The sequence below is a fragment of the Streptomyces sp. ISL-100 genome (assembly GCF_018614615.1).
In the GTDB taxonomy this organism is placed as follows: Bacteria; Actinomycetota; Actinomycetes; order Streptomycetales; family Streptomycetaceae; genus Streptomyces.
In genome coordinates this window covers 1-57,671 of the sequence record NZ_JAGGOK010000018.1, presented here as the reverse complement: position 1 = coordinate 57,671, position 57,671 = coordinate 1, and the positions used below count along the sequence as shown (strand labels likewise).

Sequence of the window (57,671 nt, the reverse complement as noted above, 5' to 3'; positions counted from 1 at the left end):
GCATGCTTTGGCGGCTTCGAGTGGGGCTCTTCGAGCAAGCGAGAAGGGTCTGCTCCCGCCTCCCGTACACATGGGAATGATCGCGAGCAGGCCCTTCCGACGCCCCCTCTGTCGCCTACTTCTTGAAGGCGTAATCCATCATCTTCTTCGCGTCCGCCGTACGATTGGCCACCGAAGACGAGGTCAGCGCCGTACCGATGACCGTCTTGCCGTTACGGGTGGCCGCGAATACCAGGCAGTACTTGGCCTCCGGGCCCGAACCGGTCTTGACGCCGATGGCACCCGGGTAGCTGCCGAGCAAGGTATTGGTGTTCGTCCACGGCATATAGCGGTAACCGCCGGTCTTCGTGGTGACTTTCTGCTTGGTCGCCTTGGTCTTGACGACCGTGCGGAACGTCGAGTACTTCATCGCGCTGCTCGCAAGCTTCGTCAGGTCGCGCGGTGTCGAGTAGTTCGCGCCTCTGCCGATGCCGTCGAACGAATCGAAGTGCGTGTTGGTGAGGCCGAGGTTCTTGGCGGTAGTGATGACAATCGCGGACGCTCGACGAGTACGCTGTATGCGGCTTATCAAGATGAGTGCTCCAAATGCCCTGGATGCGGCCGCTGAGAAGGCCGCTGACTGTGAGACGAATGAGCCAACCGGACGGGTGTGCGCTGATGGCAATTTTTCTGCCGCGTTTCCCGTTCTCACCAGAAAGCCCCACGTCGACCCAACGAGTGACTTTATCGATCAGTACTTGGGGTTCTGGATCAACTACTGTGATGGCCTCCACCTTGTTGCCCGCACAACCCGTCGGCTCAATGCTGGCCAGCCGCACCAGCTGCCAGGACTTGCGGATGCCGACGACCGCCCCCGCAAGGGCAGCTACCGTGAAGAAGAAGCAAAACGAACTCGCGCACCTGGCCGCAGTCACAACCTTGTAGACGAAGAGGGCCAGTCCACCCAAGCTTCAGGGGCCGACCGGGGATCTGCAGCGCCCCCGCCCTTCCTTTTGGTCCACGGCAGGCAGACTCGGCCGTGCCCTATAGCCAGAGCGAAACACTCACCCGGGCATTACGCATCGCCGGCGGACTGGCCACCCTGGGGCCTGTCGAAGACGCCGGCCACATGCTCGCTCGGGGCGGACATAGCCCCGAGCGTGACCGAGAGCGTCGCCTTCCTCGCTCGGCAGATGCGCGGCCGAACCCGACGGACGGGTACGCCCTCTCATGACTGCGCCCTGTCCTTCGACAACGTCGCCCATCTCCGCTCCCACCGGCGCTACAGCACCCGCAGGCCCTGGGTGCATGGATCAGAAGCCGTCACGGGCTGCTCACACCCGGTGATAAGCTCCCTAATGCGCTTGGAGGTTGAGAGCTTCAGCGCCAGAGCCCTGGTCAGTCGTGCCGACATGCGACCTCGCAGGGCCTGAAAGGTAAGCCGATCTACCTCAGCAACCGACCCTGCAGGCCGCTGACGACAGCGCGCTCCTGAGGCAAGGGAACCCGACGGAGATCGCCGAGTTTTGCTGAGTCGGCCAGCAGCGCTCAACCCATCGCCCGCACTTGTGAACAAGGGCGATGCGCAGCCATCCCCAAAAAGGGCGGCTCGGTTGAGCCTGCCCTCCCGCTCTCCTGGCCGCCCTTCCTGAATCGGAAGGAAATCCCGTTGAGCGGCTCGCATGACATGGCCATTTGGGTAGTTTTGGCCACTCTGTTCTCCGCGCTCGTCGGCATCATCGCAGGACTATTTGCTGCGCAACTCGGGGCAAGCCCCCTCGCCTGCTGGGGTGGAGGAGGCGCTGCCTTCCTCTCGGTTGCGACGATCGCCGTGACGGTCATCGGACTGTTTGCCGCGTAGCTCCGGCCCTGTGACGAACGACAGCGCCCAGCCGGGCGGCTGGGCGCTGTCTACCGAGTGGCCCGTGCCCCTTCGGGAGCCGCTGGCTAACGGGGATTGGCCCATCGTGCCCAAAGGACGGCCGCTCCCCGGCGCAGCTGGCTGCTCTTCACCGATGCCAGGCCGCCATCAAGCAACTCAGGCGCATCGATAGATGCCGTACTCACCGCACTCGATCCGGCAGTCCCAGGTCACCGACGTGGTGGAATTCATACACCGAAGCGGAACTCCACCACGTCGCCGTCCTGCATCACGCAGTCCTTGCCCTCCTTACGGACCTTGTCCGCCGCGCGGGCCTCGGCGACCGAGCCGGTTTCGACGAGGTCGGCGAAGGGGGTGCCCTCATGGGGGCTGGTGGCGCTTCCTGGGGTACTGCGGCGCGGGCGACGGCTCACTGCCTGACGGGGTGTGCGATCGGCGAGATCCCGGGCATGGCCATCGGCACCGCCCTGCTCTGGGGCAACGTCCCCACCATGGTGCTGGCGATCGCCCTGGCTTTCCTGTTCGCCTACTCCTTCACCATGTACGCCGTGCACAAGGCGGGCCTCGGACTCGAGGCAGCCATCCGCGTCGACCTGGCTGCCGACGCACTTCCGCGTCGCGACATCACCAACCCGTGCGGCCGTTGTCATGTCACGGTTCGTCAGTGGTACCGAGCGGCGTGGGACTTGACCACCAGTTCCTCCACCAGAGCGTTCTTCGCCGTCGAGTAGTTCTGCCTGCCCTCGCTGTTGGCAGCGAATCGCTGTGCCAAGGCCCTCTTCAACGCGCTGTAGCGCCGGACTTCATCGGGCCGCTGACGCAGGTAGTCACGGAGCAAGATGTGATCAAGATGGGGCTTAGAGCCTGCGACCACGCCATACAGGTGATGTTCGGGAGCCGCAGGAGGGGCTTGGAAAGCCTCCCGGCCAGGAATCCCCAGATCGCCTTCGTGCCGGTAGCCCTGCCCGGCCAGCCGGGAGATCAGCTCGGGCACGGAAGCCTCCTCGGCCACCACAATGTCGACGTCTATGATCGGCTTCGCGGCACATCCGGCCACGGCTGTACTTCCGACATGCTCGATGGATACAGCCAGATCCGCGACGCAAAGTGCAAGTCGCCACCGAAGATCCTGGAATTGCTTATCCCAACGGGGGTCGTAGTCGCAGACCACGATCATGCCAGTCATACAGGCAGTCTCGCAGGATCGTGCTGGCCCATCGAATCGATCCGAGGGCCCGACCTCAATCGTGTATCGAATCGCTATTGGTCCGGCCCGTCTGCGACGGGGTACGGCACGAAGGTACTGCTGTTCTCGTCGATGGTGAGCGTCCGGCCGAGAGGTGGCACTGCGCGTTGTGGGCAGTCGAGGCGTTCGCAGATCCGGCAGCCCATGCCGATCGGGGTGGCTGCGGAGGTGTTGTCGAGGTTGAGTCCGTCGGAGTAGACGAGCCGGGAGGCGTGGCGGACCTCGCAGCCGAGGCCGATGGCGAACGTCTTGCCGGGCTCGCCCCAGCCGCCGCGGTGGCGGGTGACGGCGCGGGCGGTCCAGAGGTAGCGCTGTCCGTCCGGCATGGCGGCGATCTGGACGTGGATCCGGCCGGGCGCGGCGAACGACTCGTACACGTTCCACAGTGGACACGTGCCGCCGGCTCGGGAGAAGTGGAAGCCAGTGGCGGACTGGCGCTTGGACATGTTGCCGGCGCGGTCTACCCGGACGAAGGAGAACGGCACACCGCGCAGGCGTGGCCGCTGGAGGGTACTGAGGCGATGGCAGACGGTCTCGTAGCCGAGGCCGAAGATGTCTGTGAGCCGTTCGATGTCGTAGCGGACCTCCTCCGCGGCGGTGTGGAAGGCGCTGTACGGCAGGACGAGCGCGGCGGCGAAGTAGTTCGCCACACCGATCCTGGCAAGCGACCAGGTGGTGGAGCCCTCGGCGTAGTCCTCCGACGCGAGTGCGGACAGTTGGTCGCCGTACTCGAGCAGGGCGAGCTGGGTAGCCATGCGGAACGCTTGCTGGCCGGGGCGCAGCCGGTTGGACAGATGCAGGACTCGGGCGGCGGGGTCGAAGTGATGCAGCTGGTCGGAGTCCGTGGCCAAGCGCACTCCGTGTCGTTCGATGAGACGGGCGGAGAGCGCCCGCACCACCTCACCGGGCCGGACGCCGACGTGACGGGCCAGTTCTTCCGCAGCTAGGTCGGTGTCATGGAGGTAGTTCTGCCGCCGGTAGAAGAACTCGCGAATCTCCTCGTGTGGGGAGCGCGGCAGGGTGGGGTCATCGTTGTCGCGGCCTTCCGCCGCTTCGGCCAGCCGCTCCGCCAGGGCGTAGTTGCGCCGGCCGAGGTCGAGCAGGACTGAGGCAACGGCCGGCATACGGGATGCCAGTTCCGCGAGGTCGGACGCTGACACCCGGGCGGCGGTGACCTCGTTCGCGAGCACTTCGCGCAGGTCGGCCACGAGTCGGCTGGTGTCACGCTCCGAGAAGAACCCAGGGTCGACGCCGAACGCCTCGGTCAGCCTCAGCAGCACCGGCACGGTGAGGGGCCGGGAGTCGTGCTCCATCTGGTTGAGGTAGCTGGGCGAGATCGCCAGCATGCGCGCCAGCTCTGCCTGGCTGAGCCGCCGCTCCTCGCGCAACCGCCGCAGCCGCGCTCCCGCGTATGTCTTGCTCACCGCTTCCCCTTTGGTCTGCGTGCCCACACGCCGGCTGTCACTGGACGTGCCTGGTACGGGCGACGCGCTCCAGCTTATGCACGGGGATGGAGTGGCCGGTCTTGGCAAGGTTGGCAAACAGGGTTCGGAAGATTCGCAGAAGTTGGCAATGATCCACGGTTGATGGCACTGAGTGCCGCTGTCAGAGTCGTGGTGCGGCCCGCCGAGCCCGGCAGCCGAGCCGGAAAGTCCGAGCACGATTTTCAAGCCCTGACGTCGTGCATATCGGCTTCTGTCCCGGCGCCCCAGGCGCATTGCTTACCGCTTCACACGCTGGGAGGGGGCGGCGGGCCGTACCAATGGCATGTCACCCAGTGACATGCCTTACGCACACTTCACAAGAACCGTGTGATTTCACGCGACCCCAGGAGACGGTCATGGCGCAGGCAGGGACAACGACGGCGACGGCCGAAGAGCTGGCACAGCGGTGGGCGACGGATCCGCGGTGGAAGGGCGTCGAGCGCACCTACACCGCGGAGGAGGTTGTGCGGCTGTCGGGCAGCGTCCGTGAGGAGCACACCCTCGCCCGGCGCGGTGCCGAGCGGCTGTGGCGGCAGCTGCACGAGCAGGACTACATCCACGCGCTGGGCGCGCTGACCGGCGGCCAGGCCGTGCAGCAGGTGAAGGCCGGGCTCCAGGCCATCTACCTCTCCGGCTGGCAGGTCGCCGCTGACGCCAACCAGGCCGGGCACACCTACCCCGACCAGAGCCTGTACCCCGTGAACTCCGTTCCGCAGGTGGTGCGCAGGATCAATAACGCGCTGCTGCGCGCAGACCAGATCGCCACCGCCGAGGGCGGCACGGCTGGTTCGACAGAGGAGGGCACCGACTGGCTCGCACCGATCGTCGCCGACGCCGAGGCAGGCTTCGGCGGCCCGCTCAACGCCTTCGAGCTCACCAAGGCGATGATTGCCGCAGGCGCGGCCGGCATCCACTACGAGGACCAGCTCGCCTCAGAGAAGAAGTGCGGCCACCTGGGCGGCAAGGTCCTCGTCCCCACCGCCCAGCACATCCGCACTCTCAACGCCGCCCGCCTCGCCGCCGACATCGCCGATGTGCCGACCCTGATCGTCGCCCGCACGGACGCGCTGGCCGCGAACCTGCTGACCAGCGACGTCGATGAGCGCGACGCCCGGTTCGTGACGGGAGAGCGCACCCCGGAGGGCTTCTACCGGGTGCAGAACGGCATGGATCCGGTGATCGCGCGTGGTCTCGCCTACGCTCCGTACGCCGATCTGATCTGGGTCGAGACGGGCACCCCCGACCTGGCACAGGCCCGCGAGTTCGCCGAGGCCATCCACACCCAGTACCCGGACCAGATGCTGGCGTACAACTGCTCGCCGTCCTTCAACTGGAAGGCCGCACTGGACGACGACCAGATCGCCAAGTTCCAGCGCGAGCTGGGCGCGATGGGCTACCGCTTCCACTCCCTCAACCACGGCATGTTCGACCTGGCCAAGGGCTACGCCGAGCACGGCATGACGGCGTACGTCGACCTGCAGGAGCGCGAGTTCGCCGCCCAGGCCGACGGCTTCACCGCCGTCAAGCACCAGCGAGAGGTCGGCACCGGCTACTTCGACCTGGTCTCCACCGCCGTCAACCCCGCCTCCTCGACCACCGCGCTGAGCGGCTCCACCGAGGAAGAGCAGTTCCACTAAGCAGCACCGGGAGGGCCGAGCCGGACCTTCGGCCCCGGCTCGCCCCTCCCCGTCCAGTCAGCCCGTGCCCGGGTGAGAGCAACCGTCTCCGTCGGTCCTCACCCCTCCGCTGAGGAGACCTGCATGTCAACCACTGCTCTGACCAGCACAGTCCAGGTCCTCGGCGCACCGGGTGACCGCCACGACGAGATCCTCACCCCTGCGGCCCTGGAGTTCATCGGCCGCCTCGACGCTGCCTTCGCCGGCCGTCGCTTCGACCTCCTCGCCGAGCGCCGCCGCCGCGCCGAGCGGCTCGCCTCCGGCGTCCCGCTCGACTTCTCGCGCGCCACCCCGGCCGTCCGCACCAACCCCGACTGGCGGGTCGCCCAGCCGGCGCCGGGCCTGACCGATCGCCGGGTAGAGATCACCGGCCCGCCCGAGCGGCGCATGACCGTCAACGCCCTCAACTCCGGCGCGAACGTGTGGATGGCGGACTTCGAGGACGCCACCTCGCCCACCTGGGACAACATCGTCGGCGGCCAGCTCAGCCTGCTCGACGCCATCGAACGCCGCATCGACTTCACGACGCCTGACGGCAAGCAGTACCGGCTCGGCGATGATCCGGCGACCATCATGGTCCGTCCACGGGGCTGGCACCTCACCGAGAAACACCTCGTCGTCGACGGCCGCCCCGTTTCCGCCTCGCTCGTCGACTTCGGCCTGTACTTCTTCCACTGCGCCCAGCGGCAGATCGACGCCGGCCACGGCCCGTACTTCTACCTGCCCAAGCTGGAGAACCACTACGAAGCCCGCCTGTGGAACGACGTCTTCGTCCTCGCGCAGGAGCTGCTCGGCATCCCCCGCGGCACCGTCCGCGCGACCGTCCTCATCGAGACGATCAGCGCCGCGTACGAGATGGAGGAGATCCTCCATGAGCTCCGCGAACACAGCGCCGGGCTCAACGCGGGCCGTTGGGACTATCTCTTCAGCCTGATCAAGAACTTCGCGCACCGTCCCGACTTCGTCCTCCCGGACCGGGCGAAGGTCACCATGACCGCGCCGTTCATGCGGGCCTACACCGAGTTGCTGGTACGCACCTGCCACAAGCGCGGCGCGCACGCCATCGGCGGCATGGCCGCCCAGGTCCCCAGCCGCGATGCGCAGGCCAACGAAACTGTGCTGGCCGCGGTCCGGCTCGACAAGGAACGCGAGGCCGAGGACGGCTTCGACGGTTCGTGGGTCGCCCACCCCGGTCTCGTGCCCGTCTGCCGGGGCGTCTTCGACGGCGTACTGGGGGAGCGGCCCCACCAGATCGAGCGCACCCGCGACGACGTCCACGTCACCGCCGAGGACCTCGTCGCCGTACGCCGCACCGCAGGTCCGCCCACCATCGAGGGCATTCGCGCCAACATCGCTGTCGCCGTCCGCTACTTCGCGGCCTGGCTGCGCGGCAGTGGCGCCGTCGCCCTGGACGGGCTGATGGAGGACGCGGCCACCGCCGAGATCGCCCGCTGCCAGATCTGGCAGTGGATACGCCACCGCGCCGTCGAGCGCGACGCGGTGGTCGAATTGCTGGACGACGAGATCGCCGCCCTGGGAGCGGAGTACCCATGGGCACGATTGGACGAAGTCCGAGCCCTGTTCGAACGCACGGCGATGGCACGCGACTTGCCTGCGTTCTTCACCCCCGACGCCTACGCCCGCTACCTCGTCCACCGTCCGGCGGTGCAGTCATGAGCGCGTTGCGTATCCAGCGGGTCGGTGTGGTCGGCGGCGGCCAGATGGGGGCCGGCATCGCAGAGGTGTGCGCCAGAGCCGGGATTGACACTGTGGTCTGCGAGGCAGATGCCACGGCGGCCCGCGGAGCCCGGGAACGTGTGGCGACCTCCCTCGAACGAGCTGTCCAGCGCGGCAAGCTGGACCGTGTCTCCGCCGAGGACGCCTTGGCCCGCCTCGTTTTCACTGGCAGTCTCGACGACCTGGCCGACCGGCAGCTCGTCGTCGAGGCCGTCGTCGAGAACGCCGCCGCCAAGGCCGAGATATTCGCCGTCCTGGACAAGATCGTGGAGGACCCGGACGCGATTCTGGCCACCAACACCTCGTCCATCCCGATCATGCGCCTGGGCATGGCCACGCACCGCGCGGACCGCGTCGTCGGACTTCACTTCTTCAACCCGGTGCCCGTCCTGCCGCTCGTCGAAGTCGTTGCCTCCCTCCACACCGCGCCGGAGACCGTCGCGGCCGTCGAGGAGTTCGCGAGCACCGCGCTGGGCAAGACCGCGATCCGCTCCCAGGACCGGGCCGGCTTCGTCGTCAACGCCCTGCTCATTCCGTACCTTCTCTCCGCGATCCGCATGGCCGAATCCGGCTTCGCCACCGCAGCCGACGTGGACGCGGGCATGGAGCTCGGCTGCGCCCACCCCATGGGACCGCTCAAACTCGCAGACCTGATTGGCCTCGACACCGTCGCGGCCATCGCGAAGTCGCTGTACGAGGAGTTCAAGGAACCCCTCTACGCCCCGCCCCCGCTGCTCCAGCGGATGGTGGAAGCGGGCCTGCTCGGCCGCAAGACCGGCAGAGGCTTCCACACCTACTACCAGGGCTGAGGGGCCCGGGTTCGGCGCCGGGGGCTGAGGGGCCCGCGGCTGCTGTGGAGCGGGGCGTGGAGCAGTTGACTGAGCTGCTCCACGCCCCCGTTGCGTGGGCCTGGCCGTCTCTCTGTGTCTCGCATCACGGTCCGGAATGTGAACAGCGACGTCCGCGAGACGGGGCACCGCCTACGCTGGCTGCTGCAGCTGGTTCGCCCTGTCCTCCAGGCAGGCGCGTCGTAAGAGGGAACCCGGTGAGAATCCGGGACTGCCCCGCAGCGGTGAGCGGGAACGACCGCCGTCATACGCACTGGGCCCGGCCGGGTCTGGGAAGCGACGGCCAGTAGGTGTCCGCCGGGAAACCGGCAGACGTGCCCGCGAGTCCGAAGACCTGCCCGTTGCCCGCGCGCGATCAATCGTGTGCGGAGATCCCGGTGACCCCGAGGGCGGGTCGGCGTACATATCAGGCGAATGCACACGCTCCGCGTCGGTGCTGTTCGCCTGGTTGCCAATCCCTTCGCGCTCTCGACCCGTCCCGGGGTCAGTCAGAGACAAGCTCGCGAAGGAGAGTTCCGTGACAAGCAAGTCCGCAGCCGCGGCAGCACAGGCAACCGTGTACGGCTACCCCCGCCAGGGCCAGAACCGGGAACTGAAGAAGGCCATCGAGGGATACTGGAAGGGCCGCGTCACTGCTGACGCCCTCCGGGAGACCGCCACCAACCTGCGCCGGGCCAGCTGGCGGCAGTTGGCCGACGCCGGCATCCACGAGGTGCCCACCGGCGACTTCTCGTATTACGACCATGTCCTGGACACCAGTGTGATGGTCGGGGCGATTCCTGCCCGCTATCGTGCCGCCGTCGAGGCGGATGCGCTCGGCGGCTACTTCGCGATGGCCCGCGGCACCCAGGACGTGGCGCCGCTGGAGATGACCAAGTGGTTCGACACCAACTACCACTACCTGGTGCCGGAGCTCGGCCCGGACAGCGTCTTCACCGCGGATTCGACCAAGCAGGTCGCCGAGCTGAAGGAAGCTCTCGAGCTCGGCCACACCGCTCGCCCTGTGCTGGTCGGCCCGGTCACCTACCTCCTGCTGGCCAAGCCCGCCCCCGGCGTCACCACCGACTTCGATCCCCTGACCCTGCTGGACCGGCTGCTGCCGGTATACGCCGAGGTGCTCGCCGACCTGCGCGCCGCCGGTGCTGAGTGGGTGCAGCTGGACGAGCCCGCGCTCGTCCAGGACCGCACCCCGGCCGAACTGAACGCCGCCGCCCGCGTCTACCGGGATCTCGGCGCTCTCACCGACCGGCCCAAGCTGCTCGTCGCGTCGTACTTCGACCGCCTCGGCGAAGCCCTGCCCGTCCTGGCCAAGGCCCCGGTGGACGGTCTCGTGCTCGACTTCACGGGGCCCGCCGCCGGGAACCTCGACGACCTCGCCGCCGTCGGCGGCCTGCCGGGCAAGCGACTCGTCGCGGGGGTCGTCAACGGCCGTAACGTCTGGATCAATGACTTCGAGAAGTCCCTGTCCACCCTCGGCACCCTGCTCGGCCTCGCCGGCCGGGTCGACGTCTCCGCCTCCTGCTCTCTGCTGCACGCCCCGCTCGACGCCACCGCCGAGCGAGACATCGATCCGCAGATCGCCCGCTGGCTGGCCTTCGCCCGTCAGAAGGCCACCGAAGTCGTCACCCTTGCGCGCGGTCTGGCCCAGGGCACGGAGACCATCGCTGCCGAACTCGCCGCGAACCGTGCCGACCTCGCCTCGCGCGCGGGCTCGGCGATCACCCAAGCCCCTGCCGTACGCACCCGGGCAGCCGCGGTCACCGACGCGGACAACCGCCGCTCCCAGCCCTACCCGGAACGTGCCGCCGCCCAGCGGACGCATCTCCGCCTGCCACTGCTGCCCACGACGACCATCGGTTCGTTCCCGCAGACCACCGAACTGCGCGCCGCCCGCGCCGACCTGCGCGCGGGCCGGATGGACGCCACGGGCTACGAGGCACGCATCGAGGCTGAGATCCGTGAGGTCATCTCCTTCCAGGAGAAGGCCGGCATCGACGTTCTGGTGCACGGTGAACCCGAACGCAACGACATGGTGCAGTACTTCGCCGAACAACTCACCGGCTACCTCGCCACCCAGCACGGCTGGGTCCAGTCCTACGGCACCCGTTACGTCCGCCCGCCGATCCTTGCCGGTGACATCTCCCGCCCCGAGCCGATGACCGTCCGGTGGACCCGCTACGCCCAGTCGCTCACCGACCGCCCGGTCAAGGGCATGCTCACCGGCCCGGTCACCATGCTCGCCTGGTCGTTCGTACGCGACGACCAGCCGCTCGCCGAGACCGCACGCCAGGTCGCCCTCGCCCTGCGGGACGAGGTGACCGACCTCGAGGCCGCAGGCACCTCTGTCATCCAGGTGGACGAGCCGGCGCTGCGCGAGACCCTCCCGCTTCGTGCCGCAGACCGCGCGGACTATCTGACCTGGGCGACCGAGGCATTCCGCCTGGCCACCAGCGGGGTGCGGCCGGACACGCAGATCCACACCCACATGTGCTACGCCGAGTTCGGCGACATCCTCCAGGCCATCGACGACCTCGACGCCGACGTCATCAGTCTGGAAGCCGCCCGCTCCCACATGCAGGTCGCGCGCGAACTCGCCACCGTCGGCTATCCCCGCGAAGTCGGCCCCGGCGTCTACGACATCCACTCTCCGCGTGTCCCGAGCGCCGACGAAGCAGCCGCGCTGCTCCGCAAGGGACTTGAGGCCATCCCCGCAGAACGGCTCTGGGTCAATCCCGACTGCGGCTTGAAGACCCGCGGCTGGCCCGAGACCGCGGCCTCGCTGGAGAACCTCGTCGCCGCCGCCCGCGCGATCCGGGGAGAGCTCCCCAGTCACGCCTCCTGATCACACGCGGGGCCGGACGGGCACGGGTGTGCCAGTCCGGCCCCGCGTACAACGGCCTCCACCTCATCAGCTCCGGCACGTGTCACGTCGTCGTAGGCATCGATGCCGGCAACCCGGCCCACCTGACGCCGGCGTCGGTGAGAGCCGTGCGCACGGGGCTCCGTGTGCTTGGATCGGTTCCCAACTTGCCGAAGGGAGACAACAGGTGACGAAGGCAGACCCACGGCACGTACTGATTGACGGCCAGCCCATGGTCGTGCTGACCGCACATGACTTTGAACGCCTGTCAGCCAGTCGGCGACAGCTGGGTGGACAAAGTGCTCGCTTACGGGCCTTACGCGCAGCACTCATCGACTTGGCGGATTCCGTCGAAGAGCTCGGCTTCGCGTGGCAGGCTGAGCAGTGTGTCGTGACCGAGGGCTCATCAGAAGCAAGCCGAGACGTCGGACTCCTTGAGCCCCTGCTTGCCACCTTGCAACTCAAGGCGCGTCATGCCCGCTCCGTAGCCGGCCTGCGGACCGGGACTCCCTCCGACGAGAGGTCCTCTTGCCTTCCGAACCGCCGGGAGCCCGAGGTCGACCAGTGAGAAGCGATGCATGCGGGACGCTGGGGCCTCCAACGAACTGACCGCCATCTGGCCGCATTTCCTGCCAGCAAGCCGCGCTTTTGGATCACACGTCACAGTGCATCGTCGCGGTCGGAAAAGAGCGCTGGCCGGTCCCGCTGCCCGCGCCTTCGACCGCTTGACGCCGCGATGTCCGGTGGGAGAGTCTCGCGCACGGGCCGGGGGACAGCGAGAGGCCGGAGAGGTGCGTGGGGTTTGTGGAGTCGGGGACGACGGTCTATCCGGGAGAGTCGGCGCTGACGGTCGTCGATGACCTGGTTCATCTTCATCTGCAGGACTTCCGGGAGCGTTCGTCAATGGTGGACGAAGAGCGGGAGCTGTTGTTCCGGGAGCGGCTTGCCCGAGACGCCCTGATGCCGGGGTTTCTGGCCGTTACCGCACGAGTAGGAAGCCTGCTCTGCGGCTTCGGGACGACCGTGCGAACGCCCGACCTGTATCCCCCGAGTCCGTGGGCGGTCACATTCCCCGAAGCGCTGGACGAGGAGCGATTCCAGGAGTGGTTCGCGGGAGCCTTGCGGATAACTGATCTGGTCGTTGCCCCGGTTGCCCGGGGGCGAGGTATCGGCACCCGGTTGCTCGACGTGCTTACGCTGCCCGCACTCGACGACCGGGCCTGGGTGGTGGCGGCCGCGGCGGATGCTCCGACGCTGAACTTCTTCCGGTGCCGTGGCTGGATACAGACGGAGTATGCGCCGCCGAGGCACAAGGCTCGGCCTGTCGTCCTGCTGGCGCCTGAGCATCCTGCCTTTGTGAGGGGGTGAAGGCGGACTGAAGCAGCGGCCGGGGGAGGGCAAGGTCACAGCCGTAGCCTCTGCTGCTCATCCGTATGCCTGTCCTAGCATCCGAGCATGACGGTTCTCCCTGATGACGGGCTTTCGCTCGCTGCCGAGTTCCCGGACGCCACCCACGAGCAGTGGCAGCGCCTCGTCGAGGGCGTGCTGCGCAAGTCGGGCAAGGACGTGTCCGGCGCGGCTGCTGAGGAGTCGCTGGCTACGGCGCTGGACGACGGGCTCGTCGCCCGCCCCCTGTACGACGCGCGCGACGCCGTGCCCGAGACCGGGTACCCGGGCTTCGCGCCGTATGTGCGCGGTGGCCGGCCGGTGGGAGGCTGGGACGTACGTCAGCGGCATGAGATCGCGGAACCCGGGCCGGCCAACGAGGCGGTGCTCGCAGACCTCGAGAACGGAGTCACGTCGCTGTGGCTCTCCGTGGGCGGCAGCGGAGTGCCCGTGACCGGTCTGGCCCAAGCCCTGGAGGGCGTCTACCTGGATCTGGCCCCGGTGGTGCTCGACGCAGGCAACGAATCCGGCTCGGCAGCAACGGAGTTGCTGCGGCTGTACGAGGAGCGAGGCGTCGCCCCCGACGTGGCACGGGGCAACCTCGGTGCGGACCCGATCGGGCACTCGGCCCGCACGGGGGAGCCGACGAACCCGGACGACGCCGTGGAGCTGGCGCGGCGGTGTCATGAGGAGTACCCGGGGCTGCGGGCGCTCACCGTGGACGCCCTGCCCTACCACGAGGCCGGAGCCTCGGCCGCGCAGGAGCTGGGCTGCTCGCTGGCCACCGCAGTGGCGTACCTGCGGCACCTCACCGCAGCTCGGCTCCCGGTCGAGGCTGCTTGCCGGCAGCTGGAGTTCCGGTACGCGGCGACCGCCGACCAGTTCCTGACCATCGCCAAGCTGCGGGCGGCCCGCCGCCTGTGGGCCAGGGTCGCGGATGTGTGCGGGGCAGGCTCCGGGGACGCGGGGGCGCAGAGGCAGCACGCGGTGACCTCGCCGGTGATGATGACCCGCCGGGACCCGTACGTGAACATGCTGCGGACGACGATCGCCACGATGGGTGCGGGTGTCGGCGGGGCCGACGCCGTGACGGTGCTGCCCTTCGACCACGAGCTGGGCCTGCCGGACGCCTTCGCCCGCCGGATCGCGCGGAACACCTCCTCGATCCTGTTGGAGGAGTCGCATTTGGGCAGGGTCGCCGATCCTGCGGGCGGCTCCTGGTACGTGGAGCGGCTGACGGGCGAACTCGCCGCGTCCGCCTGGGCGTTCTTCCAGGAACTGGAGCAGGCGGGTGGCCAGGCAGCCGCCCTGGACTCCGGCCTCGTCGGTGACCGGATCGCCGCCACCTGGGAGGCGCGCAAGCGCGCACTCGCCAAGCGCCGTGAACCCATTACCGGAGTCAGTGAGTTCCCGAACCTGGGCGAGAAACCAGTCGAGCGCGTGCCGAAACCGGCGCCCCTGCGGAGCGCCGGTGGTCTGCCGCGCGTCCGCCGCGACGAGGCATATGAGGTGCTGCGCGCCCGCTCGGACGCCCATCGGGCCGCCACCGGCTCCCGGCCGCGCGTCTTCCTCGCCGCCCTCGGCCCCGCCTCGGCGCACACTGCTCGAGTCGCCTTCGCCTCGAACCTCTTCCAGGCCGGTGGGGTTGAACCGGTGCACGACCCCGTTTCGGTGGACGCCGCCACGGCCGCTGCCGCGTTCGCGCGCAGCGGGGCGACCGCCGCCTGCCTGTGCTCCAGCGACGCGCTCTACGCGGAGCAGGCCGGGGCGGTCGCCGAGGCACTGAAGACGGCCGGCGCCCAGCAGGTGTTCCTCGCGGGCCGTCCCGCCGAACACCCCGGAATCGACGAGTACATCTTCGCGGGATGCGACGCAGTGGCCGTCCTGTCCTCCGTCCTGGACCGCATGGGAGTGGCGGCGTAATGCAGATTCCTGACTTCTCACAGGTGTCCCTGGGCACCGGCCCGCTCCCCGAGGCGACGGAGGAGCAGTGGCGCGCGGCGGTGAAGGAGACGACGGGCAGCAGCGTCGACGACTTGCTCTGGGAGACCCCGGAGGGCATCGCCGTCAAGCCGCTCTACACCGGCCGTGACGTGGAGGGCCTGGACTTCCTGGAGACGTACCCCGGCGTGGCGCCGTACCTTCGCGGGCCCTACCCGACGATGTACGTCAACCAGCCGTGGACCATCCGGCAGTACGCGGGCTTCTCCACCGCCGAGGAGTCCAACGCCTTCTACCGGCGCAACCTCGCCGCCGGCCAGAAGGGCCTGTCGGTCGCCTTCGACCTGCCCACCCACCGCGGTTACGACAGCGACCACCCGCGCGTCACCGGCGACGTCGGCATGGCGGGCGTCGCCATCGACTCCATCTACGACATGCGCCAGCTCTTCGACGGCATCCCGCTGGACCGGATGACCGTGTCGATGACGATGAACGGTGCCGTGCTGCCGGTGCTGGCGCTGTACATCGTGGCGGCCGAGGAGCAGGGCGTACCGCCCGAGAAACTGGCCGGGACCATCCAGAACGACATCCTCAAGGAGTTCATGGTCCGCAACACCTACATCTATCCGCCCAAGCCCTCGATGCGGATCATCTCCGACATCTTCGCATACACCTCGCAGAAGATGCCGCGCTACAACTCCATCTCCATCTCCGGTTACCACATCCAGGAAGCGGGAGCCACGGCCGACCTGGAGCTGGCCTACACCCTCGCCGACGGAGTGGAGTACCTCCGCGCCGGGCGGGACGCCGGACTGGACGTCGACGCCTTCGCGCCGCGGCTGTCCTTCTTCTGGGCGATCGGCATGAACTTCTTCATGGAGATCGCCAAGATGCGCGCGGCCCGGCTGCTGTGGGCCAAGCTGGTCAAGCAGTTCGACCCGCAGAACGCCAAGTCGCTTTCATTGCGCACGCATTCGCAGACCTCCGGCTGGTCCCTGACCGCGCAGGACGTCTTCAACAACGTGACTAGGACCTGCGTCGAGGCCATGGCCGCGACCCAGGGCCACACCCAGTCGCTGCACACCAACGCCCTCGACGAGGCTCTGGCGCTGCCGACCGACTTCTCCGCCCGGATCGCCCGCAACACCCAGCTGTTGCTCCAGCAGGAGTCGGGCACCTGCCGCGTCATCGACCCCTGGGGCGGCAGCGCGTACGTCGAGCGCCTCACCTACGACCTGGCCCGCCGCGCCTGGCAGCACATCCAGGAGGTCGAGGCGGCCGGCGGGATGGCGCAGGCCATCGACGCCGGTATCCCGAAGCTGCGCGTGGAGGAGGCCGCGGCCCGTACCCAGGCCCGGATCGACTCCGGCCGTCAGCCGGTCATCGGCGTCAACAAGTACCGCGTCGAGACCGACGAACAGATCGATGTCCTCAAGGTCGACAACTCCTCCGTACGCGCCCAGCAGATCGCCAAGCTGCGACGCCTGCGCGAGGAACGGGACGAGACGGCCTGCCAGGACTCGCTGCGCGCACTCACCGAGGCCGCCGGACGGGACTCCGGGCCCGGCCTGGAGAGCAACCTGCTGGCGCTCGCGGTGAACGCCGCCCGCGCGAAGGCCACCGTCGGCGAGATCTCCGACGCCCTGGAGAAGGTGTACGGGCGGCACGCGGGCCAGATCCGTACCATCGCCGGTGTCTACCGCAACGAGGCAGGAGAGTCCCCTTCCGTGGAACGCACCCGCACCCTGGTCGACCGCTTCGAGGAGGCGGAGGGCCGGCGCCCGCGCATCCTCGTCGCCAAGATGGGCCAAGACGGGCACGACCGCGGCCAGAAGGTCATCGCCACCGCCTTCGCCGACCTTGGCTTCGACGTCGACGTCGGCCCGCTGTTCCAGACCCCGGCGGAGGTGGCCCGCCAAGCCGTCGAGGCGGACGTCCACATCGTCGGAGTGTCGTCGCTCGCCGCCGGACACCTCACCCTCGTACCAGCGCTCCGCGAGGAACTGGCCGCCGAAGGCCGGGAGGACATCATGATCGTCGTCGGCGGTGTGATCCCGCCACAGGACGTGCCCACCCTCCTGGAGATGGGCGCGTCGGCGGTCTTCCCGCCCGGCACAGTGATCCCTGACGCGGCGTACGACCTGGTGACGCGGCTCGGCGCGGCACTCGGCCACGACGAGCTGTAGCCGCGGATGCCCATCGATCTCGACAGCTACGTCAAGGGCGTACTCGACGGGAAACGGGCCTTCATCGCCCGCGCGATCACGCTCGTCGAGTCCACCCGTCCCGACCACCGGGCGCTGGCGCAACGCCTGCTGACGGAGCTTCTGCCACACACCGGCAACGCCCGGCGAATCGGCATCAGCGGTGTGCCCGGCGTGGGCAAGTCGACGTTCATCGACGCCTTCGGCACCCTGCTCACCGGAGTCGGCCACCAGGTGGCGGTGCTCGCCGTCGACCCGTCCTCCACCCGCACCGGCGGCTCCATCCTCGGCGACAAGACCAGGATGGAGCGCCTTGCTGTCGACCCCGCCGCCTTCGTGCGGCCGTCACCGAGCGCGGGCACCCTGGGCGGAGTCGCCAAGGCCACCCGCGAGTCGATGGTGGTGATGGAGGCGGCGGGCTACGACGTGGTGCTGGTGGAGACCGTCGGCGTCGGCCAGTCCGAGACCACGGTCGCGAACATGGTCGACTCCTTCCTGCTGCTCACTCTGGCCCGGACCGGTGACCAGCTCCAGGGCATCAAGAAGGGCGTCCTGGAACTGGCCGACGTCATCGCCGTCAACAAGGCCGACGGCCCGCACGAGCGTGACGCCCTGGCTGCCGCCCGTGAACTCGCCGGCGCTCTGCGCCTCATGCACCCGGCGGACGCGGCGTGGACCCCGCCGGTGCTCAGCTGCAGCGCCCGTGAGTCCTCGGGGCTCGACACGGTCTGGGACCGCCTGGAGCAGCACCGGGCACTCCTGGACGCGGGCGGCCGACTCGCCGCCAAGCGCCGCGGCCAGCAGGTCGACTGGGCCTGGGCCATGGTCCACGACGAGCTTCTCGGCCGCCTGCGCGCCCACCCCTCGGTACGAGCCCTCGCCCCCGACCTCGAGCAGCAGGTCCGTGACGGTGAGCTGACCGCCACGCTCGCGGCAGAACGGATCCTGGAGGCTTTCGGCAGCGACGGGCGGTGAAGCCTGGCACATCGGCCCCGGAAAGGAGAGCCTCACGCATGTACGGGTGCGCGACCGTGACGTCAGCGGTGGGAGGAGACCTCGCCGTTCCGTGGCCGCAGAGCATAGCCATTGAGGAGATTCCACCGCTGGGCGCGGCCGCTGAGTTCCGTGGCCGTGAGCGGGCGGACGTCCAAGCGCCAAACTGCCTGGTCGGGAGCGGAAAGGGCGTGGAGCACGGCGGCGCGGACGACGTCCGGTTCGGCGACGGCCACAATGCGTCCCGTCAGGCTGTGTTGCACGGTGTCGAGCCATGCGCCGACCCGGATGCGTACGTCCCGCAATGCCTCGCCGCCATGGGGCGCGGCGGTCGGGTCGTCGAGCCAGAGGGCGACGGCTTCTGCCTCGGCGGCCGCGACGGCGTCCAAGGTCTGTCCCCGCCAACGGCCCATGTCGCAGGCGGCGAGGCCGGCCAGCGGTTCGGCGTTCAGCCCGAGGGCCTGGGCGGTTTGGCGGCAGCGCTGAGACGGCGACGTATAGACGTGAAGGGCCGGGGGGAGTGCGCCGGCGGCGGCCTCGGCGCGTGCGAGCCCGGCCGGGGCCAGAGAGCTGTCGTCATCGAACCGGACGTCGCTCAGCGCTTTGCTCATCGCGGGTGAGACCAGCGTCACCCGTACTGTCATCGGCCCCTCCGGTGCGCTCATGGGCGGAAGTTGTCACGGCGCACCCTATCGATGGGGGGCGTGCGGGAGTGATGTGGGACTCACGCCCTTGGCGGGATGTCGGGCGCGCGGTACCGTCACGGCGATATTTCAACAGAACGCGACGACGGCGAGACGGAAGTCCGGTGCGAATCCGGCACGGTCGCGCCACTGTAAGCCGTAGCGGCATCCCGAAGGGGTGCAGCCGCGGTGAGTCAGACCCGTGGACCGTCGTCCTGCACCACCGTATGGGACGCGTGTTCCCCGAGGAGGTTCCACCATGGCCGAGGCTGTCGTCTCCGCTGCTGTTTCCACCCATTCCGTTCCTGTGCCGACTTCGCTGCCCGTGCGCGCGGTCCTGCCCTGGGCGGTGTTCGTCGGCCTCCTGGCACTGATCGCCCTGTACTTCGTCGGCGCCGAACAAGGAGCCACCTCCGTCTTCGCCGGTGCCGAGGTGCACGAATGGGTCCACGACGGACGCCATCTGCTCGGCTTCCCCTGCCACTGAGAGGCGACCGAGCACATGTATGCCTCAACTGTCAGAGGTCTGCTGGTCCGCGGCATGCTCGCGGGCCTGATCGCAGGACTGTTCGCCTTCGCCGTCGCCTACACGGTCGGTGAGCCGCCCGTGGACGGCTCCATCGCGGTGGAGGAGGCCCAGGCCGCTCAGGAGACTCACGCCGGGCACGGCGCCGCGTCCGCGGAAGCCGCCGAGGAAGAGGAGCTGGTCAGCCGCTCGGTGCAGTCGACCGCCGGTCTGGCCACTGGCGTTCTGGTGTACGGGGTCGCGCTGGGCGGCATCGCGTCCCTGACGTTCTCCTTCGCACTGGGCCGTCTGGGTCGGTTCAGCCCGCGGGCAACCGCCGCGTTCACGGCGGCTGCTGCCTTCATCACCGTCTACCTGGTGCCGTTCCTGAAGTACCCGGCCACGCCGCCGGCAGTCGGAAACCCGGACACGATCGGGAAGCGCACGACGCTGTTCTTCCTGATGGTTCTGCTCAGTGTGCTGCTCGGGGTCGCCGCGGTCATCGTTGGGCGTCGATTGGCGCCGCGTCTGGGCAATTGGAACGCGACGCTGGTCGCCGGGGTGGGCTTCATCGCCGTGCTGGCTGTCGCATTCGTGTTCCTGCCCGCGAACGACGACGCGGTCAAGGCCGGTTTCCCCGCAGCCCTGTTGTGGGAGTTCAGGGTCGCTTCCCTGGCGATCCAGGTCGTGCTGTGGGCGGTCTTCGGGATCGTCTTCGGCGTCCTGGCCCAACGGCTGCTCGAACCGCGCACGGCCGGAGCGGCAGCGGCAGTGAAGCAGGCGGCAGCAGCTACTGGCTGAGCCCCACGCCCCTGCGGTTGCGGTGTGGCGCACCAGGCTCCCGCCACCCTTTCGGGTCGGCGGGGCCCGGTCGCACCATGGCCCGGTACGAGGTCGTACCCCTCATTCACCGGTCTGCCCACCCAAGATCTGCATCACGGCTGAGGGCTCGACGTTCAGGCGGTGACGCGTGCCGCACGGAGGCGGCGAAGACCCTGCGCGACGACTCCCCTTCCGAGGGTACGACTTGGTTTTCGCTGCGTACGTGCACCGCGCTCAGTCCGTCGGCCTCTGTGAGAGGTGCGCCGCAAGTGAACTCACACGCGGGGTAAGGCATTCGAGCAGCGCAAGTCGCTTGCCTTTGGACCGCTGAGCATGAAGCGAGCATGGCTGACCGTCGGCGCGGTCGTATTCGGCGGTTCAGGGGCGGACGCTTGTGGTGACTGCGGCTGACAAGATGCGCGCTGGTACAGACTTCTCGCAGAGCGCCTCCGTCCACGCCAGCTGTTGGCTTTGGCCGCAATTTGGGCGTCAGGCAGTCACCACGGGTCTGCTCTTCCCGCCGATCGACATGCTGCAGGGGCCCGTGTAGCGGGACGCTCAACCCGTTTCCGATGACGCACCATGTGGAGTGCGTGGCGATCCTCGAACCGGCCGCTAAGGGCTCCTGACCTGCGGTTTTGCGCGTGCGCATTATGTGCGGTGTGGGCGTTACGGGCGATATCTTGACGCTGAAATGACGCTCGTGACGCTCATTTGACGCTCGTTCTGATGGAGTGTCAGGTGGCTTTGGGTTGCAGAGTGAGGGGCCACGGTGTGGGCTGATGCTCGTGCATCGGTGGTCCGCCCTGAACGAACGGCAGCGCGCGCTTCTCGAGCGGCTCGCGGCCGGTGAAGAACCTGGAGCCTGGGCGCCGGGGGATTGGCGCTCGGCGTATGCCCTGCATGACCGTGGGCTTCTGATGGTGGACAAGGGTGGCGGTGCTGCCCGTGTGGAGGTCACCGAGGCCGGCCGGTTCTATCTTCGGCATGGTCATCATCCCGACGACCCGGCGTTGGCCGACGGCGGTGAGCCGTCGGTGCCCTCCGGGTCTCCGGCACCGTACAGTGAGCGGCCCGTCGCCCGTGCGCGGCGGGCGAAGGCGCGGGAGCTGGTCGAGCGGCTCACCTCCGAGGGGCATGTCCGGTTTGCTGATCCTGATGACGACGAAGTCGCGGAATGGCGGCGCGTCGTCAATTACGCGAAGCGGCATGGCCTTGAACCGGAAGGCAAGCGCATCGAGAAGGTTCAGTACGGTGGGCGTGGGCTGGAGTTCTTCCTCACGGAGGGCCCACATCCCAATTCGCGGAGCCAGCGGCCGAAGACGGGCGTGCCGGTGGTCCCGGTCCCCTCGCGGCTGGCATCCCTTCATCCGGTTGTAGCTGCGCTCAGGGACGACGAGGGGCCGTTGGTTATGCCGCCTGTGCTGCGCCGTAGGTCGCTCCTGATGCTGCAGGGACTGGCCGCCGAGGCGGTGTGGCGAGGGTACGAGGTGCGGAAAGTCTCGTCCTACTCCTGGCGCGAGGGCGGAGTGGACGTCGTTGTCGACGGCTTCGCGTATGCCGTCACCTTCAGGCAGGAGTTTCCGCAGTCCACGAATCCGGAGCGCTCCGCGCGTCTCGTCATAGAGGTTGCCCATGGTCTGACCAGTCGGCCGGGCCGCTGGCGGGATCGGAAGGGCCGGACGCTTGAGCAGACCCTGGGCGTGATTCTCGGGGAGATCGAGGCGCGAGCGGTGGAGGACGCTCGGCGCAGGGAGAGCGAGGAGCGCGCAAGAGAAAAGCGTGAGGTCCGCTGGCGGGCGGCCGTGGAGGAGGCGAAGGAACGCGCTGTCCGGGAGCAACTCGCCGAGGTGCTGCGCGAGGGGGCCGGGCGCTGGCGGGAGGCTGTCGTGATCGGCGAGTACTGCGATGCCCTGGAACCTCGTCTTGCTGAGCTGGGCGGGGACTTGGACGAGCAGGCCGTGGAATCAGCCCGACGTTGGCTGGAGTGGGCACGCGAGTACATGCGGGGCATCGCCCCCCTGCGGCATCCTCAGGACATGCCGACTCCGCGTGATCCGACACCGGATGAACTCCAGCCGTATCTGAAGGGCTGGAGTCCTTACGCACCCGAACGACACGGCGGCCGGTGACGCGCGAGCCCGAGCGGTCCTCTGTTGGTGCTCCGGCTCTGGTACTGGTCGCCACAGCGGTCTCGGTCGATGCTTCAGCGCAGGTGGTTGTGGCCGTCGACCGGAAGCATGCATTCACTCGTCTCGGCGCTGTGGAGTTCCGATATCCGTCGGTGTGTCCAGGACAGTAGCCATCAAGGAGGGGTCGGGCCCGAAGTCGTCCACCTCCATCGTGGCCTGGCCGCCCGGCGGGCTGGTGAGGGACCCCTAGACGCGGACGGGGATGCCGGTGTCGTCCACTCCCACGTCGATCCGGTCCTGGCCGGGGGAGTAGACGTCCTCGGGGGCGCGGGCCTGGCTGATGATGGGCACGATGTACGAGCCGCGCCGGGTCTGTCCGAGGCGGACGTCCCGGGCCTGTTCCCTCGCCCGTGTCGGGAAGTTGCGGAAGTGGCCTGGCGGCGGATGGTCGCCGCGGCGGAGGCCACGCGCAGGCGCTTTGCGGAGATGAAGAGCTCGTAGCCGGACTCCAGAGGGATGGACCCGTCGCTCAAGGTGGGGTGGGAGGCTTGGAGGTCGGTGACGTCGTTGAACACGGTGGCGACCGCGTCCTGGACCGTGCGGATGTCGCGTGACTCGACGCGAGACAGGTCCCCGAGCAGGATCTGGGCCCGTTTGGTGAAGTCCGGGGCGCCCGGCTTCCTGGGGACCAGGACGACCTCGTCAGCGGGACCAGGCAGGCGCCACAGTTCGGCGACGGCGCCACCGGAGATTGGGGTCCAGCCGGTGACCTTGAGGTAGCTGCGGATCTCTTCGGGACCGAAGTCCGGCTCTGGGTGCACCACGTCAGTTCACCCCCGGGTCGGCGTGGTTGAGCAGCTGACGCGCCGTTTCGAACATGGCCCCCATTGACTTGGCGGTGAGGGGCTGGTGTTCGGGAAGACTGATCGCTGTGGTGCCCTTGCTGCGCGCCTTGCCCGCGCCGTGCAGAGAGGCCCAGTAACCGTGACAGGCCAGGATGATCGACTCGGCGTGGTGGGTCACCCATCGACCTATGTCCGGGGGCACGATCAGTAAGGCGAGGTGGCCGGGGGCGGAACGGTCGGGGTCACGGAGCTTGTCGTACGTCTCGATGTCGAGGTCGAAGCTGTAGCCCCCTCGGACGACGCGCGGGCTCTGCGTGCACTTCAGCTGTACGTCGACCATCAGCCCGCGTTGACGCAGGGTGACATCGACGCCGTCCTTGTCGACGTTCCAATCGCAGATGGTGTAACCACCCTGGGTGGCCAGCACGTGATCGTAGGCCCGACTCACTTGCTCCTTCTGCCAGCTCGTCGCCTCCGTAGCCACTGGTCCCCCTCCCCTGGCGTGGACGTGAGGATAAGGGGAGGTGGACGGCGCGGGGAATAGGGCGTCGATGGTCAGGGTGCGGTGGCGCCGAGGTAGGCGTGCCAGCTGCCGTGATGGGTGATGTCGGTGCCGGAAGGCGTGGAGCACGGATCGCGCTGGAAGCCGAGTACCAGGTGCCGTCGGTGAATTGGATGCTGTCGAGGGACACGAAGGCGGGGAGCATGGCCAGGAAGTGGTCGAGGGCGGTGGAGGAGAAGCGCCAGCGTTTCTTGGTGGTCTCGATCCGCCCGATTCTCTCGCCAAGTGAGCGCCGACAAGCCCGCTTGAAATCCTCGTTCGGACTGTTCTTTCAAGCGGAGCCGCTTGGCGGCATGGCCAATTTCTCTACGGGTTACAGCGGAATGGTCGTGGGCTGCTGTTGGGGCATGGTTGGCCGGCCTTGAATAGGCCAAGCGCTTAGAAGGCGCCTGCTCTGTTCTTTGGCACCGGCAGCCCGAGCGTGCGCTGGTAAGGGCGCTCCTCTGTAACGCTGGGGGCGTGCTGATTCGCCGACGGCAGACACATTGGGTGCGCAACGGACTGGAATAGCGCGGCGAAGCAAGCAAACCTAGAGCGGTCTAGAGAAGCGCGGTGACGTCCTGCTATTCCCGCAGGCACCTGGATGCCGGAGCGCGTAGGCGGGCGCAACATAGCCGACGATCGCCGGTTAGCAAAACCGGCGATTCTCCAGACCATTGGAGATGTTCGGTTGCTGCGCGCGGCGAGCCGACTGCTGTGCCCACCCCAACGCCTTATCCAAAGGACCTTGCTCATGACCGCAGTTACTGGCGATGGAACGTTTCTTCTGGACGATCGGCAGTGTTTTTCGATGCTGGACTGGGTTGCCGAACAGCCCCAGAGCGGACTCGTGCTGAGGGCCTTCCTGGCGTCCATCGCTCTCGCGGCGCTGAGGCCGACGGAAGCACTGGCGCTGCGCGTCCGAGACGCGGAACTTCCTGACGAGGGCAATGGCGTCCTGCTGATCCACCCTCAGGGGCAGGAGGGCCACGTGGAGGGAGCCGACGGTGCGGGTGATGTGCGGCGTGTTCCCGCATGCCCGGAGTTGGTGGCAATCTTGAAGACTGAGGTCACCCGGCGCGATCTCGGCCACGATGACGCGATATTCGTCCTCGACGACGGGCGACCGCTGACCGGCTCGGTCTACCGGGAGGTCTGGAGGCAGGCGCGGGCGGCGTTGCTGGAAGCAAACGAAATCGACTCGCCGCTTGGCAGGAACGTCTCCGCTCTGCGTGACGCGTGCATCGCGGCATGGCTGCGGAATGGCGACCAGACCGCAGCGCATATCGTTACGGTGGCTGAGTGCGCCGGCGTGAGCGTCCCTCGGCTCGCCGAACGCTTCGCGCATTGTCTCCGGAAGCCGACGCCGGCTGAGATCCCCTGGGACCGCCTCGAAGCCGCTTTCCGCCTTTCTGCCTTGCGGAGCGAGCCAATGGCCGCTGCGCGCCGCCCGTAGCGCGGCGCCGCGCTACGGCTTGTCCGCGAAATCTCCTGCTGCTTCATCACAAGCCATGGGTGGGCGGAGAACCGGTTCTCCGCCCACCCGGTCCCGCTCCCTTTCGCACCCCCCACAGAGAACCTCCCATGCCTGCACAACCGCTACTTGTTCCTTCCGCCGCTCCAACTCCCGCGAGTGCCGCACGCACGGCGTTCTTGACCGTGAAGGACGCCGCCGAGTATCTCGGCCTCTCACCGCACACCCTCTACGTCTGGCGCCACCGGCGGCAGGGACCTCCGAGCTTCCGCATGGGTCCACGCGGCCGCGTCATGTACCGGCTGGAAGCCCTCGACGCCTGGGTCCGTGAGCAGGAGCAGGCCGACTCGCGGTCCAACATGGCTCTGAACCCGCTGGACGCCCGTCCCCAGGAGCGGTCCACCCGCTTCCCCAGCGCCTGACGCTCCAGGCGTCGTAGAGCGCCGTCTCCATCCCCTTCGTCAAGGAGTTCGACCTGGCCGGCTACATAGAAGACCGATGGCTGAAGAAGCGCCCCAACCCGAAGACCGGCAAGCGCGAACGCACGGCCATGTACGGCAAGTGCACCCGCTACCGCGTCAAGGGCATCCCCGGTGTCAAAGACCGCTCGTTCGATGCCCTCCAGGACGCCAAGACCTGGCTCGCCCAAGCTCAGACCGACGCGCGTCGAGGAGAGTTCGTCGATCCACGAGACGGGGCCATCTCCCTCAAGGACTACATCGAGACGCACTGGTGGCCCACCCAGAGCGGGGACCCGTCCACGATCGAGCGCATCGAGCAGAGGGTGCGCCGACACATTCTTCCGCATCTCGGATCCCAGCCGCTGAACGGCGTCGGCACGGAAACGCTGCGCAACTGGAAGAAGCGGCTCGAGAAGGACCTCGGGCCGACCTCGATCCGCCTCGTCTGGGCGACGCTGTCCAGCGTCCTCCAGGCCGCCGTCGAGGACCGCCGACTCGCACGCAATCCGTGCCGCTCCAGCACGGTCGGTCCGCCGGCCGCCGCACCCGGCAGAGTTGAGGCGTGGGCTCCCGAGCGCGTGCTGGCCGTACGCGCGGCAATGCCGGAACGCTACCGGGTTCTCGTCGAGATCGGAGCGGGCCTGGGCCTCCGACAAGGAGAGGCACTCGGATTGAGCGTGGAGGACATCGACTTCGCCAAGGAAGTCGTCCATGTCCGGCGCCAGGTCAAGATGGTACGGGCGAAGCTGTGCTTTGCGCTCCCCAAGGGCCGCAAGGTCCGAGACGTCCCTCTGCCTTCAAGCGTGGCCCGGGCCATTCAGCGGCATATGGAGCTCTTCGCGCCAGTGCCGGTCACGCTGCCCTGGGATGACCCGCGTCCCCCTGAGACGCCTGTGGAAGCCAAACACCGGCGGCCGAGGACGTACAGCCTCTTGGTGACAGGACGCGAGCGGAAGGCGATCAACCGGAACTTCTTCAATTCCTATGTCTGGAAGCCGGCCCTGGCCGGAGCGGGCGTGATCGCTCTGCTGCAGGAAAGCACCCCGCGTGGGTCCCGAGTGTGGGAGCCGTCCCGGGAACACGGCTTCCATGCCCTGCGACACTTCTACGCCTCCGAGGAACTGGAGGCCGGCGAATCTGTCGTCTCCCTGGCACGCTGGCTGGGCCACTCCGACCCCGGGTTCACCCTGCGGAAGTATTCCCACTTCCTGCCCCGCGCGGGCGCACGGGGCACCGCCGCCATCGACGCGATCTTCGCGTAGCCTCGGCCCGGACGGCGTGGGGCCCGGACAGCGGGCCGCAGGGGCCCCGGCTCAGGCGCAAAGTCCCAGAGAAGTCCCACGGGTGCCGCCGCACCCCCTCTTGACCCGCGTTCTTGCTGGTCAGGCAGGGTGCGGCGGCATTCGTCGTTCAGATGTCGCGGAAGATTTCGATCTGCGCGCCCACCGAGTTGAGGCGCTCCGCCAGGTCCTCGTAACCCCGGTTGATGACGTAGACGTTGCGGAGTACGGACGTGCCTTCGGCCGCCATCATCGCCAGCAGGACGACCACCGCGGGCCGCAGCGCCGGCGGGCACATCATCTCGGCGGCGCGCCACCGGGTCGGGCCCTCCACCAGTACCCGGTGCGGGTCCAGGAGCTGGAGGCGGCCGCCGAGGCGGTTGAGGTCCGTCAGGTAGATCGCGCGGTTGTCGTAGACCCAGTCGTGGATCAGGGTCTGGCCCACGGCGACCGCCGCGATCGCCGCGAAGAACGGCACATTGTCGATGTTGAGGCCGGGGAACGGCATCGGGTGGATCTTGTCGATCGGCGCCTCGAGCTTCGAGGGCCGTACGGTCAGGTCCACCAGCCGGGTACGCCCGTTGTCGGCCTCGTACTCGCCCGTGCGGTCGTGGTCGAGGCCCATCTCCTCCAGCACCGCGAGCTCGATCTCCAGGAACTCGATCGGGACCCGCCGGATCGTCAGTTCGGAACCCGTCACGACAGCGGCCGCGAGCAGGCTCATCGCCTCGACCGGGTCCTCGGACGGCGAGTAGTCGACGTCCACGTCGATGTTCGGTACGCCGTGCACGGTCAGCGTCGTCGTACCGACGCCGTCGACCCGTACGCCCAGCGCCTCCAGGAAGAAGCACAGGTCCTGGACCATGTAGTTGGACGAGGCGTTGCGGATGACGCTCACGCCGTCGTGGCGGGCAGCGGCGAGCAGCGCGTTCTCGGTCACCGTGTCGCCGCGCTCGGTCAGTACGATCGGACGGCTCGGCCCGGTCGAAGGCTCCACCACCGCGTGGTAAATGCCCTCGGTCGCGGTGATGTCCAGACCGAAGCGGCGCAGCGCGATCATGTGCGGCTCGATGGTGCGCGTGCCGAGGTCGCAGCCGCCCGCGTACGGGAGCCTGAAGCGGTCCAGGCGGTGCAGCAGCGGGCCGAGGAACATGATGATGCTCCGCGTCCGGCGCGCCGCCTCCGCGTCCATGGAGTCCATGTCGAGCTGCGCGGGCGGGACGATCTCCAGGTCCTTCCCGTCGTTGATCCAACGGGTGCGTACGCCGATCGAGTTGAGCACTTCCAGCAGGCGGTAGACCTCCTCGATGCGCGCGACACGCCTCAGCACGGTGCGGCCCTTGTTGAGCAATGAGGCGCAAAGCAGCGCCACACACGCGTTCTTGCTCGTCTTCACGTCGATCGAGCCGGAAAGACGCCGTCCGCCGACCACTCGCAGATGCATCGGTCCCGCGTACCCCAGGGAGACGATTTCACTGTCGAGAGCCTCGCCGATGCGCGCGATCATCTCAAGGCTGATGTTCTGGTTCCCGCGCTCGATGCGGTTCACGGCACTCTGGCTGGTGCCCAGCGCTTCGGCGAGCTGCGTCTGTGTCCAGCCCCGGTGCTGACGGGCGTCACGGATGAGCTTGCCGATACGTACGAGGTAGTCGTCTGCCATAGCGGCAGGTTATCTCAGATATGAGATGACGCCTCGCGTGGGGTGGATGTGGCGGCCGATATGGGCGTGTCGGGTGAAATGTTGTAGTTGAACCGAAAAGGGTGCGCAGGGTCGTGACGCCGCTTCAGGCCCTCGGCGCCCCATGTGCCACCTGGACGGGCGCATGTGACGCGAAGGTTCCGCATCGCTGTGGTGGGCTGAGGAAGTCGGCCGGCAGATCGAGCCCCGTCTCGCTTCCTTCCCAGGGGTCGTGGCCCAAGAAGCCAAAGAAGCCCAAGCAGAAGGAGCACGTACCGCATGACGATGATCACCGACCCAACGGCGCTCAACGGCGAGGCTCAGGCATCACAGGAGATCGAGCTCGAGGACCTGGCGGCGCGGCAGGAGATGGCGGAACTCCGGGAAAAGACCGCCGCCGCAGAGCTGGAAGGCGGTGAACAGGCTGTCCAGCTTCAGGCGAGGGTGGCGCAACTGGAGGCGCACGCCGCGCTCAGGGCGACGGCGCATCCGGTGAAGCGCCTGGTGCGCGGCCGCTACCGCAGTGCCGGCGCCGGAACCCAGCTGGAACTCCGTGTCGACGTGGACGGCCTCCGGCCGGCGATGCGCGTGAGCGGCGACTTCTTCCAGAGCAGCGGAGCCACCTCCAGCTATGCCGGGTCCTTCGTCGTCGAGGCCCCGACGATCACGCAGGAGCCCGGCGCGGTGAAGCTGGAAGGGCAGGGAAGGTTCAGCTTCCCCATCGGCTCGCGGCACATGCGGGTGACCATTCCCCGCGGGACGGGCTTCCCGCCCACGCCGGGCATCGCCACCGTTCAGTTCTCAGCAGGGCCGGGAGCGGCGCCCAGTGCGACGTACCTCTGTTCGTTCGTCTCACCGCACTTCCGCAGTGTCCAACTCGAACAGGACTCCGTCGCCGGGACCGTCCCCTTCATCTCTTACGACACCGGCTCCCTGCCTCAGCCGCCGTCGAGCCCCCCGCGCACCCTCACCGTGCCGAAGGCGTTCGAGGAGGCAGGCATCGAGATGCAGGTGGCCGGCGCTCCCAACGTCATCCCCTTCCACGGGGCCGGCCCCGACGCGAGGTGGGACCCGTCCGAGCTGCACAACGCGATGGTCAACCACTTCAGCCTCTGGAAGGACGCCGCCCTGTGGCGGGTGTGGACGCTGATGGCCACCGCTTACGTGGACGACGACACCCGAGGGATCATGTTCGATTTCGGGGGATCCTTCCAGCGGCAGGGCTGTGCGGTCTTCCACAACGCCATCAAGGGATCCGACCCCGCCAGTCAGCGGGCGCAGCTGCGCACCTACGTCCATGAACTCGGCCACGCCTTCAATCTGCACCACTCCTGGCTGAAGAACTCCGCCAGTCCTCCGCAACCGCTGGGCCCCAACGGTGGTCTGGGAGACCTCTCGTGGATGAACTACGCGCAGCGGTACCAGCCCCCGCCTCCGGCGCCGGGTGGAGCGCCCGCCTACTGGGCGGCCTTCCCGTTCCAGTTCACCGACAACGAGCTTCTCCACCTCAGGCACGGCTTCTATCGCGATGTGGCCATGGGAGGGAACCCCTTCGGCGTGGGCGCCGCCGAGACCGACGCAGCCCTGTTCGGCGATCCGCTGGTGAACAACTCCGGCCTCGCCCTGGAGCTTCGCTCGCCGAGCACCTTCCTGTTCGGGCAGCCGGTCGTCGTCGAACTCAAGCTGTCCACCACCGACCTGAACGGACGCACCACGCACGGGCGGCTGCACCCCGAGGAGGGCTTCGTCACCATCGCCATCTGCACTCCCTCCGGCGATATCAAGACCTACCGGCCACCGCTGACGCGCTGTGTGGACGACGCCGCCGAGGTCCGGCTCGACAGTGAACGGCCGGCGATCTACAAGAGCACGTACATCGGCTACGGCAAGGACGGCCTGTACTTCCAGCAGCCCGGCCGGTATCAGCTGCGGGCCCAGTACGTCGCCTCGGACGGTTCGCGGGTGCTCTCCCAGGTCCACCACGTGACCGTCCGTTCGCCCCACACCGACGAGGACGAGAACGTCGCCGAGCTGATGATGGGCGACGACCAGGGCATGCTCTTCTACCTCCTCGGCTCCCACAGCGAATCGCTCACCCCCGGGCAGGACGCGCTGGAGGAAGTGCTCGCCCAGTACCCGGACCACCCCCTCGCCGTCTACCCGGCGCTGGCCAAGGGGGCGAACGCCTCCCGGGACTTCAAGTACCTGCCGGCGGACAAGAAACCGTTCATCAAGGAAGCCGCCTCCCAGGAGAGCATCGACCAGCTGAACAAGGTCGTGAACGCCTCACTGGAGAACCGAGGCGTCGACAACATCACCCTGGGCTGGGTGATGAAGCGCCGCGCCCGCATGGAGGCCAGGGCGGGCCGCATCGAGCAGGCCCGGCAAACCGTGGACGACATGGTGTCCATCCTCGGCGAGAGGACACACAACCCCTCGGTCCGGCGGGACATCAGGGCCCAGGCGCAGCACCTCAGGGACACGCTCCCCGGGGGTGAGCGCCGGTAAGAGGGCCGGCGACGGGCAGGGACGGGCAACCGGGGCACATGCCGGCCCGTCCCTCTGTCGAGTGCCCGCTGCGTGCTGAGGGCGGTCCGGGCATGACCGGGTTGCGGCCATGTACTAGAGTTATCTCGACATCGAGATATCTGCCGAAGGCGTACCGCAGCCGCCGACCGGTAAGGGTGACCTAACTAAGTCTTACCTTAGCGGATGGCCAGGGGGTCGTGGCGGCAGGATGCGGTAAGAAACGCGCACATTGAAGAAGGAGACTGTCGTGTCGGCGAACAGCTTCGACGCCCGCAGCACGCTGCGCGTGGGCGACGAGTCGTACGAGATCTTCAAGCTGGACAAGGTCGAGGGCTCCGCTCGCCTCCCTTACAGCCTGAAGGTGCTGCTGGAGAACCTCCTCCGCACCGAGGACGGCGCGAACATCACCGCCGACCACATCCGGGCGATCGGCGGCTGGGACTCCCAGGCGCAGCCCAGCCAGGAAATCCAGTTCACGCCCGCCCGCGTGATCATGCAGGACTTCACCGGCGTGCCCTGTGTCGTCGACCTCGCCACCATGCGTGAGGCCGTCAAGGAGCTCGGCGGCGACCCGGCGAAGATCAACCCGCTGGCCCCGGCCGAGCTGGTCATCGACCACTCCGTCATCGCCGACAAGTTCGGTACGGCCGGCGCCTTCCAGCAGAACGTCGAGCTGGAGTACGGCCGCAACAAGGAGCGCTACCAGTTCCTGCGCTGGGGCCAGACCGCCTTCGACGAGTTCAAGGTCGTCCCGCCGGGCACCGGCATCGTCCACCAGGTCAACATCGAGCACCTGGCCCGCACGGTCATGGTCCGTAACGGCCAGGCCTACCCCGACACCCTCGTCGGCACCGACTCGCACACCACCATGGTGAATGGTCTTGGTGTACTCGGCTGGGGCGTCGGCGGCATCGAGGCCGAGGCCGCGATGCTCGGCCAGCCGGTCTCCATGCTCATCCCGCGCGTCGTCGGCTTCAAGCTGACCGGCGAGCTGCCGGCCGGCACCACCGCCACCGACCTGGTCCTCACGATCACCGAGATGCTGCGCAAGCACGGCGTCGTCGGCAAGTTCGTCGAGTTCTACGGCGAGGGTGTGGCGGCGACGAGCCTCGCCAACCGCGCCACCATCGGCAACATGTCGCCGGAGTTCGGCTCCACCGCCGCGATCTTCCCGATCGACGACGAGACCCTGAAGTACCTGCGCCTGACCGGCCGCGACGCGCAGCAGGTCGCGCTCGTCGAGGCGTACGCCAAGGAGCAGGGCCTCTGGCTCGACCCGGCCGCCGAGCCCGACTTCTCCGAGAAGCTGGAGCTGGACCTGTCGACGGTCGTCCCGTCGATCGCCGGCCCGAAGCGTCCGCAGGACCGTATCGTCCTCGCCAACGCCGCCCAGCAGTTCGCGCAGGATGTACGGAACTACGTCAGCGACGACGAGGAGTCGGGCAAGGAGTCCTTCCCGGCCTCCGACGCCCCGGCCGGGCACGACGGCGTACCGACCCGGCCGACCCTGGTCACCGCCGCCGACGGTTCGACGTACGAGATCGACCACGGCGCCGTGACGGTCGCGGCCATCACCTCCTGCACCAACACCTCGAACCCGTACGTCATGGTCGCCGCCGCGCTGGTGGCCAAGAAGGCGGTCGAGAAGGGCCTGACCCGCAAGCCGTGGGTCAAGACCACACTCGCCCCGGGCTCGAAGGTCGTCACCGACTACTTCGACAAGGCGGGGCTGACCCCCTACCTCGACAAGGTCGGCTTCAACCTCGTCGGCTACGGCTGCACCACCTGCATCGGCAACTCGGGCCCGCTGCCCGAGGAGGTCTCGAAGGCCGTCAACGACAACGACCTCGCCGTTACGTCCGTCCTCTCGGGCAACCGTAACTTCGAGGGCCGCATCAACCCCGACGTCAAGATGAACTACCTGGCCTCCCCGCCGCTGGTCGTCGCGTACGCCCTCGCGGGCTCCATGAAGGTGGACATCACCAAGGACGCGCTCGGCATCGACACCGAGGGCAAGCCGGTCTACCTCGCCGACATCTGGCCCACCGAGGCCGAGGTCAACGACGTCGTCGCCAACTCCATCGGCGAGGACATGTTCAACAAGTCCTACGCCGACGTCTTCGCGGGCGACGCGCAGTGGCAGGCGCTGGAGATTCCCACCGGCAACACCTTCGAGTGGGACAGCGAGTCGACGTACGTCAGGAAGCCCCCGTACTTCGAGGGCATGACGATGGAGACGACCCCGGTCGAGGACATCGCCGGTGCGCGCGTGCTTGCCAAGCTGGGCGACTCGGTCACCACCGACCACATCTCCCCGGCCGGCGCCATCAAGGCCGACACTCCGGCCGGCAAGTACCTCACGGAGCACGGCGTCGAGCGCCGTGACTTCAACTCCTACGGCTCCCGCCGTGGTAACCACGAGGTCATGATCCGCGGCACGTTCGCCAACATCCGCCTGCGCAACCAGATCGCGCCGGGTACGGAGGGCGGCTTCACCCGCGACTTCACGCAGCCCGACGCGCCGGTGTCGTACATCTACGACGCCTCGCAGAACTACCAGGCAGCCGGCATCCCGCTGGTCATCCTGGCGGGCAAGGAGTACGGCTCGGGCTCGTCCCGCGACTGGGCGGCCAAGGGCACCGCGCTGCTCGGCGTCAAGGCCGTCATCGCCGAGTCGTACGAGCGCATCCACCGCTCGAACCTGATCGGCATGGGCGTCCTTCCGCTCCAGTACCCGGAGGGCGGCTCGGCGCTCGCGCTGGGTCTGACCGGCGAGGAGACCTTCGAGATCACCGGCGTCACCGGCCTGAACGACGGCGGCATCCCGGACACCCTGAAGGTCAAGGCCGTCAAGGCCGGCGGCGAGAGCGTCGAGTTCGACGCGAAGCTGCGCATCGACACCCCGGGTGAGGCGGACTACTACCGCAACGGCGGCATCCTGCAGTACGTGCTGCGGTCGCTGATCCGCAGCTAGTCGTCACCGGCTGAACACCAAAGGGCCGCACCCCCTGAACCGGGGTGCGGCCCTCCTGTGGTTTTTGAGCCACACGGGTTGCAACTCGCCTGCTGTGATTGAGTATTGTCCCCTCGACCACGACCCGCACCGCCGCGGGTCCCTCGGGGGGAGGTCGGCGCATGCCGAGAAGCTGGCCCGGACAGTCCGCGCGCGACCGGTCCGTCGAGGCGCACGTCGAGTCCCTGCTGCTGCCGGGGCCCGACGCAGCCCCGCGACGACCGGTCACCCTGCTGCTCGGGCCGCGCGGCAGCGGCAAGACGACCCTGCTGGAGCACCTGTACGGCTGGGCGCAGGGCGTCCCGCGCGCGTGGCTGGACGTGGCCGAGCGCGCCGGGAGGAACGAACAGCCCGTCGACGTGCTCGCCGCCATCGCCGCCGGGCTTCCGCAGCACGACCCCCAGGTGAAGAACCTGCAGTTCCGGGCCTTCGACATCGTCGTGCAGGCCCTGTCGGTACAGATCAGAGGGCTCAGCGACGAGGCGGCCAGGAGAGCCGTCGGCGCGGAACTGTCCCGGCCGCGCAGCGGGTGGCTGGGCCTCGTACTGCAACTCGCCCAGATCGCCGCCGGCGTGGCGGGCCTGCCGGCCGCCGTGGGCTACGTACTGCAACTGCTGCCGCTCGCCGGGCAGAGCGGCATCCTGGCGCGCACCAGGCTCAGGCTGTCACCGGTCCTGCGCGGCCGTACCGCCGGAGCCGGACTCGGCCTCCTCGTCGCCCTGAACCGCGCCTACAACGAGGGCCCGCCCGGCCAGCGGGGCTTCGCCGAGCAGTTCGTCTGCCGGGCCCTGCTCGACGACCTGCGCCGCTGCTACCGCAAGAAGGACTGGGCCGTACGCAGCCTCGTCCTCCTCGACAACATCGACAACCGGCTCGGCCGCGACGTCCTGCGTCTGCTGCGCGAGGCCCGCACGGCCACCACCGACCCGCTGGTCGTGCTCGCCACCGCCGGCAGCTACCCGCACGGACTGCCCGCCGTCCCCGTCGGCCCGCAGTCCCCTCCCGCCTTCGCCCCGCAGCCGATCGACGAGGGACTGAGCGTCGGCCGCCTGCCCGACCTGACGAGGGCCGAGGTCGACCTCCAGGCCAGGGACATCCTGGAGGAGGCGGACGCGATCTCCCCGCCCCGCGTCGAGAACGGCACGCGCTGGCTCGGCTGGGCCGTGTACGAACTCACCCGCGGCCAGCCCGAAGGTACCCGGCAGGTACTGGCCGGACTCCTCGAATTCGACCGCGCCGTGCCGTGGGAAGTACGGCTGCGGCAGATCTTCGCCCGCTCCAACGGGCTCGCAGGACGTCTGCTGGAACGGCTGCTCCCGTTCGGCCTGGAGCACCAGGAGAGCGAGCTGTACCAGGCCCTCCTGCGCGCCTCCGTCGTCCCCGACCTCGCCCAGGCCCAGGTCACCCCGGAGCTGCTGGCGGCGGGCGTGGCCGTCCAGCAGTCCTTCAACACCTTCTGTACGGACCCCCTGCGCACCCTGCACCTCGACACCGGTGACGAGGCGGCCGACGGCCCTGTCGAAACACCCCACCCCCTGCTGCGCCGCCTCTTGAGGTACGCCCTGGACGACCCGGCGGCCGTGCACGCCCGCCGGCGCGCGGAGGCCGAGGGTCTCGACGAGCCGGGAGCCGCCGCGTACCACGCCCTGGCCTGCGGCGATCTGCCCGCCGCTGCCGCGTACCTCGACGGGCTCATCGAACAGGTCGGCCCCAAGGACTGGTACGCGGAACTGGCCCGGCTGCGCAGGGCGCCGCTGCCCGCGTCCGTCGTGGGCGGCGAGGCGCCGGGCACCCTGACAGGGCCCTGGGGGCCGTTCGAGCGGTTCGTACGGCACCTGGGCCTGGGCGGCGAGGGCGTCGACGCGCGCCTGCGCACCGTCACCCGGCTCCTCGCGGCGAGCTGGATCGCCCCCGAACCACTGGAGCCGGACCGGGTGGGAGACCCCTACCGGGACCCGCTCGGCGATCCGTACGCGGAGCTCTACACCGAGATCAACGCCCGGCTGCACACGCTGGTGTCCGCCGACACCCATGTCCTGCCGGACCGGGTGGCCTGGACCTCCGTACTGCTGAACAGGGCGGGCCACTACAGGGAGATGCCGTGGCAGTGAACCAGCGTGTGATCCAGCTGCCCGAAGCACCGCCCAACTGGGGCCTGCGGGTCGCCGTCGCGCTCGTCGTGGCGGCCGCTCTCGTCTTCGGCGGAGCCTGGGCGTACCGGAACTGGACGCAGTGTGCCGACGGCGTGGAAAGGACCGGCGGCGGCGAATGCGTCGGCGTGAGCGACGGCTCGTACGCCTTCCCCGGTCTGGAAGACATCAGCGCGCGCATCCACGAGGAGAACCGCAAAGTCGACGCGTCGGGCGAGCGGTCCGTGACCGTCGCCTACATGGAGCCCATGTCGGGCGGCAGCGAGGACCGCGGCCGCGAGACGACACGCCAGGCGGTGACCGGTGCCCATCTCGCGCAGCTCGCCCTCAACTCCGACCGGGACACCCTGCCGCGCATCCAGCTGCTCCTGGTCAACACCGGCAGGGGTGACGCCCACGCCGAGAGGGTCGCCGCCAAGCTCATCGAACGCCGCGCCGAGGACCGGCTGGTTGCGGTCGCGGGAATAGGGCAGAGCAACGCGCACACCAAGAAGGCCGTCGAGAACCTGCGGGCCGCGCGGATCCCCACCGTGGGCGCGACGGTCGCCGCCGACGCGCTCGCCTCCACCCCGCCCGAGTTCTTCCGGGTGTCCTTTCCGGCCAAGGCACAAGCGGCCGCCGCCGTCCGGTACTTGAAGCGGCTCCAGGACAAGAACCCCGGTTACCGCGTCCAGGAGGTCAGGGACTGGAAGAAGGGCGACGAGTACAACTCCGCGCTCGACGCGGGCTTCGACGCGGCCGCCAGAAAGGCGGGCCTGAAGGTCGACGACGAGGTCATCCCGTTCTGGTCCGGCGGCGACGGCGGCGCGGGCAACGCGTTGCTGGGCGTCGCCAACAAGATCTGCGATGCCGCCGACCCGCCCGACGCCGTGTTCTTCGAGGGGCGCGGCCGGGAGATCCGCAGACTCATAGAGGCCGCGGGCTCCGGCGGCCGCCGCTGCCCCGTCACGGTGCTGTCCGGATCGAGCACGGCGGGCGTCTACTTCGACAGCGCCTCCGACGACGAGCCGCCCGGCCCCGAGCTCAAGGAACTGGGACGGCGCTGGCAGGACAGCGGACTGCGGGTGTACTACACCGCGTACACCCACCCCGAGGTGCCGACACGGCTGTACGGCAAGGGCGGCGGCCCGTACGCCGCCTTCGAGGAGAGCTACCTCCGGGTGCACGGTGGTACGCCCAAGGACCTCGGCGACGGCCAGGCGATGCTCGGCCGCGACGCCGTCTACACGGTGGGGGCCGCCGCCCGCCAGGCACTTCAGACGTACGGCAGGGACCGGGTCACCGCGGAGACCGTCCGCAACGAGCTGGGACAGATCAACCGCGGCAACCCGGTCCGTGGCGTCAGCGGCCCGATCGCCTTCGACCAGGCGACCGGTGAACCGGCCGGCCGCCCCATGGTGCTGGTGGAGCTGCGAGCCCGGGGCTCGGTCCGGCCGGCGGACGAGTGGGGCAGGTACCGGTTCGTGAAACTGCTGGAGTAGTTACCGCAGCAGCTCTATCTCCGCCGCCATTGCCCCGCCCCCCGCCACGACCAGGCGGTAGTGGCGGTACGTACCCGGGTCGTCCACCGTGAACGCCCTGGTCTGCTGGTCCCAGGCGAAGGACTCGCCCGAGCGCTTGTCCAGCTCCGTCCACTTCTCGCCGTCACCGGACCCCTGGAGCACCCAGGCGGCCGGGGCCTTCGTGCGGTCCGAGGAGGTGAGGGTGTACTGGAGCGCCTGGACCGGACCGGTCACCGGCAGGTCGAGCGAGGTGAACTGCCCTTCCGTGGCCGAGGAGTTGTCGAACAGCGGGCCCGAGCCCGTGATCGCGTCGCCGCGCGGCGCGGGCACCTTGTCGTCCTGCGTGATGGAGACGGGTGCGGCGTTCTTGCCCGTACCCCACGAGGACGGCTCGGGGCCCATGTCGAACTCCAGCGTCCCGCCGCGCGCGAGGATGTCGTGCGGGAGCGCGGTGGACTTCCACGGCTTGCCGTTGACCTTGAGGCCCTGGACGTAGATGTTCTTCGCGCTGTTCTTCGGAGCCTTGACCACAAGGTCGCGGCCGTTCTCCAGGTGCACGGTCGTCTTGGTGAAGAGGGGCGAGCCGATCGCGTACTCGCCGCTGCCCATGACCAGCGGGTAGAAGCCGAGCGAGGAGAAGAGGTACCAGGCGGACTGCTCGCCGTTGTCCTCGTCGCCGTGGTAGCCCTGGCCGATCTCGCTGCCGGTGTAGAGGCGCGACAGGACCTCGCGAACCTTCTCCTGCGTCTTCCAGGGCTTGCCGGCCGCGTTGTACATGTACGTCGCGTGGTGGGCGACCTGGTTGCTGTGGCCGTACATCCCCATCCGTACGTCGCGCGCCTCCGTCATCTCGTGAATGACGCCGCCGTACGAGCCGGCGAACTCGGGGGCCGCCGTCTCCGGTGTGGAGAAGTAGCGGTCGAGCTTGTCGCCGAGGCCGGGGCGGCCGCCGTAGAGGTTGGCGAGGCCGCGGGAGTCCTGGGGCGCGGTGAAGGCGTAGCCCCAGCCGTTGGTCTCGGTGTAGTCGTAACCCCAGACGCGCGGGTCGAACTTGTCGGACGGGACGCGCCAGTCGCCCTTGAGGTCGCGGCCCTGGAAGAAGCCGGCCTTGTCGTCGAAGAGCTTGACGTAGTTTCGGGCGCGGTTGAGGAAGTACGCCGACTCCTCCTTGTAGCGCGCCTTCTTCGTCTTGGCGTAGAGGGCCTCGCCCATCTTCGCGAGGCCGTAGTCGTTGAGGTAGCCCTCCAGGGACCAGGAGAGGCCCTCGTGGGTCTCGGTGGAGGCGTACCCGGTGAAGGGGGACGTCTTCATGCCCTTGCGGCCCACGCCCGAGAAGGGCGGCACGACGGTCGCGTTCTTGAGCGCCGCCTCGTACGCCGCTCCGGCGTCGAAGTCCACGCCCTTGACGTACGCGTCCGCGAACGCGACGTCGGAGCTGGTGCCGGTCATGAGGTCGGCGTAACCGGGCGAGGACCAGCGGGAGATCCAGCCGCCGTCCTTGTACTGCTGGACGAAGCCGTCGACGAGCTTGCCGGCCTTTTCGGGGGTGAGGAAGGAGTACGCCGGCCAGGTCGTCCGGTAGGTGTCCCAGAAGCCGTTGTTGACGTACACCTCGCCGTCGACGATCTTCGCGCCGGTGTGGGTCGGCGTGTCGGGGCCCGTCTGCTTCGAGAAGGGGCTCGCGTACTGCTGCTTGGGGCGGGCCTTGGTGCCGGTGTTCTCGAAGCCGGAGTTCGGATACAGGTACAGCCGGTAGAGGCTGGAGTAGAGGGTCGTCAGCCGGTCGCGGCTCGCGCCCTCGACCTCGACGCGGCCGAGGATGTCGTCCCAGGCATCCTGGGCCAGGTCTTTGATCCGCTCGTACCGGGTGTCCGCCGGGATCTCGTCGGCGAGGTTCTTCTTCGCCTGGTCCACACTGATGAGTGAAGTCGCCAGCCGCAGGGTCACCTGGCGGTCGGCGCCGGGTTTGAAGCGCAGGTAGCCGGTCACGTCGTCGCCCCCGCCGCCGCTGAGCTTCCCGCCCTCGGTGACGGGTGCGTCAAAGACTCCGTACACGAAGAGCCTGGTGGCCCCGGTGGACAGGCCGCTCTTGACGTCCGAGAAGCCGGTGAAGGAGCGGGTGGCCGGGTCGAGGGTGAGGCCGCCGTCGTTCGACACGTTGTCGAAGATGATGCTCGCGTCGTCACCGGGATAGGTGAACCGCATCATCGCCGCGTGGTCGGTCGGCGTCATCTCGGCCTTCAGACCGTTCTCGAAGGTCACGCCGTACTCGTGTGGCTTGGCAGTCTCGTTGTCGTGCCGGAAGGGCAGGGCCCGCGCCTTGCGGCCGGCGTCCGGGGTGCCTGCCACGGTGGAAGGCATCAGCTGGAACGTCTGGCGGTCACCCATCCAGGGGCTCGGCTCGTGGCTCGCGCTGAACGCCTGGATGGTGGGGAGGTTGTCGCTGTTGTTGGCGCGGGCGTAGTCGTAGAGCCAGCTGGTGGAGGCCGCGTTGGTCACCGGCGTCCAGAAGTTGAAACCGTGCGGGACGGCGGTGGCGGGGATGTTGTTGCCGCGCGAGAAGGCGCCGCTGGAGTTGGTGCCGCGGGTGGTCGAGACGTAGTCGGAGAAATGTGCCAGGCGCTTCTCGGGCGCCTTTACGGCGATGCTGATGTCGTCGACCCACCCACTGAACTTCGCCGGCCCCTTCGGCGAGTCGTACGCCACCAGAATCCGGTCGACGGTCTTGCCGGCCGCGACCGCGCCGATCCGCGACGCCTTGTGGTTCCACTGGTTGACGTACAGCGTCTTGGAGGCACCCTGGCCCTGCGGGGACAGGACCGCGCCGTGCTGGTCGACGGCGCGCAGATCACTCAGATAGGTGCCGTCCGTGAAGGCCAGGTCGACCGACACATTGGTGGCGGGGTAGTTGAGGTCGGTCTCCGGGAGGGACGGGAAGACCCGGTACGACAGCTCGGTGTCCCGTGTGACGCGCGTATCGACGTCGAAGACCTTGTTGTACGAGTACGCCCGGTCCTCGGGCTTGTGCGTGCCGGCGTACCGCAGCGCACGCTTTCCCGTGAAGCCCGCGCCCGCCTTCGCGGTGGGGGAGCCGGACGGCCCGCGGTCGACCTGGCTGCGCATGTCCTCCGGGGCGGGGGTGGAGGTGTCACCGTTCGAGAACTGAACGTCCGCCAGCTGGGTGATGCCCGAGGCGCCGTTGTTACGGGTGATTTCGAGACGGTAATGGGCGTACGCCGTCGTGTTCTCGAAATCGTAGGTCTTCGTCTCGAAGCGCTTCGCGAAGGTCTGCCCCTCGCGGGAGTCGAGGACCTTCCACTCCTTGCCGTCGGCGGAGCCCTTGAGCGTCCAGTCCTTCGGGTCGCGCTCGGCGTGGTCATTGGCCGAAGTAAGAGCGTATTTCATGACCTTGGCCGGTTCATCCAGATCGAACTCGATCCAGGCGGTGGGCTCGAAGGCCAGCCACTTGGTGGCGGCCTGGACGTCGACGAGGTTTTCCTTCACCTCTCCGCCGCCGGTGTTCTCGCTGCTGGCGCGCAGTTCGACGACCCGGTCGGTCACATTGCCCGGAATCCCGGCGCTGTATCCGCCGTCGACCCCCGAGGCGCGCTTCTCGCCGCCCGGTTCGACTTCCACCGTATTGCGCCAGTCCGGCTGGGGTTCGTCCGCCTCGAAGGAGGACTCGAAGGAGGAACTGAAGGAGGAACTGAAGGTCTGGTCCGCCGGCGCGGGCCGGGAGGGCTGGGCGACGGGCTGGCCGGCGGGCCGGGCCGCGGCCGCGGAAGGGGCCGTGACGGCGAGCAGGAGGGCGGCCGCCGTGACGGCGGCCGCCCCATGGCCTTGTCCGTACCGAGGTCTGTATTGCATCCCGGGCGTTCCTCCCCTTGGACAACGTTGTCATGAGCGGTGCAACGGGATCCAGTAGGGAGCCAAGTCGCCGATGGTGTCAAGGGTGTTGCATGCGACGGGGGAGGCGAAGCGGGCGCGCCGTGTTCGCGGAGCCGCGCAGGCGACTACGTGCGCGTTCCAGATATCCGCGAGGTCTCAACTCGGGAAAGCTTGCTGCCGAAACTTGCTTTCGATCTTGCTCAGTTGACCGGAAGTGGACTATACCTGTCGGCGTCTGCAACGCCGCTTCGCGGTCGCGGACCAGGGGGACGGGGATCAGTGAAGGGAAGCCGCCGCGGTGGTTGCCGAACACTATTGTCCGTACCATCTGCCAACTCAGCACGACCCAGCGTCATTTGACTGCGGTGGCGGGGCCCTTCGCCTAGGCGAATAAGTACGGGCGTACCGGTACACCGCCTGAGTCCTGGAGAAGGCGAGGACTTGAGCATGGGATCCACCTCCGCCCACAACAATGAGGGCCTTGGCCGTCGCGATCTGATCAAGCGGTCGGCCGCACTCGGCCTGATCGCCGTTCCGACGATGAGCTTCCTGTCGGCCTGCGCGAGCGGCGACAGCGGCGGCGACGAGAAGGTCGACAAGGGCAAGAAGACCGAGAAGAACCCGCTGGGTGTCAACGAGAAGGCGGGCATGGAAGCCGTCATCTTCGACGGCGGTTTCGGCACCAAGTACGTCGAGGACGCCGTCAAGGACTACGAGGCCAGCTACGGCAAGGTCAAGTTCAAGGCCACCCAGGACATCCAGCCGCTGCTCCAGCCCCGCATGGTCGGCGGCAACCCGCCGGACCTGGTCGACAACTCGGGCGCCAAGCAGATGGACGCCGCGACCCTCATCGCCAAGGACCAGCTGGCGGAGCTCACCCCGCTGCTCGACGCCGCGTCCTTCGACGACCCGGCCAAGAAGGTCCGGGACATCCTCGTCCCCGGCACCATCGAGATGGGTCAGTACGGCGACGAGAAGGTCTGGCGCCTCAACTACGCCTTCACCACGTTCGGTGTCTGGTACTCCAAGAAGCTGCTCGCCGACAACGAGTGGGAGTACCCGAAGACCTGGGACGAGATGCTGGCCCTGTGCAAGAAGGCCAAGGCCAAGGGCATCGCCGGCTGGACCTACGCGGGCAAGCACCCGTACTACATCCCCTTCACGCTCTACCCCTTCATCGCCAAGATCGGCGGCTGGGACGTGATGAAGGCGATCGACAACCTCGAGCCGAACGCGTGGAAGCACGACGCGGTCAAGAAGGCGTTCGAGGCGTACTACGAGCTGGCCGCCAAGGGCTACGTCCTCAAGGGCACCCCGGGTCTGGACCACATCCAGTCGCAGACCCAGTGGACCAAGGGCAAGGCGGTGTTCATCCCCAACGGCTCTTGGGTGGAGAACGAGGCCGCGCCGACCACGCCCAAGGACTTCGGGATGACGATGGCCCCGCCGTCCAGCCTCGACAGCTCCGACAAGATGCCGTTCGAGACCATCTGGGCGCAGGCCGGTGAGCCGTTCATCGTCCCGAAGCAGGGCAAGAACACCGAGGGCGGCATGGAGCTGCTCCGGATCATGCTCAGCAAGAAGCACGCGCAGAACTTCGCCACGCTGGTGAAGTCCCTCACCTGCGTCGCGGGCGCCACCGAGGGCATGGACCTCCCGCCGGGCCTCGCCTCCTCCAGCGACGCGCTCGACGCGGCCGGCGAGAACGTGGTCAATCCGCGTCTGCCCGACTGGTACCAGACGCTGCACAAGGAGAGCGTCGGCGGCGCCCTCGCCGAGCTGATGGCCGGCCGCATGAAGCCGGACGAGGCCATCAAGAAGATCCAGGACGCGGCCGACAAGACAGCCAAGGACGACGCGGTCAAGAAGTACAAGCACGCTTAGTGTTCACGTCTGCGACTGATCAGTAGGGGAACGAACATGGAGCGGGGCGAGCATGGCCAGTGACAGCCGCGCGGTGACCGACGACGTCCGGAAGGGCGCCGGGGACACGGCGGGAACACCACCGAGAAGCCCAGGAGGCGGGGGGTTCAAGTCCTCTCCCCGCTACCGGACTTTCGTCAAGTACCGGTTCATCTCGGGGTTCCTGGTGGTGCCCCTGGTGCTGTACGCGATTCTGGTCATCTCGCCCTTCCTCCAGACCTTCTACTACTCGCTGACCGACTGGACCGGCTACAGCAGCGACTTCTCGGTCATCGGCTTCGACAACTTCAGCAAACTGTTCGACGACGACCTTTTCTGGAAGTCGCTTCAGCACAACATCGTGCTGCTGATCGGGATGCCGCTCCTCGCACTCGGCCTCGGGCTCTTCTTCGCCTTCATGCTCAATGTCGGCGGACGGCACAAGCGCGGTGAAGCGGCCTCCGGAGTCCGGGGCTCCAAGCTCTACAAGATCCTTTATTTCTTCCCGCAGGTGCTGTCGATCGCGATCGTCGCCGTGCTGTGGCAGAACATCTACAACCCGCAGGGCGGTCTGCTCAACGGCGTGCTGGCCGGCGTCGGGCTGGGTTCCTGGGAGCAGAACTGGCTCGGCGACCCGGGCATCGCGCTGGCGTGCGTCCTGGTCGTGATGGTGTGGGCGAACGTCGGCTTCTACGTCGTGCTGTTCTCCGCCGCCATGGGGTCGATCCCCAAGGAGATCTACGAGGCGGCGCTGCTGGACGGCGCCAACCGGGTCACCACGTTCTTCCGCGTCACGCTGCCGCTGATCAGGGACAACATTCAGACGTCCTACGTGTACGCGGGCATCATGGCGCTGGAGACCTCGTTCGCGTACGTCATGATCATGACCGTCAACCAGGGCGGTCCCGATCACTCGACGCTCGTGCTCCCGGTGCACATGTACAACAAGGCGTTCCGGGACGGCCAGGCCGGCTACGCGACCGCCGTCGGTGTCTCGATGCTCGTCGTCACCATGATCTTCGCGGTGCTGGCCCTCAGTATCGGCCGCCGCCGCGACCGGCTCGAGTTCTGAAATGAGCGGGGAGAACACAACGATGACCACCGCAGAGCCCACTGGTCTCGCGACTCCGGCCAAGACCGGCCCGGCATCGCCGGCGACAGCCGCCAAGAAGCCCGCGGACAGCGGCGGCGAGGGCAGGACCCTCAACGTCTTCTCGCACGCCTTCCTCGTCCTGTGGGCGGTGCTGGCGGCGGGCCCGCTCATCTGGGCCTTCCTGAGCGCCTTCAAGAGCTCCGGCCAGATCCTGGAGAGCCCCTGGTCGCTGCCGGACACCTTCACCCTCGACGCGTTCGTCCGCGCGTGGACCAAGGCGAACATCGGCCGGTTCACCCTGAACTCGCTGATCGTGGTCGTTCCGTCGGTCCTGGGCACCATGCTGTTCGGCTCGATGGCAGCCTACGTACTCGCCCGTTTCGAGTTCCCGGGCAACCGCTTCATCTACTACCTGTTCGTCGGCGGCATGACGTTCCCGGTGATCATGGCGATCGTCCCGCTGTTCTTCGTACTGAAGAACCTCTCGCTGCTGAACACGCCCCAGGGTCTGATCCTGGTCTACATCGCGTACTCGCTGCCGTTCACGACCTTCTTCATGACCGCCTTCTTCCGGACCCTCCCAGGGTCCATCGCGGAGGCGGCCATGATCGACGGGGCCTCGCACTCCCGGGTCTTCTTCCAGGTGATGGTCCCGATGGCCAAGCCGGGTCTGATCAGCATCGGCATCTTCAACTTTCTGGGGCAGTGGAACCAGTTCATCCTGCCGCTGTCCCTGAACACGGAGGACCCCGACAGCTACCTGCTCACCCAGGGCCTGGCGACCCTCGCCGTGAGTCAGGGGTACAAGGGGGACTGGTCCGGGCTCTTCGCCGGTCTGACCATCGCGACCCTGCCCGTCCTGGTCGTGTACACGGTCTTCCAGCGCCAGGTCCAGGCCGGCCTGACAGCGGGCGCGCTCAAGTAATCCCGACTGAAACGAACCGCCCGCCGGCGCTTTGCCGGCGGGCGGTTCGGCGTGCCGCCGACCCTGCCGCCACGCTCAAGGTCTTGACGGGTGGTGACCCGAAAGGCTCATCTTAGAGTTCACATGTTGGAGAAAGAGGAGAGTCAATGGAGACTCCGGGGTCGCAGACGTCACTGCACCGGGCCAACCTTGAGCGGGTCGTACGCGCCGTGCGCATGGCGGGCTCGCTCACCCAGGCAGAGATCGCCAGGACCACAGGGCTCTCGGCAGCCACGGTCTCCAATATCGTGCGCGAGCTGAAGGACGGCGGGACCGTCGAGGTCACGCCGACCTCCGCGGGCGGCCGCCGGGCGCGCAGTGTCTCGCTCAGCGGTGACGCCGGCATCGTCATCGGCGTCGATTTCGGTCATACGCACCTGCGCGTCGCCGTCGGCAACCTCGCCCACCAGGTGCTCGCCGAAGAGGCCGAGCCGCTGGACGTGGACGGCTCGGCCGCCGAGGGCTTCGACCGGGCGGAACAGCTGGTCAAGCGGCTCATCGCGGCGAGCGGCATCAGCCAGGACAAGGTGATCGGCGTCGGCCTGGGCGTACCGGGACCGATCGACGTGGAGTCCGGCACGCTGGGCTCGACGTCCATCCTGCCGGGCTGGAAGGGCATCAACCCGAGCGAGGAGCTGTCCGGGCGCCTCGGCGTACCCGTGTATGTCGACAACGACGCCAACCTCGGCGCGCTCGGCGAGCTGGTCTGGGGCAGCGGGCGCGGGGTCAAGGACCTGGCGTACATCAAGGTCGCGAGCGGTGTCGGCGCCGGCCTGGTGATCAGCGGCCAGATCTACCGGGGTCCGGGCGGCACGGCCGGCGAGATCGGGCACATCACGCTCGACGAGTCGGGCCCGGTGTGCCGCTGCGGCAACCGCGGCTGCCTGGAGACCTTCACGGCCGCGAGGTATGTCCTGCCGCTGCTCCAGTCCAGCCACGGCGCCGATCTGACCATGGAGCGCGTGGTCCAGCTCGCGCGCGAGGGGGATCCGGGCTGCCGCCGCGTGATTGGGGACGTCGGCCGCCACATCGGCAGCGGTGTCGCGAGTCTCTGCAACCTCCTGAACCCCAGTCGGGTGGTGCTGGGAGGCGACCTGGCGGAGGCTGGAGAACTAGTACTCGGCCCCATCCGCGAGTCCGTCTCCCGGTACGCGATCCCCAGCGCCGCCAGGCAGCTCTCGGTGGCTCCGGGGGCGCTCGGCGGAAGGGCCGAAGTGCTCGGTGCTCTCGCTCTCGCGCTTAGCGAAATGGGAGATTCGACCCTTCTTGACGGTGCGCTGCCCGTCCGAGTGCCGTCTTCAATTAGATAACGAATGGCACCGTTGTCATCTCGTTAAGGATTTACTCCTTGACGCTGCCAGCGGCGCGGAGTTGACTTCCAGCCACCTCGGCCGCAACGACGCGGCCTCGTCAGGGAGGTTCCAAGAAATGAACACGCGTATGCGTCGTGCCGCCGTGGCCGTGGCCGCCACCGCAATGGCTGTCTCACTCGCCGCCTGTGGCAGCGCCAAGGAGTCCGGTGACCCCGCTGAGGAGACCGGCGCGAAGAAGGGCGACGATCTCAAGATCGGCCTGCTCCTTCCGGAGAACCAGACCGCGCGTTACGAGAAGTTCGACAAGCCGCTGATCGAGAAGAAGATCAGCGAGCTCACCAACGGCAAGGCGGAGCTCGTCTACGCCAACGCCAAGCAGGACGCGACCACCCAGACGCAGCAGATCGACACGATGATCACCAACAAGGTGGACGCGCTCATCGTCGACGCGGTGGACTCCAAGGCGATCGCCGGTGGCGTGAAGAAGGCCAAGGACCAGGGCATTCCGGTCGTCGCCTTCGACCGTCTCGCCGAGGGCCCGATCGACGCGTACACCTCCTTCGACAACGAAGAGGTCGGCCACGTCCAGGGCAAGGCCCTGGTCGAGGCGCTCGGCGACAAGGCCAAGGACGGCCAGATCGTCATGATGAACGGTGCGATCACCGACCCGAACGCCGCGCTGTTCAAGAAGGGCGCGCTCGCCGAGCTCGAGGGCAAGGTGAACATCGGCAAGTCGTACGACACCAAGGAGTGGAAGCCGGAGAACGCCAACGCCAACATGGAGGCCGCGATCTCGGCCCTCGGCAAGGACAAGATCATCGGCGTCTACTCCGCCAACGACGGCATGGCGGGCGGCATCATCACCGCCCTCAAGGCCGGCGGCTTCAGCAAGCTCCCGCCCGTCACCGGTCAGGACGCCGAGCTCGCCGGTGTGCAGCGCATCGTCGCGGGTGAGCAGTTCATGAGCGTCTACAAGCCGTACGCCCCGGAGGCAGCCGCAGCGGCCGAGATGGCCGTCGCGCTCGCCCGTGGCGAGAAGGTCGACTCCATCGCCAAGGAGAAGGCCGACAGCCCGACCAACAAGGGCATCCCGTCCGTGCTGGTCCCGGTCATCTCGCTGACCAAGGACAACATCAAGGACACCGTCGTCAAGGACGGCGTCTACACGGTCGCCGAGATCTGCACCCCGAAGTACAAGGCCGCCTGCGACAAGCTCGGTCTGAAGTAAGGCTCCCAGGTTCACACCCCCTGAAGCCTGTCCGGCGCCCCGCCCCTTCTCAGCCCCCGCTATCGGGCGGGACGCCGTACAGAAACGCTTCTCCCCTCTGTTCGCTTCTGCTCAACCGTCGCGCCCCCTCCCGGCGCGGCATCCCGCCGGTCAGGCGGCGAAGGAGATGGTTTACGTGTCCGCTACGCCCGTGCTGGCGTTGCGCGGGGTCTCCAAGCGGTTCGGTGCCGTTCAGGCGCTCACCGACGTAGAGCTTGAGGTCCACGGCGGTGAAGTGGTCGCCCTGGTGGGCGACAACGGCGCCGGAAAGTCCACGCTGGTCAAGACGATCGCCGGCGTGCACCCCATCGATGACGGCGTCATCGAATGGGAAGGCAGCACCGTCCGGATCAACCGGCCGCACGACGCCCAGAACCTGGGCATCGCGACCGTCTATCAGGACCTCGCGCTGTGCGACAACATCGATGTCGTAGGCAACCTCTACCTCGGCCGGGAGATCCGCAAGCGCGGCATCCTCAACGAGGTCGAGATGGAGCGCCGCGCTCTCGAACTGCTCACCACGCTGTCGATCCGCATCCCCAGCGTGCGCATCCCGATCGCCTCGCTCTCCGGCGGTCAGCGCCAGACCGTGGCCATCGCCCGCTCGATGCTCGGCGAGCCGAAGCTCGTCATCCTCGACGAGCCCACCGCGGCCCTCGGCGTCGAGCAGACCGCCCAGGTCCTCGACCTCGTCGAGCGGCTGCGTGAGCGCGGTCACGCGGTGATCCTCATCAGCCACAACATGGCGGACGTCAAGGCCGTCGCGGACAAGGTGGCAGTGCTCCGGCTCGGCCGGAACAACGGCGTCTTCGACGTCAAGTCCACCTCGCAAGAAGAGATCATCTCCGCCATCACCGGTGCCACGGACAACGCCGTGACCCGCCGTGCGGCGCGCAACGGGGAGGCTCACAAGTGAGCATCAACAAGTCCTCCACGCCCGGCGACGGCCACGTCGTCGAGAACCCCGAGGCTGCCCACGACGCGGTCACCGTCGTCGACCCTCGGCTGCTCGTCCGCGAGCGCGGCTTCGCCGGCTACGTCTCCGAGTTCAAGCGCAAGCTGCACGCGGGTGACCTCGGCTCGATCCCCGTGGTGATCGGCCTCATCCTCATCTGCGCGATCTTCCAGGGTCTGAACTCGAACTTCCTGTCCGCGCAGAACCTCAGCAACATCGCCGTCACGATGGTCGCCACCGGCATGATGGCCGTCGGCATCATCTTCGTGCTGCTGCTCGGCGAGATCGACCTGTCGGTCGGTTCGGTCAGTGGCGTCTCCGGCGCCATCGTCGCCGTACTGAGCGTCACGCACGGCATGAACGAGTGGCTCGCGGTCCTCGTCGCGATCGTCAGCGGCGCGGCCATGGGCGCGCTGCACGGCTTCTTCTTCGCACGGGTCGGCGCACCGGCGTTCGCCGTCACCCTGGCCGGCCTGCTCTTCTGGCTCGGCTTCATGCTTCAGCTCCTCGGCGACCAGGGCACCATCAACCTGGACAGTGACGGTGTGGTCGGCCAGCTGACCACCTATTACTTCTCGGACGTGGCCGCCGCCTACGGCCTGGCCGCTCTCGCGGTGGCCGGTTTCTTCCTCTCGTCCTTCTTCGACAACCGCCGCCGTGAGGCCGCCGGCATCCCGTCCCGGCCGCTGGTCGACACCGTGCTGCGTACGGCGCTGCTCGCCGTGGTCGCCTTCGCCGCCGCGATCATGTTCAACCAGTACAAGGGCCTGCCGCTGGCCCTGGTCCTCTTCCTGGTGGTGCTGGTCGTGACGGACTTCGTGCTCCGGCGCACCGCGTACGGCCGCAAGATCTTCGCGCTGGGCGGCAGTGTCGAGGCGTCCCGCCGGGCGGGCATCAACGTCACCGCGATCCGCATCTCGGTCTTCTCGATCGCGGGTACGTTCGCGGCCGTCGGTGGCCTGTTCTGGGCCTCGAAGATCGCGGCTGCCAACCAGAGCGCCGGCGCCGGTGACCTGCTGATGAACGTCATCGCGGCGGCCGTCATCGGCGGCACCAGCCTGTTCGGCGGCCGTGGCCGGACCTGGAACGCGCTGCTCGGCGTCATGGTGATCGTCTCGATCCAGTACGGCCTGGCCCTCGAAGGCATCGCCACGCCGATCCAGTACATGATCACCGGTGGTGTTCTGCTGGCGACCGTCGTGATCGACTCCGTCACCCGAAAGACGCAGAAGACCGCGGGTCGCGCCTGACCGCCCTGCCCCAGCCGTGCCCGGCACCGGATTCCGGTGCCGGGCACGGCTGTGCGTACGCCCGCGCTGTTCGTCGCGTGACTTAGAACGCACCGCGCGACCACCGCCCGATGCGGACAGTCGTCGGCGGAACATTAGACTCGACAGACCGGCAAGCAGACAGTTCAACTGCAAGGAGGCACGGGTGGCGCTGCTGACCCGCATTATGGGACCGCGCGATCTGGACGGGCTCACCCCGGAGCAGCTGGACCGGCTGGCCGCCGAGATCCGGACATTTCTCGTGGACGAGGTCTCCAAGACCGGCGGACACCTGGGCCCCAACCTCGGTGTGGTCGAGCTGACGATCGCTCTGCACCGTGTCTTCGAGTCGCCGAAGGACAAGATCCTCTTCGACACCGGACACCAGAGTTACGTCCACAAGCTCCTCACCGGCCGTCAGGACTTCACGAAGCTGAAGATGAAGGGCGGCCTGTCCGGCTACCCCTCGCGCGCCGAGTCCGAGCACGACATCATCGAGAACTCGCACGCCTCCACCGTTCTCGGCTGGGCCGACGGCCTCGCCAAGGCCAACGAGGTCCTCAAGAAGGAGGACCACCACGTCGTCGCCGTCATCGGTGACGGCGCGCTCACCGGCGGCATGGCCTGGGAGGCGCTGAACAACATCGCCGTCGCCAAGGACCGCCCGCTCGTCATCGTCGTCAACGACAACGAGCGTTCGTACGCCCCCACCATCGGCGGCCTCGCGAACCACCTCGCCACGCTCCGTACCACCGACGGTTACGAGCGTTTCCTCGCCCGCGGCAAGGACATCCTGGAGCGCACGCCGGTCGTCGGGAAGCCGCTCTACGAGACCCTGCACGGCGCGAAGAAGGGCCTCAAGGACTTCATCGCCCCGCAGGGCATGTTCGAGGACCTCGGCCTGAAGTACGTCGGCCCCATCGACGGCCACGACATCGAGGCCCTGGAGTCCGCGCTCCAGCGCGCCAAGCGCTTCGGCGGCCCCGTCATCGTGCACTGCCTCACCGAGAAGGGCCGCGGTTACCAGCCGGCCCTCGCGGACGAGGCGGATCGCTTCCACGCCGTCGGCAAGATCCACCCCGACACCGGCCTGCCGATCGCCTCCTCGGGCGTCGACTGGACCTCGGTGTTCGGCGAGGAGATGGTCAAGCTCGGCAAGGAGCGCGAGGACATCGTCGCGATCACGGCCGCCATGCTGCAGCCGGTCGGACTCGACCGGTTCGCGAAGGCCTTCCCCGACCGGGTGTACGACGTCGGGATCGCCGAGCAGCACGGCGCGGTCTCCGCGGCGGGCCTGGCCACCGGCGGCCTGCACCCCGTGTTCGCCGTGTACGCGACGTTCCTCAACCGGGCGTTCGACCAGGTCCTGATGGACGTCGCCCTGCACAAGTGCGGCGTCACCTTCGTCCTGGACCGCGCGGGCGTCACCGGCACCGACGGCGCCTCGCACAACGGCATGTGGGACATGTCGATCCTCCAGTGCGTTCCGACGCTGCGGATCGCCGCCCCGCGCGACGCCGACCAGGTCCGCGCCCAGCTGCGCGAGGCCGTCGAGGTCGACGACGCGCCCACCGTCGTCCGCTTCTCCAAGGGCGCGGTCGGCCCGGCGGTCAAGGCCGTGGGCAAGGTCGGCGGCATGGACATCCTGCGTAAATCGGACGACGGTACGGCTGACGTACTCCTCGTCTCGGTCGGAGCCCTGGCGCCGATGTGTCTGGAAATCGCCGACCTCCTCGACAAGCAGGGCATCACCACGACCGTCGTCGACCCGCGCTGGGTCAAGCCGGTCGACGAGGCGCTGGCGCCGCTCGCCGAGCAGCACCGCGTCGTTGTCACCGTCGAGGACAACAGCCGCGCGGGTGGCGTCGGCTCCGCGATCGCCCAGGCGCTGCGGGACGCGGGCGTCGACGTACCGCTGCGCGACTTCGGCATCCCGCCGCGCTTCCTCGACCACGCCTCCCGCAAGGAGGTCATGGCCGAGATCGGTCTGACGGCGCCGGACATCGCCCGCCAGGTGACGGGTCTGGTCGCAAAGCTCGACGGCCGTCTGGAGGACGAGCCGGCCGAGGCCGCGCGCGACTGACGCCCCCTCACGTACGACGGCCCGCCCGGAGCAGACGCTCCGAGCGGGCCGTTTCGTTTCGATCCCCGTTCGATCCCCGTTTCGATACTCCAAAAGGGTCAACTCGCAGGGCCAGTACGCATACCGGTCCGTGCCTCCCATCGGGTGAAACCGGGCGGCGGTACTCGTGGGGAGTGACCGGTTCACTCACGATCATGACTGAAACTCGCTCACTTCAAGGTTGGGCGACAGCCGACAGTCGGAGGTACGCCGGTGAGTACGCAGCACGACCCAGGACCGGCCAAAGAGGGCATGTTCCGGACCAAGACGGTCGAACAGTCGATCCGTGACACGGAGGAACCGAAGCACGCGCTCAAGAAATCCCTCTCCGCGCTTGACCTGACGGTCTTCGGAGTCGGGGTCATCATCGGCACCGGCATCTTCGTCCTCACGGGCAAGGTGGCCAAGGAGACGGCGGGCCCCGCGACGGCCCTCGCCTTCGTCGCCGCCGCCATCGTCTGCGCCCTCGCCGCGCTCTGTTACGCCGAGTTCGCGTCTACCGTCCCGGTGGCCGGTTCGGCGTACACCTTCGCGTACGCCTCCCTCGGGGAGCTGATCGCCTGGACCATCGGCTGGGACCTGGTCCTCGAATTCGCGCTGGGCACGGCGGTGGTGGCGGTCGGCTGGTCGGGCTACGTCCGCTCGCTGATGGAAAACGTCGGCTGGGACATGCCCAAAACGCTCTCCGGGCCCGAGGCGGCGGACGGATTCGGCTTCGACCTCCTGGCCTTCGTGCTCGTGCTGCTGCTGACGGCCATCCTGGTGGTCGGCGTGAAGCTGTCCGCACGGGTCACCGCGCTGGTGGTCGCCATCAAGGTGACCGTCGTCCTGATCGTGATCATCGCGGGCTCCTTCTTCATCAAGGCCGACAACTACTCGCCCTTCATCCCCGACGCGGTGACACCGCCCGCCGGATCGGGCTGGGACGCGCCGCTGGTGCAGCTGATTTTCGGTTACGAGCCCACCAACTTCGGCGTCATGGGCATCTTCACCGCCGCCTCCGTCGTCTTCTTCGCCTTCATCGGCTTCGACGTCGTGGCCACCGCCGCCGAGGAGACCAAGCTCCCGCAGCGGGACATGCCTCGCGGCATCCTCGGCTCCCTCCTCATCTGCACCGTGCTGTACGTCGCCGTGTCGCTCGTCGTCACCGGCATGCAGCACTACAGCGAGCTCTCCGTGAGCGCCCCGCTCGCCGACGCCTTCAAAGCCACCGGGCACCCCTTCTACGCCGGTGTCATCAGCTTCGGCGCCGCGGTCGGCCTCACCACCGTGTGCATGATCCTGCTGCTCGGGCAGACCCGGGTGTTCTTCGCGATGAGCCGCGACGGGCTGCTCCCGCGGTTCTTCTCCGTCACGCACCCGAAGTTCCGCACCCCCTACCGCCCGACCATCCTGCTCGGCGTGCTCATCGCGATCATCGCGGGCTTCACCAGCCTGGAAGAGCTCGCGACGCTGGTGAACATCGGCACGCTCTTCGCGTTCGTCGTCGTCGCCCTCGGCGTCATCGTCCTGCGCCGGACCCGGCCCGACCTGCACCGGGCGTTCCGCACCCCGTGGGTGCCGTTCGTCCCGATCCTCTCGGTGGCGGCCTCGCTCTGGCTGATGCTCAATCTGCCGGCCGAGACGTGGCTGCGGTTCGGCGTCTGGATGGCAGCGGGGTACGTGCTGTACTTCGCGTACAGCCGACGCAACAGCCGTCTCGGCCGCGTGGGCGACGACGCCAAGTATTAGGCCGCGCTTCGTCAGGCACGGCACTCAGGCACAGACCCCGGCTCCGTATGTCCCGCCCGGTGCGGACTGCGGGGCCGGATAGCTTGGCACGCATGCTCACGCGGCCGCCGGCTTCGTCCCCACCGGCCCCCTCACCGCCGGCCTCCTCCTCACCACCGTCCGGGTCCGCGCCCGTGCTGCCCCGCCCGAGGCCGGCCGCCGGCGCCCGTCCTGCCGCACCCCCCTACTGGCGGAGCCTGCTGCCCGCCCTGGCGCTGCTGGCCTTCCTCACCCGCCTCCCGTCCTTCCGCCACCCCCTGTGGAACCCGGACGAGGGCTATCTCGCCGTACAGGCAAGGATGCTGGCCGACGGGGGAGTGCTCTACGACACGGTCGTGGACCGCAAACCACCCCTGCTGCCCTGGCTCTACGAGACGGCCTTCGCGCTCTTCGGCGACGAGTCGCTGCTGCCGCTGCAACTGGCCGCCGTAGCCGCCCAGCTGCTCACCGCAGCGCTGCTCGCGTCGATCGCCCGCCGCCGCTGGGGCGACGCGGCGGGACGCACGGCGGGCGCCCTCTACCTGCTCATCTCGATCGGGCTCAACCCCCAGGACGCGCAGGCGGCGACGTTCGAGGTCTTCATACTTCCGTTCACCGTGGCCGCCGTCCGGTGCGCGGACCGGGGCCGCTGGTGCGGCGCGGGCGTGGCGGTCGCGGCGGCGTTCCTGACGAAGCAGACGGGCGGCGCCGCCCTCGTGCCGGTCCTGTGGCTGCTGTGGCAGAACGCGCCGACCCGAGGTGCCCTGTTCCGTACGGCATTCGGCTTCTGCCTGCCCGTCCTGTATGCCGCCCTGCTCACCGGGCCGCACCGCTTCCTCTTCTGGACGGTCACCGGTTCGGGCGCGTACGCCTCGTTCACCGGCTCCGAACTCCATGTCCTCTTCCGGGCGCTGGCGAACTCCCTGCTCCTCGCCTTCGCCTGCGCCGGGCTCATCCCCCCGGTCCTGCGCGCCCTGCGCGTCGCCAGGACCGGCGCGGCCGACCTGTGGCTGTGGCTGCTCAGTGCGGCGGCAGCGGTGATCGTCGGCTTCCACTTCTTCGGCCACTACTACCTCCAGCTCATGCCCCCGATCGCCCTCCTGGCCACGGGCGCGCTCCAACTCCTTCCGGCGCGGCGGGTGGCCGGGGCGGTCGTTACCTCGGCCTGCACCTGCGCGGTGTTCCTGGCGTGGGGTCTGCTGGCGCCCCGGCCCGAGCTGGCGCACGTACAGAAGGTCGCGAAGGCGGTGAAGACACGTACGGGACATCAGGACCGCGTCCTGGTCTGGGGGATACATCCCGAGGCGTACTGGTTCGCGGACCGCGCGCCGGCCAGCCGCTACCTCACGGCGGGCCTGCTCACCAACTACAGCGGCGGCCGCAACGGTCCGCAGGTCGGCGAGAAGTACGCGATGGCGGGCGCCTGGGCCGTCTTCCGCAGCGAAATGGCGGCCGGGCCCCCGGCCCTGATCGTCGACGACTCACGCGGCAAGCCCTTCGCGCCCGACCGCGTGCCGACGCTGCGCAGGCTGCTGGCGGGCGGGTACGAGGAGCTGACGACGGTCGACGGAGCGGTGCTCTACGTACGCACGTCCCCCGCGCCGCCCGCCCCGCCCGCTTCTCCCGGGCCGCCCGGCTGAGGCCGCACGGTGCGCGGCCCGGCACACTGGGCGCCGTACGCCTCCACGCGCCGCCTGAGCTCCCGGTCGGCGGTGACGACGAGCACGGCGGCCCCTTTGCCCGTCTCCTCCGCGACCACCTCGACGATACGGTCGTCACCGCTGCCGGGCGCGGACTCGACCCGTACGCCGGGCACGGAGGCCACACCACGGGCAGCACCCTCGACGACGAGTACGACGGCGAGGGGGCCGGGGGAGCCGGGATTGCCCGGATCTCCCGGGATGCCCTTCTCGGCGTACACCTGGAGGTGGTCGCGCAGCCGTTCGGCGGCCCCGCGGCGGTCGCGCCACCAGCCGTCGGGCACAGATCCGACGACATTGGCGGCGTCCACGACGACCAGAGTTCTCATACCATCCTCATAGCACGAGCGCGACGCGCGAGACAGTCGCCACCAGGCAAAACGCTATGCTTGTTCGAAATCACGGAGAACCCGAAAAGCCGATGTACAGAAGGTTGGCCTGACGCCATGAGGCCGCGGAACGCGCGTAGGACCGAGCGAATTTCCCCGCCCCCGCCGGGCCCCCCGCCCGCGACCGGCCCAGAGACCAGCCACTGGCTGCTTCGCGGCAAGGACGACCGTCTCACCGCGTACGCCCCCACGAAGGGCGGGCTGCTGCGCTGGACGGAGACCGCCCCGGGCGGCCCCGACTGGAGCAGCCCCGATTTCTTCCCGGCTCCAGGCATCGCGAACCTCACCCTCGCCCAGGGGCGGGACGGCTATGTGCACTTCATCGGCCGGCGCCGCAAGGGCGAGGCCGTGGACATCGTGCACGCGATCCAGTACCAGACCGGCCGCCCGCTGACCGCCTGGCACTCCCTCGGCAACCCCTACAAGACGGCCGAGCGCGGCCTCAAGGTCGGCATCCCGGCCGCCACCGTCAACGCGGCGGGCTCGGTGCACGTCTTCGTACGCAACGCGGGGCGCGGCATGCAGATGCGCCGCCAGGCCGCGAACGGTAAGTGGGAAGGCTGGAAGGACCTGCGCGGCAGCAAGGCCCACGACGGCCCAACGGCGGTCGCCACCTCGTCGGGCACAGTGGAACTTCTGGTCCCGGCGGAAGGCAAGGTCCTGCGCTGGACGCAGGAGAAGCCCGGTGGCGACCTGACGCAGGCGCAGGACATCCCGCTCACCCCGGCGGTCCGTACGGTCACCGGCCTGGAGACCGCCGACGACGTCATCACGTACTACTGGAACGTCCCGGACTCCAAGGGCATCACCGCCCACCGCCCCGGCGAGGACTCCATCCCCCTCTCGGGCACGCCGGCAGACAGCCCTGTCGCCGCCCTGCGCGCCGAAATCGGCGGCCACGACTGTACGGTCCTCGCCCACCGCGGCAGCGACGGCCGGCCCGTGCTGGCGGCCTGCGTGACGCACGCCGAGGCCGACGGTGTGTGGTGGACCGCGACGGGCGAGGAATGCGTGGGCGCACCGGCGCTGGCGGTCGACGCGACGGGCCGCGTGGTCCTCGCGGTGATCGCCCGCGACGGCGCCCTCCACGTGGCCCGCCAAAAGCCGGAGGAGCAGGGCCTGGCCCTGGCCGCCTGGACCCGCGCCTGACCGGCCGCTCCCCGACGTGACTGAGCCCGGCACACCTTTCGGTGTGCCGGGCTCAGTCACG

36 protein-coding genes, 3 pseudogenes and 2 riboswitches are annotated in these 57,671 nt (G+C 68.4%); of the genes and pseudogenes, 30 read left to right on the top strand and 9 right to left on the bottom strand.

All coding sequences use genetic code 11. From position 1 onward, the window contains the following. Positions 1-115: 115 nt before the first annotated feature. Both J7E89_RS09470 and J7E89_RS09465 read right to left on the bottom strand, forming a co-directional pair. Positions 116-523: pseudogene (locus J7E89_RS09470) on the bottom strand (D-alanyl-D-alanine carboxypeptidase family protein); the annotation flags it as partial. 1,565 nt (positions 524-2,088) lie between these two features. Continuing rightward, a pseudogene (locus tag J7E89_RS09465) lies at positions 2,089-2,211 on the bottom strand (DUF933 domain-containing protein); the annotation flags it as partial. A 12-nt stretch (positions 2,212-2,223) separates the two neighbouring features. On the opposite strand from J7E89_RS09465, the pseudogene J7E89_RS09460 reads away from it, so the two are divergent. Then, positions 2,224-2,472: pseudogene (locus J7E89_RS09460) on the top strand (DUF4396 domain-containing protein); the annotation flags it as partial. Between the two features lie 50 nt (positions 2,473-2,522). Here the strand turns inward: J7E89_RS09460 and J7E89_RS09455 are convergent. Both J7E89_RS09455 and J7E89_RS09450 read right to left on the bottom strand, forming a co-directional pair. Next, positions 2,523-3,047 carry a GrpB family protein gene (locus J7E89_RS09455; RefSeq protein WP_214971021.1) on the bottom strand — a complete coding sequence of 175 codons (525 nt, stop codon included), beginning with the start codon at positions 3,045-3,047 and terminating at the stop codon, positions 2,523-2,525. Positions 3,048-3,121: 74 nt separating this feature from the next. Next, positions 3,122-4,531 carry a short-chain fatty acyl-CoA regulator family protein gene (locus J7E89_RS09450; RefSeq protein ID WP_214971019.1) on the bottom strand — a complete coding sequence of 470 codons (1,410 nt, stop codon included), beginning with the start codon at positions 4,529-4,531 and terminating at the stop codon, positions 3,122-3,124. Between the two features lie 416 nt (positions 4,532-4,947). On the opposite strand from J7E89_RS09450, the gene aceA reads away from it, so the two are divergent. The 8 genes from aceA to meaB all read left to right on the top strand — a co-directional run bounded on the left by aceA (position 4,948) and on the right by meaB (position 18,218). Further along, positions 4,948-6,228: an isocitrate lyase gene (gene aceA, locus J7E89_RS09445; protein WP_214971015.1), complete on the top strand. Its 1,281-nt coding sequence runs from the start codon at positions 4,948-4,950 to the stop codon at positions 6,226-6,228. Between the two features lie 123 nt (positions 6,229-6,351). Continuing rightward, complete coding sequence (aceB, locus tag J7E89_RS09440; RefSeq protein ID WP_214971013.1) at positions 6,352-7,944, top strand: malate synthase A; 1,593 nt, start codon at positions 6,352-6,354, stop codon at positions 7,942-7,944. After that, positions 7,941-8,813: a 3-hydroxybutyryl-CoA dehydrogenase gene (locus tag J7E89_RS09435; RefSeq protein WP_214971011.1), complete on the top strand. Its 873-nt coding sequence runs from the start codon at positions 7,941-7,943 to the stop codon at positions 8,811-8,813. Before aceB ends, J7E89_RS09435 begins: the two co-directional genes overlap by 4 nt. Positions 8,814-8,986: 173 nt before the next feature. After that, a riboswitch (cobalamin riboswitch) is annotated at positions 8,987-9,209 on the top strand. A gap of 160 nt (positions 9,210-9,369) precedes the next feature. Next, positions 9,370-11,694 (top strand): 5-methyltetrahydropteroyltriglutamate--homocysteine S-methyltransferase, encoded by a 2,325-nt coding sequence (gene metE, locus J7E89_RS09430; RefSeq protein WP_214971007.1) that lies wholly within the window; start codon positions 9,370-9,372, stop codon positions 11,692-11,694. An 813-nt stretch (positions 11,695-12,507) separates the two neighbouring features. After that, entirely contained in the window at positions 12,508-13,080 is a 573-nt protein-coding gene (locus tag J7E89_RS09425; RefSeq protein WP_214971004.1) for a GNAT family N-acetyltransferase, read from the top strand. A gap of 87 nt (positions 13,081-13,167) precedes the next feature. Beyond that, positions 13,168-15,021: a methylmalonyl-CoA mutase family protein gene (locus J7E89_RS09420; protein WP_214971001.1), complete on the top strand. Its 1,854-nt coding sequence runs from the start codon at positions 13,168-13,170 to the stop codon at positions 15,019-15,021. After that, entirely contained in the window at positions 15,021-17,225 is a 2,205-nt protein-coding gene (gene scpA / locus J7E89_RS09415) for a methylmalonyl-CoA mutase (RefSeq protein ID WP_214970999.1), read from the top strand. Before J7E89_RS09420 ends, scpA begins: the two co-directional genes overlap by 1 nt. A gap of 6 nt (positions 17,226-17,231) precedes the next feature. Then, positions 17,232-18,218 (top strand): methylmalonyl Co-A mutase-associated GTPase MeaB, encoded by a 987-nt coding sequence (meaB, locus tag J7E89_RS09410; RefSeq protein ID WP_214970997.1) that lies wholly within the window; start codon positions 17,232-17,234, stop codon positions 18,216-18,218. Between the two features lie 62 nt (positions 18,219-18,280). Here the strand turns inward: meaB and J7E89_RS09405 are convergent, their stop codons facing one another. After that, a complete protein-coding gene (locus tag J7E89_RS09405) occupies positions 18,281-18,880 on the bottom strand; it encodes a histidine phosphatase family protein (protein WP_214971073.1) in 600 nt (199 codons plus the stop codon). 155 nt (positions 18,881-19,035) lie between these two features. Next, positions 19,036-19,119: riboswitch (cobalamin riboswitch) on the top strand. 59 nt (positions 19,120-19,178) lie between these two features. Here J7E89_RS09405 and J7E89_RS09400 point away from each other — a divergent pair. From J7E89_RS09400 to J7E89_RS09390, 3 genes are all read left to right on the top strand, one after another. Continuing rightward, on the top strand, positions 19,179-19,406 hold the full coding sequence (locus tag J7E89_RS09400; RefSeq protein WP_214970996.1) for a CbtB-domain containing protein: 228 nt from the start codon (positions 19,179-19,181) through the stop codon (positions 19,404-19,406). Between the two features lie 15 nt (positions 19,407-19,421). Next, positions 19,422-20,225, top strand: a complete 804-nt coding sequence (locus J7E89_RS09395) for a CbtA family protein (RefSeq protein ID WP_214970992.1) — start codon at positions 19,422-19,424, stop codon at positions 20,223-20,225. 803 nt (positions 20,226-21,028) lie between these two features. Beyond that, positions 21,029-22,378: a hypothetical protein gene (locus J7E89_RS09390; protein WP_251060321.1), complete on the top strand. Its 1,350-nt coding sequence runs from the start codon at positions 21,029-21,031 to the stop codon at positions 22,376-22,378. Positions 22,379-23,203: 825 nt separating this feature from the next. Here the strand turns inward: J7E89_RS09390 and J7E89_RS42010 are convergent. After that, positions 23,204-23,671 (bottom strand): DUF4365 domain-containing protein, encoded by a 468-nt coding sequence (locus J7E89_RS42010; RefSeq protein WP_308315407.1) that lies wholly within the window; start codon positions 23,669-23,671, stop codon positions 23,204-23,206. 847 nt (positions 23,672-24,518) lie between these two features. On the opposite strand from J7E89_RS42010, the gene J7E89_RS09375 reads away from it, so the two are divergent. From J7E89_RS09375 to J7E89_RS09365, 3 genes are all read left to right on the top strand, one after another. After that, positions 24,519-25,220 carry a hypothetical protein gene (locus tag J7E89_RS09375; RefSeq protein ID WP_214970985.1) on the top strand — a complete coding sequence of 234 codons (702 nt, stop codon included), beginning with the start codon at positions 24,519-24,521 and terminating at the stop codon, positions 25,218-25,220. A 203-nt stretch (positions 25,221-25,423) separates the two neighbouring features. Then, positions 25,424-25,660 carry a helix-turn-helix domain-containing protein gene (locus tag J7E89_RS09370; RefSeq protein WP_308315411.1) on the top strand — a complete coding sequence of 79 codons (237 nt, stop codon included), beginning with the start codon at positions 25,424-25,426 and terminating at the stop codon, positions 25,658-25,660. A gap of 128 nt (positions 25,661-25,788) precedes the next feature. Further along, on the top strand, positions 25,789-26,961 hold the full coding sequence (locus J7E89_RS09365) for a tyrosine-type recombinase/integrase (protein WP_308315406.1): 1,173 nt from the start codon (positions 25,789-25,791) through the stop codon (positions 26,959-26,961). Between the two features lie 148 nt (positions 26,962-27,109). On the opposite strand, the gene J7E89_RS09360 is transcribed toward J7E89_RS09365, so the two are convergent. Next, entirely contained in the window at positions 27,110-28,639 is a 1,530-nt protein-coding gene (locus tag J7E89_RS09360) for a UDP-N-acetylglucosamine 1-carboxyvinyltransferase (protein ID WP_214970979.1), read from the bottom strand. 297 nt (positions 28,640-28,936) lie between these two features. Here J7E89_RS09360 and J7E89_RS09355 point away from each other — a divergent pair, with 297 nt between their 5' ends. The 4 genes from J7E89_RS09355 to J7E89_RS09340 all read left to right on the top strand — a co-directional run bounded on the left by J7E89_RS09355 (position 28,937) and on the right by J7E89_RS09340 (position 37,830). Beyond that, positions 28,937-31,165 (top strand): hypothetical protein, encoded by a 2,229-nt coding sequence (locus J7E89_RS09355; protein WP_214970976.1) that lies wholly within the window; start codon positions 28,937-28,939, stop codon positions 31,163-31,165. Positions 31,166-31,433: 268 nt separating this feature from the next. Beyond that, positions 31,434-34,160: an aconitate hydratase AcnA gene (gene acnA, locus J7E89_RS09350; protein WP_214970973.1), complete on the top strand. Its 2,727-nt coding sequence runs from the start codon at positions 31,434-31,436 to the stop codon at positions 34,158-34,160. A 161-nt stretch (positions 34,161-34,321) separates the two neighbouring features. Then, positions 34,322-36,310 (top strand): ATP-binding protein, encoded by a 1,989-nt coding sequence (locus J7E89_RS09345; RefSeq protein ID WP_214970971.1) that lies wholly within the window; start codon positions 34,322-34,324, stop codon positions 36,308-36,310. Further along, on the top strand, positions 36,301-37,830 hold the full coding sequence (locus J7E89_RS09340) for an ABC transporter substrate-binding protein (protein WP_214970968.1): 1,530 nt from the start codon (positions 36,301-36,303) through the stop codon (positions 37,828-37,830). Before J7E89_RS09345 ends, J7E89_RS09340 begins: the two co-directional genes overlap by 10 nt. Here the strand turns inward: J7E89_RS09340 and J7E89_RS09335 are convergent, their stop codons facing one another. Further along, the gene (locus J7E89_RS09335; protein ID WP_214970965.1) at positions 37,831-41,718 is read right to left on the bottom strand and encodes a GH92 family glycosyl hydrolase; all 3,888 of its coding nucleotides are present in this window, start codon (positions 41,716-41,718) and stop codon (positions 37,831-37,833) included. A gap of 468 nt (positions 41,719-42,186) precedes the next feature. Here J7E89_RS09335 and ngcE point away from each other — a divergent pair, with 468 nt between their 5' ends. The 10 genes from ngcE to J7E89_RS09285 all read left to right on the top strand — a co-directional run bounded on the left by ngcE (position 42,187) and on the right by J7E89_RS09285 (position 56,012). Then, on the top strand, positions 42,187-43,623 hold the full coding sequence (ngcE, locus tag J7E89_RS09330) for an N-acetylglucosamine/diacetylchitobiose ABC transporter substrate-binding protein (protein WP_214970962.1): 1,437 nt from the start codon (positions 42,187-42,189) through the stop codon (positions 43,621-43,623). A gap of 52 nt (positions 43,624-43,675) precedes the next feature. After that, positions 43,676-44,713 carry a carbohydrate ABC transporter permease gene (locus tag J7E89_RS09325; protein ID WP_214970959.1) on the top strand — a complete coding sequence of 346 codons (1,038 nt, stop codon included), beginning with the start codon at positions 43,676-43,678 and terminating at the stop codon, positions 44,711-44,713. Between the two features lie 22 nt (positions 44,714-44,735). Next, the gene (locus J7E89_RS09320) at positions 44,736-45,659 is read left to right on the top strand and encodes a carbohydrate ABC transporter permease (RefSeq protein ID WP_214970956.1); all 924 of its coding nucleotides are present in this window, start codon (positions 44,736-44,738) and stop codon (positions 45,657-45,659) included. Positions 45,660-45,805: 146 nt separating this feature from the next. Then, a complete protein-coding gene (locus tag J7E89_RS09315; protein WP_214970954.1) occupies positions 45,806-47,008 on the top strand; it encodes an ROK family transcriptional regulator in 1,203 nt (400 codons plus the stop codon). A gap of 118 nt (positions 47,009-47,126) precedes the next feature. Continuing rightward, positions 47,127-48,239 (top strand): sugar ABC transporter substrate-binding protein, encoded by a 1,113-nt coding sequence (locus J7E89_RS09310; RefSeq protein WP_214970952.1) that lies wholly within the window; start codon positions 47,127-47,129, stop codon positions 48,237-48,239. Between the two features lie 166 nt (positions 48,240-48,405). Then, entirely contained in the window at positions 48,406-49,194 is a 789-nt protein-coding gene (locus tag J7E89_RS09305) for an ATP-binding cassette domain-containing protein (protein WP_214970950.1), read from the top strand. Positions 49,195-49,196: 2 nt separating this feature from the next. Continuing rightward, the gene (locus J7E89_RS09300) at positions 49,197-50,483 is read left to right on the top strand and encodes a sugar ABC transporter permease (RefSeq protein WP_374196803.1); all 1,287 of its coding nucleotides are present in this window, start codon (positions 49,197-49,199) and stop codon (positions 50,481-50,483) included. 184 nt (positions 50,484-50,667) lie between these two features. Further along, entirely contained in the window at positions 50,668-52,584 is a 1,917-nt protein-coding gene (gene dxs / locus J7E89_RS09295) for a 1-deoxy-D-xylulose-5-phosphate synthase (RefSeq protein WP_214970946.1), read from the top strand. A gap of 291 nt (positions 52,585-52,875) precedes the next feature. Continuing rightward, positions 52,876-54,354, top strand: a complete 1,479-nt coding sequence (locus tag J7E89_RS09290; RefSeq protein WP_214971065.1) for an amino acid permease — start codon at positions 52,876-52,878, stop codon at positions 54,352-54,354. A gap of 92 nt (positions 54,355-54,446) precedes the next feature. After that, positions 54,447-56,012: a glycosyltransferase family 39 protein gene (locus J7E89_RS09285; RefSeq protein WP_214970943.1), complete on the top strand. Its 1,566-nt coding sequence runs from the start codon at positions 54,447-54,449 to the stop codon at positions 56,010-56,012. On the opposite strand, the gene J7E89_RS09280 is transcribed toward J7E89_RS09285, so the two are convergent. After that, positions 55,952-56,401 (bottom strand): NTP pyrophosphohydrolase, encoded by a 450-nt coding sequence (locus tag J7E89_RS09280; RefSeq protein WP_214970940.1) that lies wholly within the window; start codon positions 56,399-56,401, stop codon positions 55,952-55,954. The two genes, J7E89_RS09285 and J7E89_RS09280, sit on opposite strands and share 61 nt — an antisense overlap. A 117-nt stretch (positions 56,402-56,518) precedes the next feature. Here J7E89_RS09280 and J7E89_RS09275 point away from each other — a divergent pair, with 117 nt between their 5' ends. Then, entirely contained in the window at positions 56,519-57,610 is a 1,092-nt protein-coding gene (locus tag J7E89_RS09275) for a hypothetical protein (RefSeq protein ID WP_214970937.1), read from the top strand. Positions 57,611-57,671: the final 61 nt, after the last annotated feature.

Excerpts from the sequence above, each read along its gene's own strand:
- J7E89_RS09455 (WP_214971021.1), bottom strand. The coding sequence starts at position 3,047 with ATGACTGGCATGATCGTGGTCTGCGACTACGACCCCCGTTGGGATAAG.
- aceA (WP_214971015.1), top strand. The coding sequence starts at position 4,948 with ATGGCGCAGGCAGGGACAACGACGGCGACGGCCGAAGAGCTGGCACAG.
- aceB (WP_214971013.1), top strand. The coding sequence starts at position 6,352 with ATGTCAACCACTGCTCTGACCAGCACAGTCCAGGTCCTCGGCGCACCG.
- J7E89_RS09435 (WP_214971011.1), top strand. The coding sequence starts at position 7,941 with ATGAGCGCGTTGCGTATCCAGCGGGTCGGTGTGGTCGGCGGCGGCCAG.
- J7E89_RS09420 (WP_214971001.1), top strand. The coding sequence starts at position 13,168 with ATGACGGTTCTCCCTGATGACGGGCTTTCGCTCGCTGCCGAGTTCCCG.
- scpA (WP_214970999.1), top strand. The coding sequence starts at position 15,021 with ATGCAGATTCCTGACTTCTCACAGGTGTCCCTGGGCACCGGCCCGCTC.
- meaB (WP_214970997.1), top strand. The coding sequence starts at position 17,232 with ATGCCCATCGATCTCGACAGCTACGTCAAGGGCGTACTCGACGGGAAA.
- J7E89_RS09405 (WP_214971073.1), bottom strand. The coding sequence starts at position 18,880 with ATGACAGTACGGGTGACGCTGGTCTCACCCGCGATGAGCAAAGCGCTG.
- J7E89_RS09400 (WP_214970996.1), top strand. The coding sequence starts at position 19,179 with ATGGCCGAGGCTGTCGTCTCCGCTGCTGTTTCCACCCATTCCGTTCCT.
- J7E89_RS09395 (WP_214970992.1), top strand. The coding sequence starts at position 19,422 with ATGTATGCCTCAACTGTCAGAGGTCTGCTGGTCCGCGGCATGCTCGCG.
- J7E89_RS09390 (WP_251060321.1), top strand. The coding sequence starts at position 21,029 with ATGCTCGTGCATCGGTGGTCCGCCCTGAACGAACGGCAGCGCGCGCTT.
- J7E89_RS09375 (WP_214970985.1), top strand. The coding sequence starts at position 24,519 with ATGACCGCAGTTACTGGCGATGGAACGTTTCTTCTGGACGATCGGCAG.
- J7E89_RS09365 (WP_308315406.1), top strand. The coding sequence starts at position 25,789 with ATGTACGGCAAGTGCACCCGCTACCGCGTCAAGGGCATCCCCGGTGTC.
- J7E89_RS09360 (WP_214970979.1), bottom strand. The coding sequence starts at position 28,639 with ATGGCAGACGACTACCTCGTACGTATCGGCAAGCTCATCCGTGACGCC.
- J7E89_RS09355 (WP_214970976.1), top strand. The coding sequence starts at position 28,937 with ATGACGATGATCACCGACCCAACGGCGCTCAACGGCGAGGCTCAGGCA.
- J7E89_RS09345 (WP_214970971.1), top strand. The coding sequence starts at position 34,322 with ATGCCGAGAAGCTGGCCCGGACAGTCCGCGCGCGACCGGTCCGTCGAG.
- J7E89_RS09335 (WP_214970965.1), bottom strand. The coding sequence starts at position 41,718 with ATGCAATACAGACCTCGGTACGGACAAGGCCATGGGGCGGCCGCCGTC.
- ngcE (WP_214970962.1), top strand. The coding sequence starts at position 42,187 with ATGGGATCCACCTCCGCCCACAACAATGAGGGCCTTGGCCGTCGCGAT.
- J7E89_RS09325 (WP_214970959.1), top strand. The coding sequence starts at position 43,676 with ATGGCCAGTGACAGCCGCGCGGTGACCGACGACGTCCGGAAGGGCGCC.
- J7E89_RS09320 (WP_214970956.1), top strand. The coding sequence starts at position 44,736 with ATGACCACCGCAGAGCCCACTGGTCTCGCGACTCCGGCCAAGACCGGC.
- J7E89_RS09315 (WP_214970954.1), top strand. The coding sequence starts at position 45,806 with ATGGAGACTCCGGGGTCGCAGACGTCACTGCACCGGGCCAACCTTGAG.
- J7E89_RS09310 (WP_214970952.1), top strand. The coding sequence starts at position 47,127 with ATGAACACGCGTATGCGTCGTGCCGCCGTGGCCGTGGCCGCCACCGCA.
- J7E89_RS09305 (WP_214970950.1), top strand. The coding sequence starts at position 48,406 with ATGGTTTACGTGTCCGCTACGCCCGTGCTGGCGTTGCGCGGGGTCTCC.
- J7E89_RS09290 (WP_214971065.1), top strand. The coding sequence starts at position 52,876 with ATGTTCCGGACCAAGACGGTCGAACAGTCGATCCGTGACACGGAGGAA.
- J7E89_RS09285 (WP_214970943.1), top strand. The coding sequence starts at position 54,447 with ATGCTCACGCGGCCGCCGGCTTCGTCCCCACCGGCCCCCTCACCGCCG.
- J7E89_RS09280 (WP_214970940.1), bottom strand. The coding sequence starts at position 56,401 with ATGAGAACTCTGGTCGTCGTGGACGCCGCCAATGTCGTCGGATCTGTG.
- J7E89_RS09275 (WP_214970937.1), top strand. The coding sequence starts at position 56,519 with ATGAGGCCGCGGAACGCGCGTAGGACCGAGCGAATTTCCCCGCCCCCG.